Annotated in this window: 50 protein-coding genes, 1 tRNA gene and 1 pseudogene (1 of these 52 only partly in view); 31 read left to right on the forward strand and 21 right to left on the reverse strand. The window is 67.3% G+C overall.

Annotated features, from left to right (window positions below; translation table 11 throughout):
- The 3 genes and pseudogenes from ACK41U_RS08030 to ACK41U_RS08040 form a co-directional block, all read right to left on the reverse strand.
- Window positions 1-743 (reverse strand): annotated as a pseudogene (locus ACK41U_RS08030) (hypothetical protein); the annotation flags it as partial.
- Between the two features lie 95 nt (window positions 744-838).
- Window positions 839-964 (reverse strand): hypothetical protein, encoded by a 126-nt coding sequence (locus ACK41U_RS08035; protein ID WP_409678113.1) that lies wholly within the window; start codon window positions 962-964, stop codon window positions 839-841.
- Window positions 965-1,058: 94 nt separating this feature from the next.
- The gene (locus ACK41U_RS08040; RefSeq protein ID WP_409678115.1) at window positions 1,059-1,979 is read right to left on the reverse strand and encodes a calcium/sodium antiporter; all 921 of its coding nucleotides are present in this window, start codon (window positions 1,977-1,979) and stop codon (window positions 1,059-1,061) included.
- Between the two features lie 226 nt (window positions 1,980-2,205).
- On the opposite strand from ACK41U_RS08040, the gene ACK41U_RS08045 reads away from it, so the two are divergent.
- Window positions 2,206-3,174, forward strand: coding sequence for a DUF6635 family protein (locus tag ACK41U_RS08045; protein WP_409678118.1), 969 nt, complete (start codon window positions 2,206-2,208; stop codon window positions 3,172-3,174).
- 254 nt (window positions 3,175-3,428) lie between these two features.
- Here the strand turns inward: ACK41U_RS08045 and ACK41U_RS08050 are convergent.
- Both ACK41U_RS08050 and ACK41U_RS08055 read right to left on the reverse strand, forming a co-directional pair.
- A tRNA-Leu gene (locus ACK41U_RS08050) sits at window positions 3,429-3,513 on the reverse strand.
- Window positions 3,514-3,560: 47 nt separating this feature from the next.
- Entirely contained in the window at window positions 3,561-5,144 is a 1,584-nt protein-coding gene (locus ACK41U_RS08055; RefSeq protein ID WP_409678121.1) for an NAD(P)H-hydrate dehydratase, read from the reverse strand.
- A 156-nt stretch (window positions 5,145-5,300) separates the two neighbouring features.
- Between ACK41U_RS08055 and ACK41U_RS08060 the strand changes: the two genes are divergently transcribed.
- Together ACK41U_RS08060 and glnA are read left to right on the forward strand one after the other, a co-directional pair.
- On the forward strand, window positions 5,301-5,639 hold the full coding sequence (locus ACK41U_RS08060; protein ID WP_304616150.1) for a P-II family nitrogen regulator: 339 nt from the start codon (window positions 5,301-5,303) through the stop codon (window positions 5,637-5,639).
- Between the two features lie 99 nt (window positions 5,640-5,738).
- Window positions 5,739-7,145: a type I glutamate--ammonia ligase gene (glnA, locus tag ACK41U_RS08065; RefSeq protein WP_409678124.1), complete on the forward strand. Its 1,407-nt coding sequence runs from the start codon at window positions 5,739-5,741 to the stop codon at window positions 7,143-7,145.
- A 92-nt stretch (window positions 7,146-7,237) separates the two neighbouring features.
- On the opposite strand, the gene ACK41U_RS08070 is transcribed toward glnA, so the two are convergent.
- On the reverse strand, window positions 7,238-8,305 hold the full coding sequence (locus ACK41U_RS08070) for an alkene reductase (protein WP_409678127.1): 1,068 nt from the start codon (window positions 8,303-8,305) through the stop codon (window positions 7,238-7,240).
- Between the two features lie 147 nt (window positions 8,306-8,452).
- On the opposite strand from ACK41U_RS08070, the gene ACK41U_RS08075 reads away from it, so the two are divergent.
- The 5 genes from ACK41U_RS08075 (at window position 8,453) to ACK41U_RS08095 (ending at window position 16,881) form a co-directional block, all read left to right on the forward strand.
- Window positions 8,453-11,143 carry a cation:proton antiporter gene (locus ACK41U_RS08075; protein ID WP_409678130.1) on the forward strand — a complete coding sequence of 897 codons (2,691 nt, stop codon included), beginning with the start codon at window positions 8,453-8,455 and terminating at the stop codon, window positions 11,141-11,143.
- Between the two features lie 37 nt (window positions 11,144-11,180).
- Window positions 11,181-13,499 (forward strand): Tex family protein, encoded by a 2,319-nt coding sequence (locus tag ACK41U_RS08080; RefSeq protein WP_409678133.1) that lies wholly within the window; start codon window positions 11,181-11,183, stop codon window positions 13,497-13,499.
- A gap of 11 nt (window positions 13,500-13,510) precedes the next feature.
- Window positions 13,511-14,752, forward strand: coding sequence for an AGE family epimerase/isomerase (locus ACK41U_RS08085; protein ID WP_409678136.1), 1,242 nt, complete (start codon window positions 13,511-13,513; stop codon window positions 14,750-14,752).
- Between the two features lie 136 nt (window positions 14,753-14,888).
- Entirely contained in the window at window positions 14,889-16,019 is a 1,131-nt protein-coding gene (locus ACK41U_RS08090) for a sensor histidine kinase (RefSeq protein ID WP_409678138.1), read from the forward strand.
- Window positions 16,020-16,101: 82 nt separating this feature from the next.
- Window positions 16,102-16,881: a transglutaminase-like domain-containing protein gene (locus ACK41U_RS08095; protein WP_409678141.1), complete on the forward strand. Its 780-nt coding sequence runs from the start codon at window positions 16,102-16,104 to the stop codon at window positions 16,879-16,881.
- On the opposite strand, the gene cbiB is transcribed toward ACK41U_RS08095, so the two are convergent.
- A complete protein-coding gene (cbiB, locus tag ACK41U_RS08100) occupies window positions 16,882-17,793 on the reverse strand; it encodes an adenosylcobinamide-phosphate synthase CbiB (protein WP_409678144.1) in 912 nt (303 codons plus the stop codon).
- A complete protein-coding gene (locus ACK41U_RS08105) occupies window positions 17,793-18,377 on the reverse strand; it encodes a histidine phosphatase family protein (protein WP_409678147.1) in 585 nt (194 codons plus the stop codon). Before ACK41U_RS08105 ends, cbiB begins: the two co-directional genes overlap by 1 nt.
- Window positions 18,378-18,563: 186 nt before the next feature.
- On the opposite strand from ACK41U_RS08105, the gene ACK41U_RS08110 reads away from it, so the two are divergent.
- The 8 genes from ACK41U_RS08110 (at window position 18,564) to ACK41U_RS08145 (ending at window position 27,736) form a co-directional block, all read left to right on the forward strand.
- Window positions 18,564-19,724 (forward strand): isovaleryl-CoA dehydrogenase, encoded by a 1,161-nt coding sequence (locus ACK41U_RS08110; RefSeq protein WP_409678271.1) that lies wholly within the window; start codon window positions 18,564-18,566, stop codon window positions 19,722-19,724.
- Window positions 19,725-19,729: 5 nt separating this feature from the next.
- Complete coding sequence (locus tag ACK41U_RS08115; RefSeq protein ID WP_409678150.1) at window positions 19,730-20,230, forward strand: lysozyme inhibitor LprI family protein; 501 nt, start codon at window positions 19,730-19,732, stop codon at window positions 20,228-20,230.
- Window positions 20,231-20,263: 33 nt separating this feature from the next.
- A complete protein-coding gene (locus tag ACK41U_RS08120; protein WP_409678153.1) occupies window positions 20,264-21,790 on the forward strand; it encodes an AMP-binding protein in 1,527 nt (508 codons plus the stop codon).
- Window positions 21,791-21,863: 73 nt separating this feature from the next.
- Window positions 21,864-23,468, forward strand: coding sequence for a carboxyl transferase domain-containing protein (locus tag ACK41U_RS08125; RefSeq protein WP_409678155.1), 1,605 nt, complete (start codon window positions 21,864-21,866; stop codon window positions 23,466-23,468).
- A gap of 64 nt (window positions 23,469-23,532) precedes the next feature.
- The gene (locus tag ACK41U_RS08130; protein WP_409678158.1) at window positions 23,533-25,461 is read left to right on the forward strand and encodes a biotin carboxylase N-terminal domain-containing protein; all 1,929 of its coding nucleotides are present in this window, start codon (window positions 23,533-23,535) and stop codon (window positions 25,459-25,461) included.
- Window positions 25,458-26,105 (forward strand): glutathione S-transferase family protein, encoded by a 648-nt coding sequence (locus tag ACK41U_RS08135; RefSeq protein ID WP_409678161.1) that lies wholly within the window; start codon window positions 25,458-25,460, stop codon window positions 26,103-26,105. Before ACK41U_RS08130 ends, ACK41U_RS08135 begins: the two co-directional genes overlap by 4 nt.
- Window positions 26,098-26,961 carry a hydroxymethylglutaryl-CoA lyase gene (locus ACK41U_RS08140; RefSeq protein WP_409678163.1) on the forward strand — a complete coding sequence of 288 codons (864 nt, stop codon included), beginning with the start codon at window positions 26,098-26,100 and terminating at the stop codon, window positions 26,959-26,961. The genes ACK41U_RS08135 and ACK41U_RS08140 overlap by 8 nt, the downstream gene beginning before the upstream one ends.
- The gene (locus tag ACK41U_RS08145; protein WP_409678166.1) at window positions 26,954-27,736 is read left to right on the forward strand and encodes a crotonase/enoyl-CoA hydratase family protein; all 783 of its coding nucleotides are present in this window, start codon (window positions 26,954-26,956) and stop codon (window positions 27,734-27,736) included. Before ACK41U_RS08140 ends, ACK41U_RS08145 begins: the two co-directional genes overlap by 8 nt.
- A 254-nt stretch (window positions 27,737-27,990) precedes the next feature.
- Here ACK41U_RS08145 and glyA read toward each other — a convergent pair whose 3' ends face one another.
- On the reverse strand, window positions 27,991-29,286 hold the full coding sequence (glyA, locus tag ACK41U_RS08150) for a serine hydroxymethyltransferase (RefSeq protein WP_409678169.1): 1,296 nt from the start codon (window positions 29,284-29,286) through the stop codon (window positions 27,991-27,993).
- 196 nt (window positions 29,287-29,482) lie between these two features.
- On the opposite strand from glyA, the gene ACK41U_RS08155 reads away from it, so the two are divergent.
- Window positions 29,483-30,244 (forward strand): NAD kinase, encoded by a 762-nt coding sequence (locus ACK41U_RS08155; RefSeq protein WP_409678171.1) that lies wholly within the window; start codon window positions 29,483-29,485, stop codon window positions 30,242-30,244.
- 79 nt (window positions 30,245-30,323) lie between these two features.
- On the opposite strand, the gene ACK41U_RS08160 is transcribed toward ACK41U_RS08155, so the two are convergent.
- Entirely contained in the window at window positions 30,324-31,058 is a 735-nt protein-coding gene (locus tag ACK41U_RS08160; RefSeq protein ID WP_409678174.1) for a Bax inhibitor-1/YccA family protein, read from the reverse strand.
- 413 nt (window positions 31,059-31,471) lie between these two features.
- Between ACK41U_RS08160 and ACK41U_RS08165 the strand changes: the two genes are divergently transcribed.
- From ACK41U_RS08165 to ACK41U_RS08185, 5 genes are all read left to right on the forward strand, one after another.
- Window positions 31,472-31,831 carry a helix-turn-helix domain-containing protein gene (locus ACK41U_RS08165; protein ID WP_409678177.1) on the forward strand — a complete coding sequence of 120 codons (360 nt, stop codon included), beginning with the start codon at window positions 31,472-31,474 and terminating at the stop codon, window positions 31,829-31,831.
- A gap of 153 nt (window positions 31,832-31,984) precedes the next feature.
- Window positions 31,985-32,770 carry a histidinol-phosphatase gene (gene hisN, locus ACK41U_RS08170; RefSeq protein WP_409678180.1) on the forward strand — a complete coding sequence of 262 codons (786 nt, stop codon included), beginning with the start codon at window positions 31,985-31,987 and terminating at the stop codon, window positions 32,768-32,770.
- A gap of 42 nt (window positions 32,771-32,812) precedes the next feature.
- Window positions 32,813-34,225 (forward strand): magnesium transporter, encoded by a 1,413-nt coding sequence (gene mgtE / locus ACK41U_RS08175; RefSeq protein ID WP_409678182.1) that lies wholly within the window; start codon window positions 32,813-32,815, stop codon window positions 34,223-34,225.
- Complete coding sequence (locus tag ACK41U_RS08180; RefSeq protein WP_409678185.1) at window positions 34,222-34,779, forward strand: 5-formyltetrahydrofolate cyclo-ligase; 558 nt, start codon at window positions 34,222-34,224, stop codon at window positions 34,777-34,779. Before mgtE ends, ACK41U_RS08180 begins: the two co-directional genes overlap by 4 nt.
- A 449-nt stretch (window positions 34,780-35,228) precedes the next feature.
- Complete coding sequence (locus ACK41U_RS08185; RefSeq protein WP_409678273.1) at window positions 35,229-38,840, forward strand: vitamin B12-dependent ribonucleotide reductase; 3,612 nt, start codon at window positions 35,229-35,231, stop codon at window positions 38,838-38,840.
- 200 nt (window positions 38,841-39,040) lie between these two features.
- Here ACK41U_RS08185 and ACK41U_RS08190 read toward each other — a convergent pair whose 3' ends face one another.
- The 3 genes from ACK41U_RS08190 to scpA form a co-directional block, all read right to left on the reverse strand.
- Complete coding sequence (locus tag ACK41U_RS08190; protein ID WP_409678187.1) at window positions 39,041-40,330, reverse strand: homoserine dehydrogenase; 1,290 nt, start codon at window positions 40,328-40,330, stop codon at window positions 39,041-39,043.
- A gap of 74 nt (window positions 40,331-40,404) precedes the next feature.
- Window positions 40,405-41,229, reverse strand: coding sequence for a glycosyl transferase (locus tag ACK41U_RS08195; protein ID WP_409678190.1), 825 nt, complete (start codon window positions 41,227-41,229; stop codon window positions 40,405-40,407).
- Window positions 41,230-41,372: 143 nt separating this feature from the next.
- Window positions 41,373-43,505, reverse strand: coding sequence for a methylmalonyl-CoA mutase (scpA, locus tag ACK41U_RS08200; protein ID WP_409678193.1), 2,133 nt, complete (start codon window positions 43,503-43,505; stop codon window positions 41,373-41,375).
- A 57-nt stretch (window positions 43,506-43,562) separates the two neighbouring features.
- On the opposite strand from scpA, the gene ACK41U_RS08205 reads away from it, so the two are divergent.
- Window positions 43,563-44,153: a DUF4174 domain-containing protein gene (locus ACK41U_RS08205; protein ID WP_409678196.1), complete on the forward strand. Its 591-nt coding sequence runs from the start codon at window positions 43,563-43,565 to the stop codon at window positions 44,151-44,153.
- 136 nt (window positions 44,154-44,289) lie between these two features.
- On the opposite strand, the gene ACK41U_RS08210 is transcribed toward ACK41U_RS08205, so the two are convergent.
- The 6 genes from ACK41U_RS08210 to ACK41U_RS08235 form a co-directional block, all read right to left on the reverse strand.
- Entirely contained in the window at window positions 44,290-46,332 is a 2,043-nt protein-coding gene (locus ACK41U_RS08210) for a biotin carboxylase N-terminal domain-containing protein (RefSeq protein WP_409678199.1), read from the reverse strand.
- Window positions 46,333-46,434: 102 nt separating this feature from the next.
- Window positions 46,435-46,647 (reverse strand): hypothetical protein, encoded by a 213-nt coding sequence (locus ACK41U_RS08215; protein WP_409678202.1) that lies wholly within the window; start codon window positions 46,645-46,647, stop codon window positions 46,435-46,437.
- Window positions 46,648-46,710: 63 nt separating this feature from the next.
- Complete coding sequence (locus ACK41U_RS08220; protein WP_409678205.1) at window positions 46,711-46,950, reverse strand: hypothetical protein; 240 nt, start codon at window positions 46,948-46,950, stop codon at window positions 46,711-46,713.
- 127 nt (window positions 46,951-47,077) lie between these two features.
- Window positions 47,078-47,500, reverse strand: coding sequence for a hypothetical protein (locus ACK41U_RS08225; RefSeq protein ID WP_409678208.1), 423 nt, complete (start codon window positions 47,498-47,500; stop codon window positions 47,078-47,080).
- Window positions 47,501-47,587: 87 nt separating this feature from the next.
- Window positions 47,588-47,737 carry a hypothetical protein gene (locus tag ACK41U_RS08230; protein WP_409678211.1) on the reverse strand — a complete coding sequence of 50 codons (150 nt, stop codon included), beginning with the start codon at window positions 47,735-47,737 and terminating at the stop codon, window positions 47,588-47,590.
- Between the two features lie 204 nt (window positions 47,738-47,941).
- Window positions 47,942-49,474: an acyl-CoA carboxylase subunit beta gene (locus tag ACK41U_RS08235; RefSeq protein WP_409678214.1), complete on the reverse strand. Its 1,533-nt coding sequence runs from the start codon at window positions 49,472-49,474 to the stop codon at window positions 47,942-47,944.
- A 267-nt stretch (window positions 49,475-49,741) separates the two neighbouring features.
- Between ACK41U_RS08235 and alr the strand changes: the two genes are divergently transcribed.
- From alr to ACK41U_RS08265, 6 genes are all read left to right on the forward strand, one after another.
- Window positions 49,742-50,761, forward strand: coding sequence for an alanine racemase (alr, locus tag ACK41U_RS08240; protein ID WP_409678217.1), 1,020 nt, complete (start codon window positions 49,742-49,744; stop codon window positions 50,759-50,761).
- Window positions 50,762-50,808: 47 nt separating this feature from the next.
- On the forward strand, window positions 50,809-51,519 hold the full coding sequence (locus ACK41U_RS08245) for an MlaE family ABC transporter permease (RefSeq protein ID WP_409678276.1): 711 nt from the start codon (window positions 50,809-50,811) through the stop codon (window positions 51,517-51,519).
- 23 nt (window positions 51,520-51,542) lie between these two features.
- Window positions 51,543-52,277 (forward strand): ABC transporter ATP-binding protein, encoded by a 735-nt coding sequence (locus ACK41U_RS08250; protein WP_409678279.1) that lies wholly within the window; start codon window positions 51,543-51,545, stop codon window positions 52,275-52,277.
- Between the two features lie 133 nt (window positions 52,278-52,410).
- Window positions 52,411-53,487 carry a PhoH family protein gene (locus ACK41U_RS08255; protein WP_409678220.1) on the forward strand — a complete coding sequence of 359 codons (1,077 nt, stop codon included), beginning with the start codon at window positions 52,411-52,413 and terminating at the stop codon, window positions 53,485-53,487.
- Window positions 53,480-53,980, forward strand: coding sequence for an rRNA maturation RNase YbeY (gene ybeY / locus ACK41U_RS08260; RefSeq protein WP_409678223.1), 501 nt, complete (start codon window positions 53,480-53,482; stop codon window positions 53,978-53,980). Before ACK41U_RS08255 ends, ybeY begins: the two co-directional genes overlap by 8 nt.
- The gene (locus ACK41U_RS08265; RefSeq protein WP_409678226.1) at window positions 53,977-54,918 is read left to right on the forward strand and encodes a transporter associated domain-containing protein; all 942 of its coding nucleotides are present in this window, start codon (window positions 53,977-53,979) and stop codon (window positions 54,916-54,918) included. The genes ybeY and ACK41U_RS08265 overlap by 4 nt, the downstream gene beginning before the upstream one ends.
- Before the next feature lies 1 nt (window position 54,919).
- On the opposite strand, the gene ACK41U_RS08270 is transcribed toward ACK41U_RS08265, so the two are convergent.
- Both ACK41U_RS08270 and ACK41U_RS08275 read right to left on the reverse strand, forming a co-directional pair.
- Window positions 54,920-55,864 (reverse strand): alpha/beta fold hydrolase, encoded by a 945-nt coding sequence (locus ACK41U_RS08270; protein ID WP_409678229.1) that lies wholly within the window; start codon window positions 55,862-55,864, stop codon window positions 54,920-54,922.
- Window positions 55,865-55,869: 5 nt separating this feature from the next.
- Window positions 55,870-56,160, reverse strand: a complete 291-nt coding sequence (locus tag ACK41U_RS08275) for an SCP2 sterol-binding domain-containing protein (RefSeq protein WP_409678232.1) — start codon at window positions 56,158-56,160, stop codon at window positions 55,870-55,872.
- Window positions 56,161-56,223: 63 nt separating this feature from the next.
- Between ACK41U_RS08275 and ACK41U_RS08280 the strand changes: the two genes are divergently transcribed.
- The gene (locus ACK41U_RS08280) at window positions 56,224-56,805 is read left to right on the forward strand and encodes a tetratricopeptide repeat protein (protein WP_409678235.1); all 582 of its coding nucleotides are present in this window, start codon (window positions 56,224-56,226) and stop codon (window positions 56,803-56,805) included.
- Between the two features lie 9 nt (window positions 56,806-56,814).
- Window positions 56,815-56,946: the 5' portion of a helicase-related protein gene (locus tag ACK41U_RS08285; protein ID WP_409678282.1), read on the forward strand. It continues 2,877 nt past the right edge of the window; only the first 132 of its 3,009 coding nucleotides appear in the window; it begins with the start codon at window positions 56,815-56,817; its stop codon lies off the right edge, out of view.

The following is a 56,946-nucleotide window of genomic DNA, read 5'->3' on the forward strand; positions in this document are numbered from 1 at the left end:
CGCATCCGCGACAGGATCACATTGCCCTGCGCGAACTGATCCTCGATCGGGGCGGCGATGCCGTCCAGCTGGGTCTCCAGCGCCTGCAGCTCGGTGCCCTTCTGGGTCAGCACGCGAAAGACCGCGCCGCGCCCGGAAAAGCCGGACAGCACGCCGCCCTCTTCCTGTTCGGACAGATCCTGAAAGCTTTGGCGCACGCGCGAGACGTCGCGGGTCAGCGACTGGCCCGCCACGGCATTGGCATGGGCGCGTTCCAGCGCGGTCTGGTATTGCTGAACGGTGGTCGCCATATGCGTTTCCATCGCCGCACTGCCCGCCAGCGCCGCCGCATTCAGCCACGACGACATGGCGATGATGGCCAGCGAGCCAAGTGCCATGGTCAGCATCAGCCCGATGCGCGACGGCGCGCCGCGCACCGCAGGCAGCAGCCGCAGCATATAGGACCAGAAGACAAAGATCCCCACCGACACGGCGATGGAATAGGCCAGCGCCGCGAAGGTGGTCCACAGGCCGGGTTCCTGCAGCAAGGTGCGCACGCCCAGATAGGTATAGATGCCCGACGCCGCCGACAGCACGCCAAGCGCGGTCGAGGTAAAGCTGTCCAGCCAGTCCAGATGCCGCTCCAGCTCGCGCGCATAGCGGTTGCCGGGATCGTCGGGGCCCGAGCGGTGGGGGCCTGAGCGGTGGGGGCCTGAGCGGTGGGGGCCTGAGCGGTGGGGGGCAGGGTGGTCGGGCTGGTCCATGGGGCCTCGCGCTACGGGGATCACGCCGCAGGCGATACGCCAGATCAGCGGAAAACTCATCCCCGCAGCGGCGCGCGGGCATCACGCGTGCGGCATCAGCCGCACCTGGCGGCAGGCGCCCCGGACAGGCCGGGGCGACTGTCGCCAAGGGGCTCGGCCTGCGCAACAGAGGTCAGGGCGGCAAGGCAGGCGGCGCCGGGGATCAGCAGAGTCTTTTGCATCGTCATTCTCCTCGGACTGCATCCGGGGCGGCCTGGCAGGAAAACATGACAGCCCGGACACAGAACCGGAACGAACCGCCCGACGGGTCGGGCGTCAGCCCTGAGCGGCCCAGATATAGGCCATATAGCCCGCCAGCATGACCACACCGACCCCGCGCCCGATCACCGGCCGGGTCAGTAGCAATGCGGTCAGCACGATCGACACGGCGATCATCACCGGCAGATCGAAGGTCAGGAACCGCGACGCCACCGGGATCGGGGCGACCAGCGCCGTGACCCCCAGAATGCCCAGCACGTTGAAGATGTTCGAGCCGACAATATTGCCGATCGCGATCTCGGACTGGCGGCGCAGCGCGGCGATCAGCGAGGTTGCCAGCTCGGGCAGCGATGTGCCCACGGCCACGATGGTCAGGCCGATGAAGGCCTCGGATATGCCATAGCCGCGCGCGATCGAGACGGCCCCGTCGACCAGAAACCGCGCGCCGGTCATCAGGGCGACCAGCCCCGCCAGCACCCACAGGACCGACACCCGCATCGGGGCGGGGGGCGAGGCATCCCCGGACCCGGTCACAGCCTCGCCCGGCTGGCGATAGGCCCAGACCAGATAGGCCACCAGCCCGGCAACCAGTGCCATGCCAGCGACCCGGCCCATCTGTCCCGTGGCGAAGACCGGCACCAGCACCAGGGCCGCGGCCATCATCACGCCCGTATCGCGGCGCAGCGTCGATCCCATGACCCTGATCGGCCAGACCAGCGCCGACAGGCCGATGATCAGCAGAATATTGGCGATGTTCGAGCCGACGATGTTGCCAAGCGCAATATCGGGGACACCCCGCAACGCCGCATCGACCGAGACCAGAAGCTCTGGCGTCGAGGTGCCGAACCCGACCACGGTCAGGCCGATCAGCAGCGGAGGGATCGCCATGCGCCGGGCAATGCCGACGCTGCCGCGCACCAGCGCCTCGCCACCGAAGAACAGTCCGATCAGCCCCGCAAAAAGATAGAAATAGTCCACGCCGATTGCCCCCGCCGGACAAGTGGTCCGCCCCATGCACGGATCTGTGTGTCCGGCGATCGCGCCGCAAGGCGCACCGCAAATTAAACCTGCGGGATGTGTCGCCGAAAAGAATCCTCGTCAACGCCCTTGTGGCCGGGCCGATCCGGCCCAAGATCACCGGGACAGAACAGCGCAGCCCCGTCGGTTGCGGCTGCTTGCGGAAAGGAGTTGGTGGGTCACCATCATGGTCTCGACATCACCTCTCGCGGCGGCAGCTGATGACGCGGCCCGATCCGCAAGCGCCGCATATTTCGCAGGCCGCCGCGCCAGCGCAGACGATTTCGTGGCCCGGCATTTCACCTGGCCCGGAACGCTGCGCCTGCACGGCGCGGCACTTGGCTGGGATATTCTGCGGGCGCCGGTCAACGTGGTCCTGTCGCCGGTTCTGGTACTGACCCGTCTGGCCGCGCATCTGTGCCGCCGCGTGGGATGGCGGCGACCGGGTGACTGGCTGGCCCGGCGGCGGATCCTGCTGCGCACCTCGGTCGCGGCGCGGGTCGAGGCGCTGATCGTGACCGACCTGCTGGATCTGCCGCTGCACGAGGGTGCTGCCGCCCGCGACGCTGCGGCTCTGGCCCGCGCCGTTCTGGCGGCGCCGCAGTTCCGCGAGATGATCCGCACGCGTCAGGACGCCGCCGACGCCCAGGCGCCTGGCCGACGCATCGCCGCCGCGCTTGGCGAATATGCGGGCACACGCTCGGCCGTGGCCGAGATGACGACGGCCCTTTTCACGCTTCTGGTCGGGGCGCTGGTCTTTCACGCGTTGACGCCGGGGATGATCTCGATGGCACCGGGCATCGCCGAGGCCATGGCCCGCACCAGTGCGATCGAGGGCTTTCCGTTGGGTCAGACCCTGGGCGGGCTGTGGTACGGCGTGTTTTCGACGCAGGCATCGCCCTGGCTGGTGGGGGTCACGGTGGCGGGGCTTGTCATGATCAGCTCGGTCGTCGCGGCCTTTGCGGGCGTCTTTGCCGATCCGGTCCAGAGCCGTCTTGGCATCCATCGCCGGCGCCTGAACCGCCTGCTCGACACGCTGGAGACAGAGTTCGGCGGGCGCGGCCAGAAACCCTTTGTCGCGCGCGAGCATCTTTATGCGCGGGTCCTGGACCTGTGGGACGCCGCCGCCAGCGCGGTTCGTCTTTTCCGGAACTGACGGGCTGCGACTGCGCGCCCGGACACGGGGGCACGGCAGGGCACAGCAAGAAAGCGGCCCTTTTGCAGGGCCGCTTTCGGTCCCGGATCGCAGGTTTCATGCGTTGACTGCCCGCGGGCGATAGTCCCGCCAAGGCCGGCGCAAGGCCCGATCTGCAGGGCGAAAACGGCGTTTTGCGTCACGCGACGGGCCGGGCGGTTGTCCGGGACGGATGGTGCAATCTCAGCACGCTATAGCAATTGCTGGGAATTCGGTGGTGCGGGTGGAGGGACTTGAACCCCCACGCCTTGCGGCGCCAGAACCTAAATCTGGTGCGTCTGCCAATTTCGCCACACCCGCATCGGCGGCTTCCTAGCAAACCCCGGCGGCGCGCGCGAGGGGGAAATTCACAGCGCGGGAGGGCGCAGCATCTGTACCACAAGCTCGGGCAGATCGTCGGCGATCAGGCCCGGACCGTGCAGCGCCGCCGCTCCGGCATGCAGCAGGACGCCCAGCCGGGGCGCGCGATCGGGCGGGGCGCCGCGTGCCAGAAGCCCGGTGACAATTCCCGCCAGCACGTCACCGGACCCGGCCGTCGCCAGCGCCCCCAGATCCTGCCGTGAATGGATATGCGCGGTCGCGGCGGTGGCGATGACGCTGTCGGGGCCCTTCAGCAGGATTGTGGCGCCGCTGGCCTCTTGTGCGGCCCGCGCGGCGTCGAGACGCGAGAACGCGGGGCCGCGGTCCGGTGCGGCTGCCAGACGGGCGGCGATGTCGGGAAACAACCGCGCGAACTCGCCATCATGCGGGGTCAGGACGCAGCCTTCATGCAGCCGGGCAACCAGATCGGGGCGCCCCGCCAGCGCGGTCAGCGCGTCGGCGTCCAGCAGGCAGGGCCCGCCCCGCTCCAGCACGGCAGGCAGCAGCGACGCGGCCCGTGCAACCCCGCAGCCCGGTCCCAGACAGACCGCCGTGACACGGGCATCCGCCAGGGCCGCCGCCAGATCCCGAGCATCCTCGATCGGGCGCCGCATCAGCGCGTCAGGTGGGCCCGCATGTTCGGCCATCCCGCCCGCGGGCGGGCAGATCGTCACCAGCCCCGCACCGATGCGCAGCGCCGCCCGCGCCGCCAGCCGCGCGGCGCCGCCATGCCCCGGTCCGCCCGCGATGATCAGCGCATGGCCATGGCTGAATTTGTGGCCGCCCGATTTGCGCAGAAAGGGTGCCGCAACAGCCAGATCCTGCGCGGTCAGACGGTGCAGATCCGTGCGCAACATCCCCAGTTCGCGGGCCAGCCCGATCGTGGGGCAGACCACCTCGCCGCACAGATCCGGTCCCCGTGCCAGCAGATGTCCGGGCTTCAGCGCCTCGAACGTCACGGTCAGGTCGGCGGCGAGAACCAGATCGGGCCGGCCCAGAACCCGGCCGCTGTCAGCGCAGAGCCCGCTTGGCACGTCCACCGCCACGACATGATCTGCACCGGGCGCGTGGCGCGCCCCTCTGCCGGTGCTTGCAAGCGCGTCCCCGGCATAGCTCAGAAATTCTTCGAACGGGTCGAGGGGCCGGGTCAGGCCGGTGCCGAAAAGCGCATCGACCAGCAGATCGGACATGATCACCGGATCGCAGGTCAGGGGCAGGGGCTCGACCGGCCCCATCGACTGCCACTGGTCATGGGCCAGCGCGGCCTCGGGCGACAGGCGGGCGCGGTCGCCGCGAAACAGCACCCGCACCCGCCAGCCCCGCCCGGCCAGCAGCCGCGCGATCACGAACCCGTCGCCGCCATTGTTGCCCGGCCCACACAGAACCGTGGCCGCATGGGGGTCATGCGGGCGGTGATCGCGCAGCTTTGGCCAGCGCGCCAGAATCGCCGCGACGACCGCCTCGCCCGCCCGGCACATCAGATCAAAGGCCGTGATGCGGCCTGATGCCATCGCCTCGGATTCGATGGCGCGCATTTGGGCGGCAGTTATCACTTTCGAGCAGTCTGGCATTGTGTTTGCCTAATCGTTCATCTGTATGCTTAATTGATATGCAGTCAGGGCCGCGAAACGGTTTCCGCGGTCACCAGAGGATGCTGCCGCATTTACCCCGGGCTGGAAACCCGCCAAGCAAACGTCAAGGCAAGCCGCGAGGAAGGATCAATTGCGATGAAGAAGATCGAGGCGATCATCAAGCCGTTCAAGCTGGACGATGTGAAAGAGGCGCTGCAGGAGGTCGGAGTGCAGGGCCTTTCGGTCACCGAGGTCAAGGGCTTCGGTCGGCAGAAGGGACATACCGAACTTTATCGCGGCGCGGAATATGTGGTCGATTTCCTGCCCAAGGTGAAGATCGAGATGGTGCTGCCCGACGATCAGGTCGACGCCGCCATCGACGCGATCGTCAGCGCGGCGCGCACGGAAAAGATCGGCGACGGCAAGATTTTCGTTCTGCCTGTAGAGCAGGCGATCCGCATCCGCACGGGCGAGACCGGCGACGACGCCGTCTGAACGGCGCATACCGACATATAACAAGAAACGGACTCCAACAGGACTTCTGCGCCCGGCAGGCCATGGCCGCCGGGCCGCTACCACGAAGAAAGGGAAGAGATGAACGTCAAGGAACTTCTGCAACTGATCGAGGATGAGGACGTCGCCTATCTGGACGTGCGCTTCACCGATCCCAAGGGCAAGCTGCAGCACGTCACGCTGGACCGCGACCTGATCGACGAGGATTTCTTCGAGGAAGGCTTCATGTTTGACGGCAGCTCGATCGCGGGCTGGAAGTCGATCGACCAGTCGGACATGAAACTGATGCTCGACCCGTCCTCCGCCTATATTGATCCGTTCTATGCCGAAAAGACGATCTGCGTGCATTGCAACGTGGCCGAGCCTGACACGGGCGAGCCCTATTCGCGCGACCCGCGCGGCACCGCCGCCAAGGCCGAGGCCTATCTGAAATCCACCGGCATCGGCGACACCGCCTATTTCGGCCCCGAGGCCGAGTTCTTCATCTTTGACGACGTGCGCTATTCGGTCACGCCGCAGAAAGTGTCCTATCAGATCGACGCGGCGGATGCGGCGTGGAACACGGACACCGAATACGAGATGGGCAATACCGGTCACCGCGCAGCCCACAAGGGCGGCTATTTCCCGGTGAACCCGGTCGATGCGTCGCAGGACATCCGCGGCGAGATGCTTTCGACCATGAAGCGCATGGGCATGAAGGTCGACAAGCACCACCACGAGGTCGCCTCCGCGCAGCACGAGCTGGGGCTGATCTTTGGCGGACTGGTCGAGCAGGCCGACAATATCCAGAAATACAAATACGTCATCCACAACGTCGCCCATGCCTATGGCAAGTCGGTGACCTTCATGCCCAAGCCCATGAAGGGCGACAACGGGTCCGGGATGCACGTCAACATGTCGATCTGGAAGGACGGCAAGCCGCTGTTTGCAGGCGACAAATACGCCGACCTGTCGCAGGAGGCGCTGTATTTCATCGGCGGCATCCTGAAACATGCCAAGGCGCTGAATGCGCTGACCAACCCCTCGACCAACAGCTACAAGCGTCTGATCCCCGGCTTCGAGGCCCCGGTTCTGCGCGCCTATTCGGCCCGCAACCGCAGTGGCTGCGTTCGCATTCCGTGGACGGAAAGCCCCAAAGCCAAGCGCGTCGAAGCCCGCTTCCCCGATCCCTCGGCCAACCCCTATCTGTGCTTTGCGGCGCTGCTGATGGCGGGTCTGGACGGGATCAAGAACAAGATCGATCCCGGTGCGGCTTCGGACAAGGATCTGTACGATCTGCCGCCCGAGGAACTGGCCGAAATCCCGACCGTTTGCGGCTCGTTGCGCGAAGCGCTGGAAGAGCTGGAAAAGGACATGGACTTCCTGCTGGCGGGCGACGTGTTCACCCGTGATCAGCTGGAAGGCTACATGGCGCTGAAATGGGAAGAGGTCTATGCCTACGAGCATACCCCCCATCCGGTTGAATACGCGATGTATTACAGCTGCTGAGCCGGTAACATCCGGTCAACGATGTCCGAGGGACAGACAGGAAAGGGCGCCGCAAGGGCGCCCTTTTCACGTTCATGGCCGACAGTGGCGGATCACTCGGCCGCGATGCCGGTCAGGGCCGGGTAGTCGGTATAACCTTCGGCTCCGCCCGCGTAGAAGGTCGCGGGATTGTGGTCGTTCAGCGGCAGGCCCCGGCGAAACCGCTCGGGCAGGTCGGGCGTCGCGATGAAGTCGCGGCCAAAACCCACGGCATCGGCGCGGCCCTCGGCCAGCAGCGTTTCGGCGATTTCACGGGTCAGCCCCTCATTGGCAATGACCGGACCACCAAAGGTGTCGCGGATCACCGGCAGCAGGCTGTCATCGCCGGGATGTTCGCGCAGGAACAGGAACGCCACGCCGCGGTCGCGCATCTGGCGGGCGACATGGGTGAACAGGGCCACCGGATCGCTGTCCCCGACATCATGCGCATCGCCGCGCGGGGACAGGTGCACGCCCACGCGGTCGGGTGACCACGCAGCCGAGACCGCATCGGTGATCTCGCACAGCAGGCGGGCGCGGTTCTCGACCGGGCCGCCATAGTGATCGTCGCGCTGATTGCTGCGATCCTGCAGGAACTGGTCGATCAGATAGCCGTTGGCGGCGTGGATCTCGACCCCGTCAAAGCCCGCATGCCGGGCCCGGCGGGTGGCGTCGGCATAGGCCGCGACAATGGCGGGGATCTCGTCCGTCTCCAGCGCGCGGGGCGTCACGTAAGGGCGCATCGGGCGCAGCAGGCTGACATGGCCGCCGGGCTGGATCGCACTGGGCGCCACGGGCGTCTCGCCGTCCAGCAGCTGCGGGTCCGAGATGCGGCCCACATGCCACAGTTGCAGAAAGATCAGCCCGCCCCGCGCATGCACGGCCTCGGTCACGCGCGCCCAGCCAAGGGCCTGCGCATCCGACCAGATGCCCGGCGTCGCCTCATAGCCCACGCCCATGGGCATGACGCTGGTGGCCTCGGACACGATCAGCCCGGCGCCCGCGCGTTGGGCGTAATATTCGGCCATCAATTCATTGGGGATACGCGCCTCGCCCGCACGCGAGCGGGTCAGCGGCGCCATGACGATGCGGTTGCGCATGGTGACGGCGCCAAGCGTCAGGGGGTCAAATAGCGAAGTCATGAAAGTCCTTTCGGATGTGGGCCGGTTCTTATCCTCCCGCATCCCAGTTGTGCAGCCGACCGCCCGGTTTCAAGATGGCGCATCGCCCCGCAAGATTGTGACGGAGTGCTTGTTCCCTTCGCAAAACTCTGTCGTTATCTGAACATCATGGATCTTGTTCTTCTCACCAGTTTCACCGCACTGCTGTTTTTGCTGATCGCCGCTGCCGAGCCTCTCGCCGACCGACTTTCACTGCCCTACAGCGTGATTCTTGCCACGATCGGGATGCTGATCGGGGGCGGTGCCGTCTTTTTGCTGCGCAGCAATCTGACCGATGCGCTGAACCCGGTGGCCGAGACGATTCTGGCGCTGCCGATCCGGTCGAACGTCTTCATGTATGTCTTTCTGCCGACGCTGATCTTTCAGGCGACGCTGGAGATGAACGTGCGCCGGATGCTGGATGACTGGGTGCCGATCCTGACGCTGGCGGTGGTGGCGGTCGTGGTGGCAACGCTGACCATCGGCTATACGCTGGCATGGATCAGCGGGCTGCCGCTGATGGTCTGCCTGCTGGTGGGCTCGATCGTGTCCACCACCGATCCCTCGGCGGTGGTCAGCATCTTCCGGTCGATCTCGGCGCCGCGCCGTCTGGCGCGGATCATCGAGGGCGAAAGCCTGCTGAACGACGCGGCGGCGATTGCGCTGTTCGGGCTGTTCATGGGCTTTGTCATGCTGGGTGTGCCCAATCCCAGCCTGGCCGAGGCGCTTGGCCATTTCCCCGGTCTGATCTTTGGTGGCGTGCTGGCGGGTTGGGTGGTGGCGCGGCTGGCGCTGGCGCTGATGTCGATGTTTCACCGGTTCGAGATGGCGCAGATCTCGGTCTCGGTCGCGGTGCCCTATCTGGCCTATATCGGGGCCGAGCGGCTGCTGGGCGCCTCGGGCGTGATCGCGGTGGTGGCGGCGGCGCTGACGCTGAACCTGATGGGGCCGGGGCGGCTGGCGCCCGCCTTCTGGGTGAACCTGCGCGAGGTCTGGCGGCTGCTGGCGCATTGGGCCGGGGCGCTGATCTTCATTCTGGCGGCGCTGCTGATCCCGCGCCTGCTGGGCGAGGTGCGGGCGGGCGATCTGGCGCTGGTGGGCGTGGTGGTGCTGGCGGCCTTTGCCGCCCGCGCGGTGATCCTGTTTCTGCTGCTGCCGCTGCTGACCGGGCTGCGCCTGTCGCCCCGGATCGAGGGGCGCTACCGGGTCGCAATCATGTGGGGGGGCCTGCGCGGCGCCGTCACGCTGGCGCTGGCGCTGGCGGTGACCGAAAGCCTGCGCGTGCCGGTGGAAACCAAGCGCATCGTCGGCATTCTGGCCACCGGCTTCACGCTGTTTACGCTGCTGGTGCAGGGGACGACGCTGCGCTGGGTGATCAGCCTTCTGGGCCTTGACCGGCTGTCGCCGCTGGACCGGGCGCTGTCGAATCAGGTCGTGGCCGTCGCGTTGCAGACCGTGCGCGAGGCGGTGGCCAGCACCACCGAGAAATACGACCTGACGCGTGAGACGGTCCGCTCCGAGGCCAAGCGTTTCGCCGCCCGGCTGGACAAGGCGGTCGAACGTGCCGAGGCCGAGGACAATGCCGAGATCCTCGACCGCGACCGCATCACGCTTGGCCTGATCGCGCTGGCGGGCCATGAGCGCGATGTGATCCTGCAACGGGTGCGCGAACGCGCGATTTCCGCGCGGCTGTCGGAACGGGCGCTGTTTGACGCCGACCGGCTGATCGAGGGGGCGCGGCAGGGTGGCCGGACCGGCTATCAGCGGGCCGCGCGGGGCAGTCTCAGCTATGGCAGCGCCTTCCGGCTGGCGGCCTTTCTGCGCAACCGGCTGGGAATTTCGGCGCCGCTGGCCCGCATGACCGCTGACCGGTTCGAGACGCTGCTGGCCAAGCGGCTGATCCTGCGCGACCTGCACGCCTTCATCGACCGCCGCATCCGCCGCATTCACGGGCGGCGCGTGGCCGAACTGCTGCACGAATTGCTCAACCGCCGGATCGAGGCGGTGGAGACCGCGCTGGATGGTCTGCGCCTGCAATATCCCGGCTATGCCGAGGAACTGGAACGCCGCTTCATCCGCCGCACCGCGCTGCGGCTGGAGGAACGCGAATACAACGCCATGCGCGAAGACGGGCTGATCGGCACCGAGGTCCATACCGAGCTGATGGCCGACATCACCGACCGCCGCGCCCGGACCGAGCTGCGCCCGCGTCTGGATCTGGCGATGCGCCGCAACGAGCTGGCGCGCGTCTTTCCGCTGTTCGCCGATCTGGACGAGGCCGAGTTGCGCCGCCTCAGCCGCCAGCTGCGCACGCGCTATTTCAACGCGGGGCAAGTGATTACCCGCAAGGACACACCCGCCCGCAGCGTGTTCTTCGTGGCCTCGGGCGCCGTTGAACAAGAGGTCGCGGGCCAGACCACGCGGCTGGGCCGGGGCGAGATGTTCGGCCAGATGGGCGTGCTGACCGGGCGCATCCGCCGGGCCGAGGTGCGCGCCATCACCCCCAGCAGCCTGCTGATGCTGGACGAGACCGGATTCCGGCGGCTGCTGAAACGCTCGCCCAAGCTGCGCCGCGCGGTGCGCGACAGCGTGATGGGCAAGGCTTCGGCGGGCGAGGTGCTGCGGCTGCCCGAATTCCGGCTGGATGAGCGCGCGGAAGCGAAGGCAGAAGCGAAGGCCGGGGCGAAGGCAGAGGCAAAAGCGGCTGCATCCAGACCCGCCACGCCGCCGACCGATCCGCCCGCGCCGCCACCTCCACCAGCTTCGCCGCCACCTCCGCCGCCGTCCGAGCCGCTTGGCGACAGCCCGGCAAATCGTTAGACAGGCGCTTCACGACCACGACGACAAGGGGTCCGCCATGGATACCGCCACCCAGACCGCTGCCCAGACCGCAACCCGCATCGCCCGCCAGATCGCGGCCGAGATTGCCGCGACCCCCGCGCAGGTGACCGCCGCCGCCGATCTGCTGGACGGGGGCGCCACGGTCCCCTTCGTCGCGCGCTATCGCAAAGAGGTGACCGGCGGACTGGATGACACGCAGCTGCGCACCCTGTCGGAACGCCTGTCCTATCTGCGCGAGATGGAGGCGCGGCGGGCCGCGATCCTTGGCTCGATCCGCGATCAGGACAAGCTGACCGACGATCTGGCCCGCAAGATCGCCGCTGCCGGGACGAAGGCCGCGCTGGAGGACATCTATCTGCCCTTCAAGCCCAAGCGCCGCACCAAGGCGATGATTGCCCGCGAAAACGGGCTGGAGCCGCTGCTGCGTGCCGTTCAGGCCGACCCCGCCGCCGATCCCGCCGCGCTGGCCCCCGGATACCTCTCCGGGACGGTCGAGACGCCGAAAGCCGCGCTGGAGGGCGCGCGCGATATTCTGGTCGAGGAACTGTCGGAAAACGCCGATCTGCTGGGGTCGTTGCGCGATTTCATGCGGCGCGACGCCTTCATTTCGGCCCGTGTCGTGGCGGGCAAGGAAGAGGCCGGCGCCAAGTTCAGCGACTATTTCGACCACCGCGAAAAATGGTCTGACATCGCGGGCCACCGGGCGCTGGCGATCCTGCGCGCGGCCAAGGAAGAGGTCGTGACCATCGACATCTCGCCCGATCCCGACACCGGCGCGGCACGGGCCGAGGGGATCGTGGCGCAGGCGCTTGGGCCGGTCGGGCAGGGCGCAGGGGCCGACTGGCTGCGCGGCGTTGCGGGCTGGTGCTGGCGCGTGCGGCTGTCCAATACGATGTATATCGACCTGCTGACGGAACTTCGCACCCGCGCCCATGCCGAGGCGATCAACGTCTTTGCCCGCAATCTGCGCGACCTTTTGCTGGCCGCCCCCGCAGGCCCGCGCGCCACGCTGGGGCTGGACCCCGGCATCCGCACCGGCTGCAAGATCGCGGTGGTCGATCAGACCGGCAAGCTGCTGGACACCGCCACGATCTATCCGTTCCAGCCGAAAAACGACCTGCGCGGGGCCGAGGCGACGCTGCTGGCGCTGATCGCGAAGCATGGCGTCGATCTGATCGCCATCGGCAATGGCACCGCCAGCCGCGAAAGCGAACGGCTGGTCGCGGATGTGCTGAAACGCCTGCCCAAAGGTGTGAAGGCGCCGACCAAGGTGATCGTCTCCGAGGCGGGCGCTTCGGTCTATTCGGCATCCGAACTGGCGGCGAAAGAGTTTCCGGATCTGGACGTCAGCTTGCGCGGCGCGGTCTCGATTGCGCGGCGGTTGCAGGACCCGCTGGCCGAACTGGTCAAGGTGCCGCCGCAATCCATCGGCGTGGGGCAATATCAGCATGACGTCGATCAGCGCCAGCTGGCCCGCTCGCTGGAGGCCGTGGTCGAGGATGCCGTGAACGCGGTCGGCGTCGATCTGAACACCGCCTCGGCGCCGCTGCTGGCGCATGTCGCGGGGCTAGGGCCGTCGTTGGCGCAGGCCATCGTGGCGCATCGCGACGCAACCGGCGCCTTCCCCTCGCGCGCTGCGTTGAAAAAGGTGGCCGGTCTCGGGCCGAAGGCGTTCCAGCAATGCGCGGGCTTTTTGCGGGTTCAGGGGGGCCGCGAACCGCTGGACGCCTCGGCGGTGCACCCCGAGGCTTATGGTGTCGCGCGCCAGATCGTGGCCGCCTGCGGGCGCGATCTGCGGGCGGTGATGGGCGATGCCGAGACGCTCAAGCGCCTGAACGCGGCGGATTTTGTGACCGAAGATTTCGGCCTGCCGACCGTGCGCGACATTCTTTCGGAACTGGAAAAGCCCGGACGTGACCCGCGCCCCGGCTTTGTCACCGCCAGCTTTGCCGACGGGATCGAGGACATCAGGGATCTGCGCCCCGGCATGTCGCTGGAAGGCACGGTCACCAATGTCGCAGCCTTTGGCGCCTTCGTCGATATCGGCGTGCATCAGGACGGGCTGGTCCATGTCAGCCAGCTGGCCGACCGTTTCGTGCGTGACCCGCATGAGGTGGTGAAGGCGGGCGATGTCGTCCGCGTCCGCGTGACCGAGGTGGACGTGCCCCGCAAGCGCATCGGGTTGACCATGCGCAAGGACAACGCGCCCACCGACCGCCCCGCGCGCGATGCGGCACCCAAGGGCAAGCCCCGTGCCGGACAGGCCGCCCCCAAAGACGCCTCGCCGCAGGGCGCCTTTGGCTCGGCCCTGGCCGATGCGTTGCGCAAACGGTGAGGGAGGCCACCATGCAACCGGGACCGGAAGACCATCAGGGGCACTGGCTGGACGACGCGACCCATCGCGATTTTCTGATCGCGGATGCCCATCGCGCGCTGGATTTCTTCGATGCCAGCCCGCGTTCAGGTGTCGGCTTTCACACGCTGGACGGCGCGGGCCAACCCCTGCCGGACACCGTGCAGGAGCTGCACAGCACCACGCGGCTGGTCCATTCCTATGCGCTGGCGCATCTGGCCGGGCGGCGGGACCGGGCGGGCATCATCGACCGGGGCATGGCCTATCTGTGGTCGCATCACCGCGATCCGCTGCATGGCGGTTATCTGTGGTCGCTGGACGGTGACGCGGTGGGCGACGGCACCAAGCTGGCTTACGGGCATGTGTTCGTGCTGCTGGCGGCCTCCAGCGCGAAACTGGCCGGGCACCCGGATGCCGACCGCCTGCTGGCCGACATCTGCGAGGTGCTGGACCGGCAGTATTGGGACGAAGACGCGGGCCTGTTCCGTGACGAATTCACCCGCGACTGGCAGGCATTCTCGACCTATCGCGGCATGAACGCGAACATGCACGGGGTCGAGGCGCTGCTGGCCGCGCATGAGGCGACGGGCGAGGCGCAGTTTCTGACCCGCGCGGGTCGCATTCTGGATTTCTTCGTGGCGGGGCAGGCGGCGGCGCAGGGCTGGCGCATCCCGGAACATTACCATGCGGACTGGCGCGTCGATCCCGCCTATGCGGGCAATCCGGTCTTTCGCCCCGCGGGCACCACGCCCGGTCACAGTCTGGAAATGGCGCGTCTGGCGCTGCAATGGTGGGATCTGGCGGGCCGTCCGGGCCACGAGATGCCGCAGATGGCGCGTTCGCTGATCCGGACGGCGCTGGACGGGGGCTGGGACGCAGGCCGGGGCGGTCTGGTCTATACGCTGGATCTGGCCACCGGCGCTGTGGACAATCCCGCCCGCTATTGGTGGCCCGTGACCGAGGCGATCGGCGCGCTGGCCGTGCTGATCAAGCACGATCCCCAGCCGGGGGACGAGGACTGGTATCGCCGCCTCTGGACCTTTGCCGCCCGCCATCTGATCGACGCCCGGCAGGGCGGCTGGTGGCACGAGCTGGGCCCGGACAACAGGCCGTCCGACCGCCAGTTCAGGGGCAAGCCCGACCTCTATCACGCATTGCAGGCCGATCTGTTGCCGCTGGCGCCCGGCCTGTCGCATGCGGCACGCGGGCTGGCGCAGGATCCTACGCTGGCGTGAGGGCTGACGCGGCGTCACAGGCCTTGACATATGGGGCATGCGGCTGTCATCCGTCGCCCCGGACCTGCGAGATCAGAGTGCCTCTTTACATCGCGGTTGTTGCAGCCGCCGCAGGGACCGATTGAGGGTGAAAGCCGTGAAACCTCCGCTGTCGAACGCCGCGCTGGTGGACTACGACCCCAATGACCGCGCCGCCAATCTGCTGGCGGGCGTCGAATTCGGCTTTGCGCTGACCGTTCTGGACAGCTCGCCCGACTGCATCAAGCTGGTCGAGCTGGACGGCAGGCTCAGCTACATGAACCGCAACGGGTTGTGTGCGATGGAAATCGACGACTTCAGCAGCGTCGATCAGCAGCCCTGGCCCTCGCTCTGGCCGCAGGACACCGAGGCGCGGCTGGCCGAGGCGCTGCAACGCGCGGGCGCGGGGGAAACGACCCAGTTCGAGGCCTTCTGTCCGACCGCCAAGGGGCGTCCGCGCTGGTGGCATGTGACCGTCGCGCCGGTCCGCAACCGTCAGGGCGGGATCGAGCGGGTGCTGGTGGTGTCGCGCGACGTCTCGGCCATGGTCGAGAACCGCAAGGCGCTGGAGGATCAGGCCGGACGTCTGGCCTGCGAGGTGGCGAAAAAGGATGCCGCGCTGGAGCGCCAGAAGGTGCTGCTGGGCGAGATCGACCACCGGGTCAAGAACAGCTTTGCCTCGGTCATCGGGCTGCTGCGCATTCAGGCCCGCAGCCACAGGGGCGAGCCCGCCGAGACCGCGCTGTCGGACGCGGCCAACCGCATCTCGACGCTGGCGCGGGTGCATGAACAGCTGCATCTGGACCCCGGCTCGGGGCTGATTCCGTTGCAGGACTATCTGTCCGGGCTGGCCACCGACATCTGCGGCGCGCTTGGCGCCGAGGTCACGCTGACCAGAATGCCCGCCGATGCGATCCGCGTCCATCCCGGCGACGCTGCGGCCATCGGTCAGATTCTGGCCGAATTTCTGGGCAATGCGGTCAAGCACGCCCGGCGCGACGGGACGGGCCCGAAGATCGACATGTCGCTGGTGGCGGAAGACGCGACCGAGGCCGGCCAGCGCCTGCGCCTGCGGGTCGAGGATGACGGGCCGGGCCTGCCCGAAAGATTTGATCCCGAGGCTGGAACCGGGCTTGGCATGCAGATTTGCACGATCTATTCGTCGCAGTTCGGCGGCAGGCTGAATTTCGGCAGCTCGGCGCGGGGTGGCGCCATGTTCGAGGTCGAACTGGTGCTGACCGGCGCCTGAGATTGCGGAACCGGCCTGCTGCGACCCGCATTGACACCGGGGGCTGCCCCCGATTCCCCATTTTTTGCCCGAAAGCTCCGCCATGCACATGACCATCGACGTCAATCTGGACTATCGCCTTGCTGCCCCCGGCGCCGCGATCCTGACGCTGGAGGTCGCCGATACCGAAGGCCAGACAATCCGCAGTTCTGACATGCGGTTCAGTCCGCCGCTGGACCATCGCCGCGTCCCCGCCGAAGAGGGGATCGGCCAGCGCATCCTGGCCCATGTCGAGGACCGGCTGTCGCTGCGCTATCAGGCCAGGGTCGAGATCACGCGCCCCCGCCCCGATCTGGCCCGGATGCAGGCGGTGCCGGTGCAGGATCTGCCCGGCGAGGCGCTGCGCCATACGCTGCCCTCGCGCTATTGCGAGGCGCATCGGTTCATGAACTTTACCGCCTCGCGGTTCCGGGGACTGACCGGCGGGCCGCTGGTCGCCTCGCTGCGCGACTGGGTCGAGGATGAGCTGGCCTATGTCGCGGGCGTCAGCACCGGCGACACCTCGGCGGTGGACACGTTTCTGGACCGGCGCGGGGTCTGCCGCGACTATGCGCACCTGCTGATCGCGCTGTGCCGGGCGGGGCAGGTGCCCGCGCGCATCGCCAGCGTTTACGCGCCCCCGGTCCAGCCGCAGGATTTTCACGCCGTCGTGCAGGTGTTTCTGGACGGCGCCTGGCATCTGGTCGATCCGACCGGCATGGCCGAGGCCGATAGCATGGCGCTGGTTGCCGTGGGCCGCGATGCGACGGATGTGGCCTTTCTGACCACGATCTCGGATGCGCAGATGGACGGCCAGCAGGTCGCGGTGCGGCAGGTTCTGTAGTCACACCGCCCAGAACGCCAGCAGCGCCACGCCCATCAGCACCACCGCGCGGCGATAGATCCGCAAGGCCCGGCCCAGATCGGCGGCGCCGGGATCGCGGGCGCCCTCGTTCAGCCATGGCTCGGGCGCGATGCGGTCGCCATATTGGCGCGGCCCCGACAGGCGGACGCCAAGCGCGCCCGCCATCGCCGCCTCGGGCCAGCCCGCATTGGGCGAGCGGTGGCGGGCCGCGTCGGACAGCGCACAACCCGCCGCCCGGCGCGCTCCGCGCCCGGCGACCAGCACCAGCAGCGCCGCCGTCAGCCGCGCGGGGATCAGGTTGGCCACATCGTCCAGCCGCGCGGCAAAGGTGCCGAATGCCTCGTGTCGCGGCGTGCGGTGGCCGATCATGCTGTCCAGCGTGTTGATCGCCTTGTAGGCGGCAATCCCCGGCAGCCCCCCGATCGCGGCCCAGAACAGCGGCGCGATCACCCCGTCGCTGGCATTCTCGGCCAGGCTCTCGATGCTGGCGCGGGCCAGCGCGGCTTCATCGGCGCGGGTCACGTCGCGGCCCACGATCATCGCGGTGGCCGCCCGCGCGCCCGCCAGATCGCCCGCCGCCAGAGGCCGCGCCACCGCCCTGACGTGATCGTCCAGCGAGCGTGCCGCGACCAGTGGCCAGGCCAGCACCGCCGCCACCCAAGGCCCCATCCAGATCTGCGCGAAGGCCGCAGGGATCACCGCCGCCGCCACGACCAGCACTGCCGCCAGCGCGCCCCGCAGCCGCCGCGCGCCGCCCCGGTTCAGCGCCCGGTCCAGCGCCGAAATCAGCCGCCCCATCCAAGTCACCGGATGCCCGATCCGCGCGTAAAGCCATGCGGGCCAGCCGATCAGCACATCCAGCAGCAGCGCAATCGCCGCAATCATCGCCATCAGAGGGGGCCGGTCACGGCGGGCGCGGTGATGTTGACCGCCTCGACCGCCCAGTCTGCGCCCGCCCCGTCCGAACCCACCCGGCGCAGCACCGTCAGCGACAAGGGCGCCACCGAAAAGGACAGCGCCTGCGCGCCCACCACCAGCGCCAGCCCCGCCCGGACCGTGCCCGCATGGCCCACGATCAGCGTGTCCTCACGCAGCCCGGCCAGCACCGGCTGCACCCGTGCGGCCATGTCCAGAAAGCTCTCGCCGCCCTTTGGCCGGTGGCGGGCCAGCGCCTCGGGCGGCAGCGGCCCCAGATCGGGCAGATCGGCATAGGCCAGCCCCTCCCACGCGCCGTAATCCTGTTCCCACAGCGCCGGCTCGACCCGCGCGGGGGTCAGCGACAGCGCCGCCGCCGTCTGCTGGCAGCGGCGCGCCGCACTGCACCAGACCTGCGGCGTCATCCCGGTCACCGAGGCGATCTGCGCCGCCATCCAGCCCATCGCCGCATCGTCGCTGCAATCGGCGGCCACATCCAGCCGCCCCGCCAGCGTGCCGCCCGTCAGGGGCGGCGCATGGCGCAGGATCATCACGCGCATCACGCACCTCACTCAATCGCCGCGCAACCTGCCCTGCGTCGCCGCCAAGGGCAAGCCACAGCGCCCCGATACGATCATTGACGCAGACCGGCCCCCGCGTGCAGGCTGCTCTTGACGGGGCTGTGGCGGCTGCGCTATCAGATTAAATGAACAACTGTTCAATAATCTTCTGGGGAGGGGATGGCGATGTTCACGCAGGGCATGGAATTCGATCTGGGCGAGGATGTGAACGCGCTGCGCGAGATGGTCCACCGTTGGGCGCAGGACCGCGTCAAGCCGCTGGCCGCTGCCACCGACCGCGACAACGCCTTTCCCAATCAGCTGTGGCGCGAGATGGGTGAGCTGGGCCTGCTGGGCATCACCGTGTCCGAGGACTGGGGCGGCGCCGGGATGGGCTATCTGGCCCATGTCGTCGCGACCGAGGAAATCGCGCGCGCCAGTGCCAGCATCAGCCTGTCCTATGGCGCGCATTCCAACCTCTGCGTCAACCAGATCAAGCTGAACGGCAGCGACGCGCAGCGGGCGAAATACCTGCCGGGCCTGTGCAGCGGCGCGCTGGTGGGCGCGCTGGCCATGTCCGAAGAGGGCGCGGGCAGCGATGTCGTCGGCATGAAGCTGCGGGCCGAAAAGCGCGGCGAGGCCTATGTGCTGAACGGCAACAAATACTGGATCACCAACGCCCCCGATGCCGATGTGCTGGTCGTCTATGCCAAGACTGACCCCGAGGCAGGCAGCCGTGGCATCACCGCCTTTATCGTCGAACGTGGCATGGCGGGTTTCTCGACCGGGCCGCATTTCGACAAGCTGGGGATGCGCGGCTCGAACACGGGCGAGCTGATCTTTGAGAATTGCACCATCCCGGCCGAGAACGTGCTGGGCGAGGAAGGTCGCGGCGTGCGCGTCCTGATGTCGGGGCTGGATTATGAACGGCTGGTCCTGTCGGGCATCGGCACCGGCATCATGGCCGCCTGTCTGGACGAGGTGATGCCCTATATCCGCGACCGCAAGCAGTTCGGCCAGCCGATCGGCTCGTTCCAGCTGATGCAGGCCAAGATCGCCGACATGTATGTCGCCCTGAACACCGCACGCGCCTATGTCTACGAGGTCGCGCGCGCCTGCGACAGCGGCAAGGTGACCCGGCAGGATGCGGCGGGCGCGGTGCTGTATGCCAGCGAACAGGCGATGGTGCAGGCGCATCAGGCGGTGCAGGCCCTTGGCGGCGCGGGATTCCTGAACGACAGTGTCGTCAGTCGCCTGTTCCGCGACGCCAAACTGATGGAAATCGGCGCCGGCACCAGCGAGATCCGCCGGATGCTGATCGGGCGCGAACTGATGGGGCTGACATGATGCGGATGACGGTATTGATCCTTGGTCTGGCGCTGATCCCGGCGCCGGTGCTGGCGCAGGATGAGGTGCAGTTCGACGCCGATCTGACCCGGACCTGCCTTGCGGCGCAGGCGGGCGAGGGTGGCAAGCCGGACAGCTGCATCGGCGTGGCGGCGGCACAGTGCATGGATCTGCCGGGCGGCTTCACGACCTATGGCATGTCCGCCTGTCTGGGGCTGGAACATGACCTGTGGGACGGGCTGCTGAACGACAGCTATCGCCGGGTCATGGCGGGCGCTGAGGCGGCGGATGCCGGGATGGCCGACATGGGCTCGGCGGCGCCCAAGCAGGTGCCTGCTTTGCGCGAGATGCAGCGCAACTGGATTGATTTCCGCAATGCCGCCTGCGCCTTCGAGAACAGCCGTTGGGGCGGCGGCACGGGCGGCGGCCCGGCCTCGGTGCAATGCGCGCTGACGCTGACGGCGCGACAGACGCTGTGGCTGGACCAATACGACGAACAGAACTGACGCCGGACCGGCGAGGGGGCACAGGTGGCACGGATGCTGGAGGGGACCGACTATGCCGCGCTGCACCGCGATTTCCGGTGGGCGTTTCCGGCGCGGCTGAACATGGCCGATCAATGTCTGGCCCATGATCCCGGCCGGGTGGCGATCATCGACTATGACGGCGCGCCGCATCCGGTCAGTTTCGCGGCGCTGGCCGACATGACCGACCGGCTGGCCCATGCGCTGACTGCCGCGCGGGGCGAGCGGATCGGCATCCTGCGCACGCAATCGGCCTGGACGGCGGCGGCGCATCTGGCGGTCTGGAAATCGGCGGCCATCTCGATCCCGCTGTTCAAGCTGTTCGGTCCCGAGGCGCTGTCCCTGCGGCTGCGCGATGCGGGCGTCACGACCGTCATCACCGATCCCGAGGGCCGCGCGATGCTGGCCCCGTTCCCCGACCTGCGCGTGATCGTGCCCGAGGATGGCCTGCCCGAGGCGGGCGCCTTTGCCACCCGCCCGACCGGCCCCGACGACCCGGCGGTGATCATCTACACCTCGGGCACGACCGGCGCGCCCAAAGGGGCGCTGCACGGCCACCGGATGCTGACCGGCCATCTGCCCGGCGTCGAGATGAGCCATGATCTGCTGGGCCAGCCCGGCGATGTGATCTGGACGCCCGCCGACTGGGCCTGGATCGGCGGGCTGTTCGACGTGGCCATGCCGGGGCTGGCGCTTGGCGTGCCGGTGGTGGCCGCGCGGATGGCCAAGTTCGATCCCGACACGGTCGCCGCGCTGATTGCCGGTTGCGCCGTGCGCAACGTGTTCTTTCCGCCCACCGCCCTGCGGATGCTGAAGGCCGCCGATGTCACCCTGTCGGGGCTGCGCAGCGTGGGGTCGGGCGGAGAGCCTCTGGGCGCGCAGATGCTGGACTGGGGGCGCCGCGCCTTTGGCCTGACGATCAACGAGTTCTACGGCCAGACCGAATGCAATCTGGTCGCCTCGTCCAGCGGGGCCATGTTCCCGGTGCGCCCCGGTGCCATCGGGCGGGCGGTGCCCGGCTTCGATGTGCAGGTGATCGACGCCGCGGGGCAGGTCACGGAGGGTGAGGGCGAGATCGCGATCCGGCGCGGGGCGGGCAGCATGATGCTGGGCTACTGGCAGAACCCCGAGGCGACGCGGGCCAAGTTCCGGGGCGACTGGATGCTGACCGGCGATCGCGGCGTGATCGAGGACGGCTATATCCGCTTTGTCGGGCGCGACGATGATGTCATCACCTCATCGGGCTATCGCATCGGACCCTCGGAAATCGAGGATTGCCTGCTGAAACATCCCGCCGTGGCGCAGGTCGGCGTGATCGGCAAACCCGATCCGGTGCGGACAGAAATCGTCAAGGCTTACATTGTCTTGCGCGACGGGTTTCAACCATCTCCTGAACTGTCTTCCGAGCTGCAGGCCCATGCCCGCAGCCTGTCCGCCGCCCATTCCTATCCGCGCGAGATTGCGTTTCTGGACGCCTTGCCGATGACGGTCACGGGCAAGGTCATGCGCCGCGAATTGCGCAAACGGGCCGAGACGGAATGACCCCGCGCCGCGTCACCCTTGCGGCAGGCACTGCCATTGCGCGCCTTGGGCGCATGACAAGAAAGAGCCTCTCATGAAACTGAACAGCCAGGCCCTGCCGACATCCGATGCCTTCGCCCGCAACCGCCGCGCGCATCTGGCCCTGCTGGTGGGCGTGCGCGAGGTGGCGCTGGCGGCGGCCTCGGGCGGTGGACCCCGCGCGATGGAGCGTCATGTCAGCCGCGGCAAGATGCCCCCGCGCGAGCGGGTGGCGAACCTGCTGGACCCCGGCAGCCCGTTTCTGGAGATCGGGGCGGTGGCGGCGCATGGCATGTATGACGGCGCCGCACCGGGGGCGGGGGTGATCGCGGGCGTGGGGCGCGTGCACGGTCAGGACGTGATGGTCGTGGCCAATGACGCGACGGTCAAGGGTGGCACCTATTACCCGATGACGGTCAAAAAGCACCTGCGGGCGCAGGAAATCGCCGAGGAATGCCATCTGCCCTGCGTCTATCTGGTCGATAGCGGCGGCGCCAATCTGCCCAATCAGGACGAGGTTTTCCCCGACCGCGACCATTTCGGCCGCATCTTCTTCAATCAGGCGCGGATGAGCGCCAGGGGCATCCCCCAGATCGCGGTGGTGATGGGGTCCTGTACGGCGGGTGGTGCCTATGTGCCTGCCATGTCGGATGTGACGATCATTGTCCGCGATCAGGGCACGATCTTTCTGGCCGGGCCGCCGCTGGTCAAGGCCGCGACCGGCGAGGTGGTGACATCCGAGGATCTGGGCGGCGGCGATGTGCATACGCGCCTGTCGGGTGTGGCCGATTATCTGGCCGAGGATGATGCCCATGCGCTGGCCATGGCGCGCCGCGCGGTGATGAACCTCAACCGGCGGCGGCCCGAGACGGTCCTGTGGCAGTCGCCCGAGCCGCCCGCCTATGACCCCGATGAGATCCTGGGCGTCGTGCCTGCCGATCTGCGCACCCCCTATGACATCCGCGAGGTGATCGCCCGGATCGTCGACGGCTCGCGCTTTGACGAGTTCAAGGCGCGGTTCGGCGAGACGCTGGTGACCGGGTTCGCCCATGTCGAGGGCTGCCCGGTTGGGATCGTCGCCAATAATGGCGTGCTGTTTTCCGAGGCCGCGCAGAAGGGCGCGCATTTCATCGAGCTGTGTTCGCAGCGCGGCATTCCGCTGGTGTTTCTGCAGAACATCACCGGCTTCATGGTGGGCCGCAAATACGAGAATGAGGGCATTGCGCGGCACGGCGCCAAGATGGTGACGGCAGTGGCCACGACCAATGTGCCCAAGATCACCATGCTGGTCGGCGGCAGTTTCGGGGCGGGCAATTACGGCATGGCGGGGCGGGCCTACAGCCCGCGCTTTCTGTGGACATGGCCGAACAGCCGCATCGGCGTCATGGGCGGCGAGCAGGCGGCGGGCGTGCTGGCCACCGTGCGCCGCGACGGGATCGAACGGGCGGGCGGCGCATGGTCGCCCGAGGAGGAAGAGGCGTTCAAGCGCCCCACCATCGAGATGTTCGAGCGGCAGAGCCATCCGCTCTATGCATCCGCGCGGCTGTGGGATGACGGGATCATTGATCCGCGCACATCGCGTGATGTGCTGGCGCTGTCGCTGCGGGCGTCGCTGAATGCGCCGGTCGAGCCGACGCGCTTTGGTCTGTTCCGGATGTGATTGGGGCAGGGGCGGATGCCTCCGGCGGGGATATTTGGATGAAGAAGAAGGGGAGGGCGCGGGCATGTTCGACAAGATCCTGATTGCGAACCGGGGCGAGATTGCCTGCCGGGTGATTGATACCTGCCGCCGTCTGGGCGTGGCGACGGTCGCGGTCTATTCCGATGCCGACCGGGGCGCGCGCCATGTTGCGATGGCCGATCAGGCCGTGCATCTGGGCGGGCCCGCGCCCGCCGACAGCTATCTGCGCGGCGATGCGATCATTGCGGCGGCGCAGGCCACGGGCGCGCAGGCGATCCATCCGGGCTATGGGTTTCTGAGCGAGAACCCCGATTTTGTGGATGCGGTGGCGGCCGCCGGGCTGGTCTTTATCGGCCCCTCGGGCCGTGCGATCCGGGCGATGGGGCTGAAGGACGCGGCCAAGGCGCTGATGGTCGAAGCGGGGGTGCCGGTCGTGCCCGGCTATCACGGCGCCGGGCAGGCGCCCGACCATCTGGCGGCTGAGGCCGCGCAGATCGGCTATCCGGTGCTGATCAAGGCCGTGGCGGGCGGCGGCGGCAAGGGGATGCGGCGTGTCGATGATCCGGCGCGCTTTGCCGAGGCGCTGGAGAGTGCGCGGTCCGAGGCGCAGACGGCCTTTGGCAACCCTGCCGTGCTGATCGAGAAATACGTGCTGAGGCCCCGCCATATCGAGGTGCAGGTCTTTGGCGACGGCAGCCGCGCGGTGCATCTGTTCGAACGGGACTGTTCCCTGCAGCGCCGCCATCAGAAGGTGATCGAGGAGGCCCCGGCCCCCGGCATGACGCCCGAGATGCGCGCCGCAATGGGGGCGGCCGCCGTGACCGCCGCCGAGGCGATCGGCTATTCCGGCGCGGGCACGGTCGAGTTCATTGTCGATGGCAGCCGGGGACTGCGCCCTGACGGGTTCTGGTTCATGGAGATGAACACCCGGTTGCAGGTCGAGCATCCGGTCACCGAGGCCATCACCGGCATTGATCTGGTCGAATGGCAGCTGCGCGTGGCCAGCGGCGAGGCGCTGCCTGCACGGCAGCAGGATCTGTCGATCCGGGGTCATTCCTTCGAGGCGCGGCTTTATGCCGAGGATGTGCCTGCGGGTTTCCTGCCCGCGACCGGCACGCTGGCGCATCTGGCCTTTCCGCAAGGCGCCCGGATCGAGACCGGGGTGCGGCCCGGCGACCGGATCAGCCCCTGGTATGACCCGATGATCGCCAAGGTGGTGACCCATGGCGCCACGCGGGCCGTGGCGCTGCGGGCGCTGGAACGCGCGCTGGTCGATACCGAGGTGGCGGGCTCGGTCACCAATCTGGATTTCCTCATCGCCCTGACACGCCATCAGGGGTTCCGCACGGGCGAGGTCGATACCGGCCTGATCGAGCGTGATCTGCCCGCGCTGATCGCAGACAGTGCGCCGGATGCAGGCGCGATGGCGCTGGCCGTGATCGCGCTGGCGGGGCTGGCCGATGCCGATGTCCGGGGCGGCGCGACGCTGTGGCAGCCCTTGCGCCGCACCATCGCCTGGCAGGGTGGCTGCGCCGTGCTGGAGGTTCTGGGCCCCGGCGCCGCGCGCGTGACGCTGGACGGCACCCCGCATGAGGTGTGCTGGCAGGGCGGGCGCTGGTGGGTCGATGACGCGCTGCGGCGCGAGCGGATGGTCAGCCATGCGGCGGGCATCAGCGTCTTTGGCGACAGCCATCTGCATCTGGTGCCGGTCGATCCGCTGGACCGGGCCGGGGCCGAAGGGGCGGGCGACGGGCTGACCCGCTCGCCCATGCCGGGGCTGGTGCGGTCCGTCCATGTCGTTGCGGGTCAGGCGGTGGCAACCGGCGACCGGCTGGCCGTGCTGGAGGCGATGAAGATGGAGCACAGCCTGACCGCCACGCGCGATGGCATCGTGGCCGAGGTTCTGGCCCATGCCGGGCAGCAGGTCGAGGCCGGCGCCCCCCTGATCCGGCTGGAGGAGGAACCCGCATGATCCGTCTGCATCACGTTCCCGGCGCGCGCTCGATGCGGGTGCTGTGGCTGCTGGAGGAACTGGGGCTGGGCTATGAGCTGCGGCTGTGGTCGCTGACCGATGGCAGCATGCGCAGCCCCGAATTTCTGGCGATGTCGCCTCTGGGCCGGGTGCCCGCGCTTGAGGTTGACGGGCGGGTGATCCGGGAATCCGGCGCCATCGTCGAATATCTGACCGAACGCGAGGGGCGGCTGGCGCCGCGCCCCGGCGATCCCGACCGGGCCGGGTTTCTGGAATGGGTCCATTTTGCCGAGACGCAGGCCAATATCGTGCAGGCGCTGAACATCCAGCACGTCTTTCTGCGCCCGGCATCGGCGCGATCCATCCCGCTGATGAAGCTGGACACGCGCAGGCTGGCCCTGACCGCGCGGGCGCTGGAGGCGCATCTGGCGGGGCGCGACACGCTGCTGGACGCGTTTTCGGCGGCGGATTGCATGCTGGGCTTCAATATCGACGCGCTGTTTCACTTCCTGCCCGCCGCCGATTATCCGGCCCTGATCGCCTATCGCGACCGGATGCAGGCGCGCCCGGCCTGGCAGCGCGCTGATGCGGCAGGCGGCGGCAGCCTGTTTGCGCGCGATTTCTACGAGATCCCCGATGCATGATCCGGTCGAGATCTTCGAGATGGGCCCACGCGACGGGCTGCAGAACGAGGCGCGGCTGATCCCCACGGCCGATAAGATCGCGCTGGTCGATCTGCTGTCGCGGGCGGGGTTCCGGCGCATCGAGGTGACCAGCTTCGTGCCGCCGAAATGGGTGCCGCAGATGGCCGATGCCGCGCAGGTTCTGGCGGGCATCACCCGCCGCCCCGGTCTCCGCTATGCCGCGCTGACCCCGAACCTGCGCGGCTATCAGGCGGCGCGCGCGGCGGGCGCGGATGAGGTGGCGATCTTTGCCAGCGCCTCGGAAGGCTTCAGCCGGGCGAACCTGAACGCCTCGATCGCCGACAGCCTTGCGCGCTTTGCGCCGGTGGCCGAGGCTGCGCGCGCCGATGGCATGCCCCTGCGCGGCTATGTCAGCGTGGTGACGGATTGCCCCTTTGACGGGCCGACCGCGCCCGGCGATGTGGCGCGCGTGGCCGCCGCCCTGCGCGACCTGGGCTGCTACGAGATCAGCCTGGGCGACACGATCGGGCAGGGCCGCCCCGAGACCATCGACGCCATGCTGTCGGCGGTGCTGGACGAGTTGCCGCCCGAACGGCTGGCAGGCCATTACCACGACACGGCAGGCCGGGCGCTGGCCAATATCGACGCCAGCCTCGCGCGCGGGCTGCGGGTGTTCGACGCCGCCGTGGGCGGGCTGGGCGGCTGCCCCTATGCACCCGGCGCCGCAGGCAATGTCGCGACCGAAGCCGTGGCCGCGCATCTGGCCGCCACGGGCCATGCCACGGGTCTGGACATGGGCGTGCTGCAACGGGCCGCCACAATGGCGCGCGCAATGAGGGGACAAGCCGATGGCTGAAACGATCCGGATTGACCGCGACGGGCGCGGCGTGGCCACCCTGTGGCTGGCGCGGGGCGACAAGCACAACGCCCTGTCGCGCCAGATGATGGACGAGGTGACAGCCGCCGCCGCTGATCTGGCCGCCGATCCGGGCGTGCGGGTGGTGGTGCTGGCGGCCGAGGGCGCCAGTTTCTGCGCCGGGGGCGATCTGGGCTGGATGCGCCAGCAGATGGAGGCCGATGAGGCAACCCGGCGCGACGGTGCGCGCGCGCTGGCGGGGATGCTGTCGGCGCTGAACCTGTTGCCCAAACCGCTGATCGCGCGGGTCCATGGCAACGCTTTCGGCGGTGGCATCGGCATGATGTCGGTCTGCGACATCGCGATTGCCGCCGACACCGCCCGCTTCGGGCTGACCGAGGTGAGGCTGGGCCTGATCCCCGCCACCATCGGCCCCTATGTGCTGGCCCGGATGGGCGAGGACCGCGCGCGCCGCGTGTTCTTCTCGGCCCGCCTGTTCGACGCCGCCGAGGCGGTCACGCTGAACCTTGCCGCCCGCGCCGTTGCCCCCGAGGGTCTGGACGCGGCCATCGAGGCCGAAATCGCGCCCTTCCTGCAGGCCGCCCCCGGCGCGGTCGCCGCCGCCAAGGCGCATTGCCGTGCCCTCGGCCCCCGCATCGACGCGGCGGTCATCGAGGACAGCATCGACCGCCTCGTCGCCGTCTGGCAAGGGGATGAGGCCCCCGAAGGCATCAACGCCTTCTTCGACAAACGCAAACCCCGCTGGCAGAGCTGAGAGAATCGCGCCGCCCCGCCCCCTCTTCTTCACAAAAATATCCCGGGGGGAATCGCCGCGAGGCGATGGGGGGCTGGCCCCCCTCCTGACACCCTCACGGCAACACCCTCACGGCAACACCCTCACGGCAACACCCTCACGGCAACACCCTCACGGCGACACCCTCATGGCGCAGGCGCCCCACCCGACCGGACCGCGCATGAAAAAGCCCGCCGCGCAATGACGCGGCGGGCGTGAAACCAATCAGATGCCGATCACATCCCCTGATACAGCGGGAAGCGGGCGCACAGCTCGGCCACCTCGGCGCGGACCTTGGCCTCGACCTCGGCGTTGTCCGCTTCGCCATGGGCGGCCAGACCGTCCACGACCTCGACGATCCAGCGGGCGATCAGGCGGAACTCGGCCTCGGCAAAGCCGCGCGTGGTGCCTGCGGGTGCGCCCAGACGGATGCCCGAGGTGACAAAGGGCTTCTCGGGGTCAAACGGCACGCCGTTCTTGTTGCAGGTGATATGGGCGCGGCCAAGGGCGGCCTCGGTCGCCTTGCCGGTCACGCCCTTGGGGCGCAGGTCGGCCAGACACAGGTGGTTGTCGGTGCCGCCCGACACGATGTCGATGCCGCCCTTCATCAGCTCATCCGCCATGGCCTGCGCGTTCTTGACGACCTGTGCGGCATAGGTCCTGAACTCGGGGCGCAGCGCCTCGCCAAAGGCCACGGCCTTGGCTGCGATGACGTGCATCAGCGGGCCGCCCTGCAGGCCGGGGAAGACGGCGCTGTTCACCTTCTTGGCGATATCCGCATCATTGGTCAGGATCATCCCGCCGCGCGGCCCGCGCAGCGATTTATGCGTCGTGGTGGTCACCACATGCGCATGCGGGAGGGGCGAGGCATGGGCGCCGCCCGCGACCAGACCGGCGATATGGGCCATGTCGACCATCAGGTACGCGCCGACCTCATCCGCGATGGCGCGGAAGGCGGCCCAGTCCCAGCTGCGGCTATAGGCGGTGCCGCCGGCGATGATCAGCTTGGGCTTGTTGGCGCGTGCGCTTTCGGCAATCGCCTCCATGTCCAGCATCTGATCCTGCTGGCGCACGCCATAGCTGACCACGTTGAACCATTTGCCCGACATGTTGACCGGCGACCCATGGGTCAGGTGGCCGCCCGAATTCAGGTCCAGCCCCATGAACGTGTCGCCCGGCTGCAGCAGCGCCAGGAACACGGCCTGGTTCATCTGGCTGCCGCTGTTGGGCTGGACGTTGGCATAGGCACAGCCGAACAGCTCTTTCGCACGCTCGATCGCGAGGGTCTCGGCGATGTCGACATACTGGCAGCCGCCGTAATAGCGCTTGCCCGGATAGCCTTCGGCATATTTGTTGGTCAGGACCGAGCCCTGCGCCTCCATCACCGCCCGGCTGACGATGTTTTCCGAGGCGATCAGCTCGATCTCGTCGCGCTGGCGACCCAGTTCCTGGGTGACGGCGCGGGCGATCTCTGGATCGCGGCTGGCCAGCGTCTCGGTGAAGAAACCATTGTCGCGGGTGGGGGCGTTCATCTCTCGCATCCTTTATGACTGGCTTAGGATTTGGCGCGGTTGCGGTGGCGCTCTCATACCGCATGGGCAATGCTGCGGAAAGTGACAAAACGACCCGCCAGGGCGCCGGGACGACCACCGCCTTGCGGCCGGGCCCGCGGGTCTTGCCTTCCGCGCCGCGCCAACCGATGTTGCCTGCATTTGAGGGGGGACGGGCATGACGCCGAGGATTCATTTCACCGCCAGCCATGCAGGCCCCGCGCAGGCGGCGCTGACCCATTTCAGCGGGCGTCACGGGCAGGCGGCGCTGGAGGCGGCCGAGGTGGTCGTGGCGCTTGGTGGCGACGGGTTCATGCTCCAGACCCTGCACGCGACCGAGGGGCTGGGCGTGCCGGTCTATGGCATGAACCGGGGCACGGTGGGGTTCCTGATGAACGCCTATCACGGCAACGACCTGCCCGCCCGTCTGGCCGCTGCCGAAGAAACCGTCATCAATCCGCTGCGCATGCGCGCGACCTGTACCGATGGCAGCACCCACGAGGCGCTGGCCATCAATGAGGTCAGCCTGCTGCGTCAGGGCCCGCAGGCCGCCCGGCTGCGCATCCATGTCGACGGGCGGCTGCGGATGGAGGAACTGGTCTGCGACGGTGTGCTGGTGGCGACGCCTGCGGGATCGACGGCCTATAACTATTCGGCCCATGGCCCGATCCTGCCGATTGCCTCCGGGGTGCTGGCGCTGACCGCGATCGCGCCCTTCCGCCCACGGCGCTGGCGCGGCGCGCTGCTGCCGAAATCGGCACAGGTCGAGGTCGAGGTGATCCAGCCCGACCGCCGTCCCGTGATGGCGGATGCCGACAGCCGCTCGGTCCGGGATGTGGTGCGGGTGCTGATCGACTCGGCCTCGGATGTGCGGCACCGGCTGCTGTTCGATCCCGGTCACGGGCTGGATGAACGGCTGCTGCGCGAACAGTTCGTCTGAACAGGCGCAACGGAAAACCCCCGCCGGGCGGACCGGCGGGGGCGATAATCTTGTTCGTCTTCCGGCTGTTGCCGTCAGATCAGTTGCGGTTGCCCATGAACTGCAGCAGGAACATGAACAGGTTCAGGAAGTCCAGATACAGGCGCAGCGCGCCCATGATCGCCGACTTGCCGATGAAGTCTGCATCCGACCCCTGCATCTGCAGATAGGTGTTCTTGATGTTCTGCGTGTCATAGGCGGTCAGGCCCGCAAAGATCAGCACACCCAGCACCGAGATGGCGAATTGCATCCCCGAGCTTTGCAGGAAGATGTTCACGATCGAGGCGACGATCAGGCCGATCACGCCCATGATCAGGAAGCTGCCCCAGCCCGAGATGTCTTTCTTCGTGGTATATCCCCAAAGCGACAGGCCCGCGAAGGCGATCGCCGTCACAAGGAAGGTCTGCACAATCGAAATTCCTGTGAATATCAGGAAGATCGAGCTGATCGACAGGCCCATCAGCGCGGCAAAGGCGTAGAACATGCCGGTCGCGGCGCCCACCGACAGCCGGTTGATCGCGGCGCCGAAGGCAAAGACCATCAGCAGCGGCGCGAACATGACCACATATTTCAACGGGGTGTTATAGAGCAAATTGGCAAAGGCCGGATTGCTCATGGCGGCGGTTGCCGTGCCATATGCGGTAACGGCAGTCACACCCATGCCGACCGACATCAGCCCATAAACCTTGTTCATGTAAGCGCGCAGACCCTCGTGGATCGCGGCCTGACGCTGGCCTACGCCCTGCGCGGTTCGGTAAGTGTTGTAGTCTGCCATCGAATGCTCCCTTGAACTGCTATGCGGACCATCTCCGCGTCAGGTGACAATATCGGCGGAAACCGCGCGTTTTTCAATGCCGTCAGGACGTCGCAGCGCAGCTTGTGGACAATTTTACACGAGAATTTTATAGAACAGTCAAAAGCCTCGTCCGGAGGCTCCAAACGGGTCTGCCGGCCCCTTCCGGCAGGATGCCGGCCGCGCGCGGGGCAGGGCCTGAAAGGGTAATTTCCCTATTGATTCCATCATATTATGCTATAATATCAGGACTTTCCGTAAAAATGCCTGCTCATTACGCACAGCATGCACGGACCTGTCTTTTTAGTCAGAATGAGTGTTGTTAACCAATTTGACACTCGAAAATTGCGAAAAGCTGCGATACTGCCGCCGGAGATTGAGTGGAGTTGTTAAAAATGAAACATGGTGTTGATGTACACGTTGGCAAGCGGATTCGCCATCGTCGCTGGATGATCGGGATGACCCAGCAGCAGCTGGCAGACCGCGTCGGGATCAAATTTCAGCAGATCCAGAAATACGAGACCGGGATGAACCGGGTCTCGGCCTCGCGGCTGTGGGATATTGCCCGCGCCGTCAACGTGCCGGTCAGCTTTTTCTTCGACGGGCTTCAGGAAGGCACCGGTCAGGAGATCGTCGAAGGCGATATCTTTGCCGACAAAGAGGCGCTGCAGCTGGTGCGCGCCTATTACGCGATGCCCGAAGCACAGCGCCGTCAGATCTTTGAACTGGCGCGTGTTCTGTCGGACGCGGCCTGAAGCGACGTCCTGTCATTGCCTCCGGGGCCTGCGCATCAGCGCGGACCCTGTAAAGGCGTGATGACGTCTGACGAACGAGGCTGGCCTCTGACCCGGTGAGACGCTACATCCTCTCGCAGAGGACTGCATCGGGTCCGGCAGAAGGGGCATGCCATGCAGAACGCCGACATGATGATGGCGACGGCTCATGAGATGGCGGATGCCGCAGGCGCGGCCATCCTGCCGCTGTTCCGTCAGTCCGGCATCGCCACCGACAACAAGCGTCCCGGCGATTATGACCCTGTGACCGAGGCTGATCGTGCCGCCGAACGCGCCATGCGCGAGGTTCTGGCGCGCCGCCGCCCGCAGGACGGCATTCTGGGCGAGGAATACGGCAGCCAAAGTGGCGACAGCGGCCTGACCTGGGTGCTGGACCCGATCGACGGCACCCGCGCCTTTCTGTGCGGCGCGCCCAGCTGGGGCGTGCTGATCGGGCTGCGCGATGCCGATGGCGTCCGCTATGGCCTGATCGACCAGCCCTATACCCGCGAACGGTTCGAGGGCGGCTTTGGCACCGCCCGGATGCGCGGCCCGCATGGCGGGCGCGATCTGCGCGTCCGGGGCGGCGTTGCGCTGTCAGAGGCGCGGCTGATGACGACCTTTCCGGAACTGGGCACGCCCGCCGAGGCTGCGGCCTTTGCGCGGGTGGCGGCGCAGGTGCAGCTGACCCGCTACGGGCTGGACTGCTATGCCTATGCGCTGCTGGCCATGGGCCAGATCGACCTCGTGATCGAGGCGGGCCTGCAGGCCTATGACATCGCAGGCCCCATGGCGGTGGTGCAGGCGGCGGGCGGGATCGTCACCGACTGGCAGGGGGGTGATGCCTCGCAGGGCGGGCAGGTGATCGCCGCCGCCAGTGCGGAACTGCACCGCGCCGCGCTGGTTTTGCTGAACACCTGACCGCCGCCGACCCGACCACCCCACCCACAGGAGAGCAGCATCATGGCCGACGACCACCGCCCCCCCTCCCGGACGCCGGGCCCTGTCTCTGAGAGCGGGCGCGACGATGAGGATTTCGGCCCGACCCGCGTGTTGCTGGCCCAGATCGACGAGGCGATAGAGACCGGCGATTCAACCCTGCTGAACCGGCTGCTGGAACCGATGCACGGCGCCGATATCGCCGATATCATCGAGCGGCTGACCACCGCCCGGCGCCGCGCCTTTCTGCAGCTGTATTCGGGCGAGATTGACGGCGAGATCCTGTCCGAGATCGACGAATCGATCCGCGACGAGGTGATCGAGCTTCTGCCCCGCGACGTTCTGGCCGAGGCCGTGCGCGAGATGGACAGCGACGATGTCGTCGACCTGATCGAGGATATGGACGAGCCTGAACGGGCCGAGATTCTGGCGGCGCTGGACGAAAGCGACCGGGCGGCGGTTCAGCAATCGCTGACCTACCCCGAATATTCGGCCGGGCGCCTGATGCAGTCCGAGGTGGTGACCGCGCCCGAACACTGGACCGTGGGCGAGACCATCGACTTTCTGCGCGCCGAGGAATGGCTGCCCGAGCAGTTCTATCACATCATTCTGGTCGATCCGCGCCGCCACCCCACCGGCTATGTCACGCTTGGCCGCCTGCTGGCCGCACGGCGCGACGTGGCCTTGCGCGACATTATCGAAGACAGCTTCCGCACCGTCAGCGTCCTGTCCGAGGAATCCGACGTCGCCTATATGTTCAACCAGTATCACCTCATCTCGGCCCCGGTGGTGGACGAGCATGACCGGCTGGTCGGCGTCATCACCATCGACGACGCCATGGCCGTGCTGGACGAAGAGCACGAAGAGGACATCCTGCGCCTTGCCGGGGTGAATGACGAAAGCCACGTCTCGGACGGGCCGGTCACGACGGCACGCCAGCGCCTGCCCTGGCTGGTGATCAACCTGTTCACTGCCTCGCTGTCGGCGGTGGTGATCAGCCAGTTCGAGGATACGATCACCGCGCTGGTGGCGTTGGCGGCGCTGATGCCGATTGTCGCTTCGACCGGCGGCATTGCGGGCACGCAGTCGCTGGCCGTCGCGGTGCGGGCGCTGGCGACGCGCGATCTGAACCGCTCGAACGCGCGGCGGGTGGTCCGGCGCGAGCTGTATGCCGGAATGCTGAACGGGCTGGCGCTGGCGCTGATCCTGGGACTGGCGGGGACGCTGATCTTTGGCGATGTCAAGTTGGGTCTGGTGCTGGGCATGGCGATGATCGTCAACCAGATCGTGGCTGCCCTTGGCGGGGTGCTGGTGCCGCTGACGCTGGACAAGATGGGGCTGGACCCGGCGCTGGCCTCGGGGACGTTCGTGACGACCATGACCGACGTGATGGGCTTTTTCGCATTTCTGGGGATGGCGACGCTGATCCTGATATGAGCAGCCCTGAGTTGAGCGGCGGCAAGGCAGCCCTGCGCGCGCAAGCCCTTGCCGCGCGTGCGGCGGGCGGCGATCAGGCCGCGCTGGACCGCCATCTGACCGCCGCTCTGGCGCCCTTCGCGGCGGCGGTGCTGGCAGGTTACTGGCCCATGCGCGGCGAGGCTGATCCGCGCGCGGCCATGTACGCGCATCGCGGCCCGCTCTGCCTGCCGGTCGTGACGGGCAAGGCGCAGCCACTGGTCTTTCGCCGCTGGCAGGGAGAGCCCCTGGAGCCGGGACAATGGGGCACCAGCCATCCCCCCGATTCGGCAGCCAAGCTGACGCCTTCGGTTCTGATCGTACCGCTGGCAGGGTTCGATCCGCGCGGCAACCGGCTGGGCTATGGCGGCGGATTTTACGACAGAACCCTGCAAATGCTGCGTCTTGCGCGCGGGGTGCGGGCCATCGGCCTGGCCTTTGCCTGTCAGGAACTGCCCATGATCCCGGCAGAGCCCCATGACCAGCCTCTGGACATGATCGTCACCGATCGCGGCATTCTGGCGGATTTCCGCTGAAACCTTGTGACTGTGGCAAGACAGCATCAGATGTGCACAACCTGAGGATGAATCAGGGATAACCCTGTGGAAAACTTTGGAATACTCGGGTGCAACATCCTGAAAAAATGGCCGGTTTTTCGTATTTGTCGCTGCGGATGAAGCTTCGGCCCCCGGCGCTGTGTGCGAATCCCGCAGCGCTGCAGGTGGCTCTCTGTCAACGGTGAAACCGCGCGATCACGGCGAAAAAATCAGTTGAATTGACGCTATTCACCCGGCAGTTTGTGGGGATAAGCCAAGGCGGCACAAGATGTAGTGGTATCAGATCAACGCCACACAACTTTCACGGAGATGACATGCTAGGCCCGGACCTCTTGATCCCGGTCCCGTCGCCTGACCGGCGCGCGGGGGCTGTCAGCGCCGGTGCCCGCATGCGGCGCATTGAGGCTGAGCAGGCGGATGAGGCAGGCATGAAGATCGAACGGCGCTTTACCACGGCAGAGGGCGGGGCCTATGGCGACGTTCCCTTTGCGACCACGACCAGCGAAATCCGCAATCCCGACGGCTCGGTCGTGTTTCACAACGCCGATGTCGAGGTGCCGCAGGGCTGGAGCCAGGTCGCCGGCGACGTGATCGCGCAGAAGTATTTCCGCCGCGCCGGTGTGCCCGCCGCGCTGAAACCCGTGCGAGAAAAGGGCGTGCCCGCGTTTCTGTGGCGCCATGTCGCCGACGAGGCGGCGCTGGCGGCGCTGCCCGAGGAGGCGCGCTTTGTGGGTGAGACCAGCGCCCGGCAGGTCTTTGACCGTCTGGCCGGGGCCTGGGCCTATTGGGGCTGGAAAGGCGGGTATTTTTCCAACGAAGACGACGCCCGCGCCTATTATGACGAGATGCGCCATATGCTGGCCCGCCAGATGGCGGCGCCGAATTCCCCGCAATGGTTCAACACCGGGCTGCACTGGGCCTATGGCATTGACGGGCCGGGGCAGGGGCATTTCTATGTCGATCACAAGACCGGCAAGCTGACGGCATCCTCCAGCGCCTATGAGCATCCGCAGCCGCATGCCTGTTTCATCCAGTCGGTCAGCGACGATCTGGTGAACGAGGGCGGCATCATGGACCTGTGGGTCCGTGAGGCGCGGCTGTTCAAATATGGCAGCGGCACCGGCACCAACTTTTCGTCGCTGCGCGGCGAGGGTGAGCGGCTGTCGGGCGGCGGCAGGTCCAGCGGTCTGATGGGCTTTCTGAAGATCGGCGACCGGGCGGCGGGCGCGATCAAGTCGGGCGGCACCACGCGGCGGGCGGCCAAGATGGTGATCTGCGACATGGATCACCCCGACATCGAGGCCTTCATCAACTGGAAGGTCATCGAGGAGCAGAAGGTCGCCAGCCTCGTCGCCGGCTCGAAGATGCACGAGGAAAAGCTGAACGGTCTGTTCGCCGCGATCCGGGGCTGGGACGGCAACATGGCGGACGCGACCGACCCGGCGGTGAACGCCGCGCTGAAGGCCGCGATCCGGGCGGCCAAGCGGGTGATGATCCCCGAGACCTATATCAACCGGGTGCTGCAATATGCGCGCCAGGGCTTCGACAGCATCGAATTCCCGACCTATGACACGGATTGGGACTCGGAGGCCTATGTCAGCGTCTCGGGCCAGAACTCGAACAATTCGGTGCGGGTGACGGATGCGTTCCTGCGTGCGGTGCGCGAGGACCAGCCGTGGGAGCTGATCCGCCGCACCGATGGCGGGGTGGCCAAAACCGTCAGCGCGCGCGCGCTGTGGGACCAGATCGGGCATGCGGCATGGGCCTGCGCCGATCCCGGCATCCAGTTTCACGACACGGTCAATGCCTGGCACACCTGTCCCGAAGACGGCGCGATCCGGGGCAGCAACCCGTGCAGCGAATACATGTTTCTGGATGACACGGCCTGCAACCTCGCCTCGCTGAACCTGCTGCGCTTCTGGGCGGACGGGCAGTTCGATGCCGAGGCCTATGCCTATGCCAGCCGCCTGTGGACCGTGACGCTGGAGATCAGCGTGCTGATGGCGCAGTTCCCGTCAAAGGAAATCGCGCAGCGCAGCTATGACTTCCGCACGCTGGGGCTGGGCTATGCCAATATCGGCGGCCTGCTGATGAATATGGGGCTGGGCTATGACAGCGACCGGGGCCGGGCGCTGTGCGGCGCGCTGACCGCGATCATGACCGGCGTGGCCTATGCCACCAGCGCCGAGATGGCGGCCGAACTGGGCGCTTTCCCCGGCTATGCCAGAAACCGCGACCACATGCTGCGGGTGATCCGCAACCACCGCGCCGCCGCCTATGGTCAGCCCTGCGAGGGGGTGAATGTGGCGCCGGTGGCGCTGGATGCGCCGAACTGCCCCGACAAGCGGCTGGTCGCCATGGCGCGCGGCGCCTGGGACGAGGCGCTGACCCTGGGCGAGGCGCATGGCTATCGCAACGCGCAGGCCACCGTCATCGCGCCCACCGGCACGATCGGGCTGGTGATGGATTGCGACACGACCGGGATCGAACCCGATTTCGCGCTGGTCAAGTTCAAGAAGCTGGCGGGCGGCGGCTATTTCAAGATCATCAACCAGTCGGTGCCCGCCGCGCTTGAGGCGCTTGGCTATGCCAGCGCGCAGATCGAAGAGATCATCGGCCATGCGGTCGGTCACGCCACGCTTGGCAATGCGCCCGGCATCAACCACACCGCGCTGGCGGGCCACGGGTTCGGCGCGCGCGAGATCGAAAAGATCGAGGCCGCGCTGCCAGGCGCCTTCGACATCCGCTTTGTGTTCAACCAGTGGACGCTTGGTGCCGGGTTCTGCCGTGGCACGCTTGGCATCCCGGCCGACCGGCTGGCTGATCCGGGCTTTGATCTGCTGCGCCATCTGGGCTTTACCCGTGCCCAGATCGACGCTGCCAACGACCATGTCTGCGGCACCATGACGCTGGAGGGCGCGCCGCATCTGGACCCCGCGCATCTGCCCGTCTTCGACTGCGCCAATGCCTGCGGCAAGACCGGCACCCGCTATCTGTCGGTGGACAGCCATATCCGCATGATGGCGGCCGCGCAAAGTTTCATCTCGGGCGCGATCAGCAAGACGATCAACATGCCCAACGGTGCCACCATCGCCGATGCGCAGGCCGCCTACGCGCTGTCCCACAGTCTGGGGATCAAGGCCAATGCGCTCTATCGCGACGGATCAAAACTGTCGCAGCCGCTGGCCTCGGCGCTGATCGGGGATGACGATGAGGCGGAAGAGATCATGGCCAGCGGCACACCCCATGCCAAGGCCACCGTCATGGCCGAAAAGATCATCGAGAAGGTGATCGTACAGCAGGTCGTGCGCAGCCACCGCGAAAAGCTGCCGCAGCGGCGCAAGGGCTATACGCAAAAGGCGATGGTTGGCGGGCACAAGGTCTATCTGCGCACCGGCGAATATGACGATGGCGGTCTGGGCGAGATCTTTATCGACATGCACAAGGAAGGCGCGGGCTTTCGCGCGATGATGAACAATTTCGCCATCGCCGTGTCGGTGGGCCTGCAATACGGCGTGCCGCTGGAGGAGTTCGTCGATGCCTTCACCTTCACCCGCTTTGAACCGGCGGGGATGGTGCAGGGCAATGACAGCATCAAGAACGCGACCTCGATCCTTGATTATGTGTTCCGCGAACTGGCGGTCAGCTATCTGGACCGCACCGATCTGGCGCATGTCAAACCCGAAGGCGCGCGGTTCGACGACATCGGCGGCGGCGAGGCCGAGGGCGCGAACATCACCCCGGTCAGCGACCAGTCCGAGCTGAAATCGCTGACCATGCTCAAGCAGATCAGCAGCGCGGGCTATCTGCGCAAGCGGCTGCCGCAGGATCTGATGGTGCTGCAGGGCGGCGTGTCGGTGGCGGCAGTGGCGAGCGGCATGTCCGGGGCGGCGGCGCTGCATCCCGCCACGGCCCGCGACCGCGCCCGGATGCAGGGCTACGAGGGCGATCCCTGCGGCGAATGCGGCAATTACACGCTGGTGCGCAATGGCACCTGCATGAAGTGCAACACCTGCGGCGGCACCAGCGGATGCAGCTGAGGGGGCGGGGCACCGGCGGCCCCATCCCCTGACGACAGGGGCGCAGGGCCCCTGAGGGTTCCTCCGCCCCGGCCAGTCCCCCGCCCGATCAACGGGCGGCGGAAACCTGTCCGAGCAGAGCGTGCGAAAGACACGGAGCCTGGGCCCGTCTGCCAACCGGCGACGGGCCCTTTTTTTTTTGGTGGCGCCCGGCGCCTGTCTCAGACCTCTTCGATGCGCAGTTCGACCGGATCGCTGACCAGAACCCCGGTCCGGGGCAGGGCCTCGATGGCAAAGTCGATGGCGTCGGGCGTGGTCTTGTGGGTCACGACTAGAACCGGGACGCTGGCGGGGCTGTGCTGGCCGTATTGGCGCATCCGGTCGATGGAAATCCCCGCATCCCCCAGAACCGAGGCAACCTTGGCCAGCGCACCGGGTTTGTCCTGCAATTCCAGACGGATATAATAGGCGGCGGGGACGGCGGTGCGGGCCGGTTGCGCGCTGATCAGGCTGGCCGAGGGCTGGCCGAAAACCGGCAGGCGCACGCCGCGCGCGATCTCGACCAGATCCGACATGACGGCGCTGGCGGTGGGGCCTTCGCCCGCTCCGGCGCCGCGCAGCACGATCTGGCCGACGCTGTCGCCCTCGATCACGACCATATTGGTGCCGCCGACCAGCTGCCCCAGCGGGCTGTCGGCGGGCACGAGGCAGGGCGACATGCGCTGTTCCAGCCCGCGCGGGGTCATCTGCGCGACACCCAGCAGCTTGATGCGATAGCCCAGATCGGCGGCGCGGCGGATGTCGTCGATGCTGACCCGCTCGATTCCCTCGATCTCGACGGCGTCGAAATTGACCTGCGTGCCGAACGCGATCGAGGACAGGATGGCCAGCTTGTGGCTGGCGTCGATGCCGCCCACATCCAGCGTCGGATCGGCCTCCAGATAGCCCAGTTGCCGGGCCTCTTCGAACACCGCCTCATAGGGCAGGCCCGCGCTTTCCATGCGGGTCAGGATATAGTTGCAGGTGCCGTTCATCACCCCCATGACGCGGGTGATGGCATTGCCCGCCATCGATTCGGTCATCGCCTTGATCACCGGGATTCCGCCCGCCACGGCCGCCTCGAAGCGGATCACGCGGCCAAGGCTTTCGGCCAGTGCGGCCAGTTCGCCGCCATGGACCGCCAGCAGCGCCTTGTTGGCGGTGACGACATCCTTGCCCGCGCGCAAGGCGGCCTCGATGCTGTCGCGCGCCACGCCGGTCTCGCCGCCGATCAGTTCGACATAGACATCGACATCATCGGCGGTGGCCACCGCCATCGCGTCGCTTTCAAAGCGATAGCCCGACAGATCCGCGCTGCGGTTCTTCATCCGGTCGCGCGCCGAGACGGCGGTAATCACGATGGGCCGCCCCGCCCGCAATGCCAGCAGGTCGGCGTGTTTCTGCACGATCTTGACGACACCGATACCCACGGTGCCAAGCCCGGCAATGCCGAGACGGAGGGGGGACGACATGGCAGCCTCTCATCCTTGATTTTGCGGGTGTTAGCCTGCCTGAGCGCGTGTTGCAACGCGCGAAACGGGGCGGGCTAGTCCTTCCACAGCCGCGCGACCCATGAGGTCGGGCGCAGGTAGTGGCGCAGATGCCTGATGACCCCCTCGCGCCGCTCGCCGTTCACCGCCGCGCGCAGATGGGCCAGAGGCGTGCGGACGGGATCGGATTCGTGCCAGCGGCCAAGGATCGCGTCGGGCGGGTTCAGGCTGCCCGGAAACATGACAATACGGGCGCGGCGCGGGATACGCGGCTCGATCAGATAGTTCAGCGGGAACACCGGCACGCAATGCAGCCGGAAATGCGCCAGCCAGCCGCGCGGCCAGAACAGCACGCCGCCGGGCGCATTGCGTGTCACAAACCGCTGCTCGAAGCGATAGGTATCGGCGATGCCCTGCGGATCGGCGGCAAAGATCTGCTGCAACGGCGCCAGCTTGCCCACCCGCATCCGATAGACCGAGGTCTGGCCCATCTTCTCGAACGGCGTCGTGGGGTTGCGCCCCAGAACCGTGTCATCGGGATCGCCATAGGTGAAGAACGGGTCCAGATCACCGGTCACGATCACGTCCAGGTCCAGAAACAGCACGACCCCGGTGACATCGCCCAGATCCCCCCACAGCCGCGATTTGGGCCATTTGCCAAGGGTGCCGACCGGCGCCTGATAGTCGAAATCGGGCAGAGGCCTGATGGCAATATCGGGGTGCAGACCCGTGCTGTCATCGGTAAAGCAGAACAGCCGGAACGGCGGCGTGATATTGCGCGCCACCATCGCATGCAGGCGGTTTACATATTCAGGCCCGAATGCCGTGCCCCATTTGATGCAGATCACCTGCTTGACCGATCCGCGGCGTCCGTCGCTCATGTTCCGTCCACTCCTGCTGTGCCAGACCTGTCATGGCTGGCGCGCGGCGGCAACATCCCCTTTGCCCTGGGACAAATATCCTCGGGGGGTCAAGGGGGGCAGACAGCCCCCCTTGCGGCCGCGGGACGCAAACAAGGCTGCGCTCAGCGTCCCGCCTCGCGGATCAGTTTCAGGATCTCGGCTGCGGCCAGCGGGATATTGGTGCCGGGGCCAAAGATTGCCCTGACGCCCGCGCGGCGCAGAAACTCGTAATCCTGCTGCGGGATCACGCCGCCGCAGATGACCAGAATGTCGCCCGCGCCCGCCGCCTTCAGCGCCTCGATCAGCTTGGGCGCCAGCGTCTTGTGCCCCGCCGCCTGCGAGCTGATCCCGACGACATGCACATCGTTGTCGATCGCGTCCTGCGCCGCCTCTTCCGGGGTCTGGAACAGCGGGCCGACATCCACGTCAAAGCCTATATCCGCAAAAGCGGTGGCGATCACCTTGGCGCCCCGGTCGTGCCCGTCCTGCCCCATCTTCACGACCAGCATGCGCGGGCGGCGGCCTTCCTCTTCGGCGAATGCCTCGACATCGCGCTGGATCTGCGCAAACCCCTCATCGCCCTCATAGGCGGCGCCATAGACCCCCGCCAGCGTGCGTACCTCGGCCCGGTGGCGCCCGAACTCGTCCTCCATCGCCATGCTGATTTCCCCGACCGAGGCGCGGGCGCGGGCAGCCTCGACGGCGGCCTCCAGCAGGTTGCCGCCCTCGCGCGTGCGGCGCGTGATCTCGGCCAGGGTGGCGCGCACGGCGGCCTCGTCGCGGAGGCTGCGGATGCGTTTCAGCCGCGCGATCTGGCTGTCGCGCACGGCGACATTGTCGATGTCGAGAATGTCGATCGGGTCTTCGGACTCCTTGCGGTATTTGTTCACGCCGACGATCACATCCTCGCCCCGGTCGATCAGCGCCTGCCTGCGCGCCGCCGTCTCCTCGATCCGCAGCTTGGGCATGCCAGAGGCCACGGCCTTGGTCATGCCGCCCATCTCTTCAACCTCGGTGATCAGCGCCCAGGCCTTTTCAGCCAGTTCGGCTGTCAGCGCCTCAATGTAATACGAACCCGCCAGCGGATCGACGACATTGGTGATGCCGGTTTCCTCTTGCAGGATCAGCTGGGTATTGCGCGCGATCCGGGCGCTGAATTCGGTGGGCAGGGCAATCGCCTCGTCCAGCGCGTTGGTGTGCAGCGACTGCGTGCCGCCAAGCGCCGCCGACATCGCCTCGTAGGCCGTGCGGATGACGTTGTTATAGGGATCTTGTTCCTGCAACGACACGCCCGAGGTCTGGCAATGCGTGCGCAGCATCAGGCTGCCCGGTTTCTGCGGATTGAATTCGGACATGATCCGGTGCCACAGCAGGCGCGCGGCGCGCAGTTTCGCGATCTCCATGAAGAAATTCATGCCGATGGCAAAGAAGAACGACAGCCGCCCGGCAAAGGCATCCACATCCATCCCCGCCGCAATCGCCGCGCGCACATATTCGCGCCCGTCGGCCAGCGTATAGGCCAGCTCCTGCACGAGGTTCGCGCCCGCCTCCTGCATGTGATAGCCCGAGATCGAGATGCTGTTGAATTTGGGCATTTCATCCGAGGTATATTGGATGATGTCGGCAATGATCCGCATGCTGGGTTCGGGCGGATAGATATAGGTGTTCCGCACCATGAATTCCTTGAGGATGTCGTTCTGGATCGTGCCCGACAGCACCGCGCGCGAATGGCCCTGTTCCTCGCCCGTCACGATGAAATTCGCCAGAATCGGGATCACGGCGCCATTCATCGTCATCGACACCGACACGCGGTCCAGTGGGATACCGTCGAACAGGATCTTCATATCCTCGACGCTGTCGATGGCCACGCCCGCCTTGCCGACATCGCCCTCGACACGCGGATGATCGCTGTCATAGCCCCGATGCGTCGCCAGATCGAAGGCCACCGACACGCCCTGTTGCCCCGCCGCCAGCGCGCGGCGGTAAAATGCGTTCGAGGCTTCGGCGGTGGAGAAACCCGCATATTGGCGGATCGTCCATGGCCTCCCGGCATACATGGTGGCGCGCGGGCCGCGGGTATAGGGCGCAAGGCCAGGCAACCCGCCCAGATGGTCCAGCCCGTCCAGATCGGCCTCGGTATACAGCGGTTTGACGGCGATCCCTTCCAGCGTGTTCCAGGTCAGACTGTCGGGGTCGCGGCCCTTCAGTTCGGTCCCGGCCAGCCTGCGCCACTCGTCCAGCGTGGGTTTTGTCATGATCCGTCCTTTCCCGCAGCGCGTCCTGCCCTATATTCAGTACAGGATGAGGTGCCGATGAAGTTGAAATTCCTGATATTCGCCATGGCTCTGGCCGCAATGGGGCCGGGCCGGAATGCGCCGCCGCCCGATCCGCAGGCGCCACCCGGGGCCACAACGGCCACCGATCGCACCACGCCACAGCGCAATCCGGCGCGATTGCCGCCGGTTTCCAGCCAGACCGCCCCGGAAACGGCGGCGCCGGGCAGCGGCATGACGTCGCAGGGCGCGGTTGGGCCTGACGGTCTGCAGATCGTCGGTTCGACCGAGGTGGAACCCGCACAGTTCCTGTGGACCCAGCGCCCGATCGTGGTCTTTGCCGACACGCCCGACGACCCGGCCTTTGCCGAGCAGATGCGGATGCTGACGCAGGGCGCGTCGATGCTGGTGCCGCGCGATGTGGTGGTGATCACCGACACCGACCCGCAGGCGGGGGGCGTCTGGCGCCGGCAGTTGCGGCCCGCCGGGTTCTCGCTGGTGATCATCGACAAGGACGGGCAGGTCAAGCAGCGCAAACCCTTCCCATGGAGCGTGCGCGAGATCGGCCGCGCCATCGACCGCTTTCCCCTGCGCAGGCAGGAAACGGGCCGCGCCAGCCCGGCCCGCTGAGCCGTCATGCGGGCCTCTGACATGGCGGTGTCGGGCCGGACTGCCCGTCCCGGACGGCCCGTCATGGCGCAGGCCGCGCCCTGATTTCGGGCACGCCGCGCCGCAACGCGGCCCGCGCGGGCAGGGGGCGCCCCGGTCATTCGAACTCCATGATGATGTCGTCGACGCGCAGGCTTTGGCCCGCTTCGGCAGTGACCGATTTCACCATGCCCTTGCGCTCGGCGCGCAGGATGTTCTCCATCTTCATCGCCTCGACGGTGGCCAGCGGCTGGCCGTCCTGCACCTCGTCGCCGGGGGCCACATTGATCTTCACCACCAGCCCCGGCATCGGGCAGAGCAGGAATTTCGACGTGTCGGGCGCCGCCTTGACCGGCATCAGCCGGGCCAGTTCGGCGGCGCGGGGGCGGCGGACATGCACGCGCAGATCGGCGCCGCGCGTGCGCAGCCGGTAGCCCGCCGCGATCCGGTCGACCTTGAGGACCAGCGGGCGGCCATCGACCGTCAGCCGCGCAAGGCTGTCGCCCGGCGTCCAACCGCTTTCCACCCGCAATTCGCGCCCGCCCAGCTCGACCGTCGAGCCGTCGCGGTCGGCCCGGATGCGCACCGGGAATTCCTGCGTGCCGACAAACACCACCCAGTTCTCGCCGACATGGCGTTCGTGATGGTCCAGCCGCCCGCTGATCCGGGCCCGCCGGATCTCGGCCACGCGGTGCATTGCGGCGGCGGCGGCGGCAACCCGTCCGGTCTCATCATCGGGCAGGGCCGCGCCCTGAAACCCGTCGGGATATTCCTCGGCGATAAAGGCCGTGGTGATCTCGCCTGCGACGAATTTCGGGTGATCCATCACCGCCGACAGGAATGGCAGGTTGTGGCCGATCCCCTCGACCTCGAATTCGTCCAGCGCCAGACGCATCGCCTCGATGGCCTCGCCGCGCGAGGGCGCCCATGTGCAGAGTTTCGCAATCATCGGGTCGTAGAACATGCTGATCTCGCCGCCCTCATAGACGCCGGTGTCGTTCCTGACGGCCTGCGCGCCGGGGCGGGCCTGCTCCAGCCATCTGCCATTCTCCAGCATCGGCCCCGCCGCCACCTCGGCGGGCGGGCGATAGCGCGTCAGCCGCCCGATCGAGGGCAGAAAGCCGCGATAGGGGTCTTCGGCGTAGAGGCGGCTTTCCATCGCCCAGCCGGTGATCTTCAGATCGGATTGCGCAAAGGGCAGGGCGTCGCCCGCCGCCACGCGGATCATCTGCTCGACCAGATCGACGCCGGTGATCAGTTCCGTCACCGGGTGTTCGACCTGCAGCCGGGTGTTCATCTCAAGGAAATAGAAATTGCGCGCGCCGTCCACGATGAACTCGACCGTGCCCGCGCTGGTATAGCCCACGGCCTTCGCCAATGCGACCGCCTGCTGCCCCATCGCCGCCCGCGTCGCCTCGTCGAGAAAGGGCGAGGGCGCCTCTTCGATGACCTTCTGGTTGCGGCGCTGGATCGAGCATTCGCGCTCGTGCAGATAGACCGCGTTGCCATGGCTGTCGGCCAGCACCTGAATTTCGATATGGCGCGGCTGCGTCACGAATTTCTCGATGAAGATGCGGTCGTCGCCAAAGCTGCTGGCGGCCTCGTTCTTCGAGGACTGGAACCCCTCGCGCGCCTCATCGTCGTTCCAGGCGATGCGCATGCCCTTGCCGCCGCCGCCCGCGCTGGCCTTGATCATCACCGGATAGCCGATCCGGGCGCTGATGCGCACGGCCTCGTCTGCGTCCGCGATCAGGTCCATATGGCCCGGCACGGTGCTGACGCCCGCCTGAATGGCCAGCTTTTTCGAGGTGATCTTGTCGCCCATCGCCTCGATCGCGCCCGAGGGCGGGCCGATGAAGACGACCCCCTCGGCCTCCAGCGCCAGGGCGAATTTGCGATTCTCCGACAGGAATCCATAGCCGGGATGGACGGCCTCGGCCCCGGTCTGGCGGACGGCCTCCATGATCTGGTCGATCACGATATAGGACTGGTTGGCGGGGGACGGGCCGATATGGACGGCCTCGTCGGCCATCCTGACATGCAGCGCATTGCGGTCGGCGTCGGAATGGACGGCGACGGTGGCAATGCCCATACGGCGCGCGGTCTTGATCACGCGGCAGGCGATCTCGCCCCGGTTGGCAATCAGAATTTTCTTGAACATCGGCTTCCCCCCGAAGCGGAACATGAAAAAGCCGCCCGAAGCGCGGGGCTTCGGGCGGCTTTGCGGTCAGGCTGCGCGCGGGACGCGCCGCCGGTCAGGCGATCACTGGCACAGACGAACGTCGTTGCACAGCGCACCGGCCGCGCCGCCGATGGCCGCGCCCTTGACGACATTGTGGCCGCCGACATGGGCGACGGTCGCACCGACGCCCGCACCGATAAGCGCGCGGTCGGTGTCGGTCGGGTTGATACCCTGAGTACAGCCGGCGATGGCCGTTGCGCCGACGAGGGCGGCAATAGCGAAGAACTTGGACATGATGTTAATCCCGTATGATGATGGGCGGGCGCGCGATGCGCGTCCTGCCCGGTCCTGTCGAAATCAGTAGCGGCGCTGGCAGACGCCGGCGTCGTCGCACAGGGCGCCTGCGGTTGCCCCAAGGGCTGCGCCGGTTGCCAGATCCTCGTCAAGCGCCTTGGCGATGACGGCACCGGCAACTGCACCGCCAGCGGCGCGCTGAACGTCGGGCGACAGGCCGGTCTGCATGTTGGGATCGCAGGCGGCCAGGCCGAGGACCAGAGCCGAGACGCCAGCCACGCGGAACAGAACGGATTTTTGCATGTTTTTAAGCCTGTATAGAGGGTTCGTTGTGGAACCGGTTGTCGATGCCAAAGCGTTATCGCACGGAGGCAGCCCAGGTCAAACTGACATGGCCGTGACGCCGACGCTTTTGGCAGCATGTCGCGCATCAGCCGCGATCTTCGTCGTCGTCGTCATCGCCCCAGTCACCGCCGTCATCGTCCCAGTCGAACTGGTCTGCGGCGTCAGCGGCGAACAGCTCGGGGAAGGACGCCTGTGCGGTGGCCATGTCGATGCGGAACATCTGCTCGTAATCGGCCGGGTCGAACTCGCCCATGGCGATGACCTCGCGCCCGATCAGCCAGCCGAGGCGCCCGGCATCCAGATTGCCGCGCACAAACGGCTCTTCGCCGAAATGGGCGATCAGCGCGGCCAGAAAGCCCGCATCGGCGCGTTTGTCAGGCGGGCGGCGGTCCTTGAAGCGTTCGCGCCGGGTGATGGGCGTGGCGCCCTTCTTGCGGTTCTCGCGCCGGATCACGAACTGAAAGTCGGTTCCGGGAAGGCGGCCGGGAAAGCCGCGATGTTTCAGCATGTTGTGCCCCCAATGTGGTCATGGGCGGGGGCCGGTGCTGCGTGCGGGCAGTCGGACCGCCCGCACGGATAGGTCGGACGTCCGGTCTCAGAACTTGCCGCGATAGACCGGCTCGGTCGTGACCGGGTTGGACATGGCCGGGGCGGTGGGCACGAAGACATCGGCCTGCGGCTGCTGGCGCTGGCATGCGGCAAAGGCAGACACCAGAACCAGACCGAGGATGATCTTTTTCGACATGGGATTTCTCTCCTGTAATGCGGGCGCAACGGCGCCCGGCTGCTCGGGTTGCGGCCGGCATCCTTGGTGGCCGGCCTGCGCGCAATGATAGCCATCCGCGTGCCGCGCAGACAGGCAGAGCCGTGGCGCCGGGTCAAGCAGCCCCGGCCCTGTGGCGCGGCTGCATCATTCACGCTTTTGTGCATGTCGGGACGGTCCTGTCGCTTACAGCGGAATGTTGTCGTGCTTTTTCCACGGGTTTGTCAGCTGCTTGCCGCGCAGGCTGGCGAAGGCCCGCGCCACGCGGCGGCGGGTGGATCGCGGCTGGATCACCTCGTCGATAAAGCCCTTTTCTGCGGCAACGAAGGGATTGGCAAAGCGGTCCTCGTAATCCCTGGTGCGCGCGGCGATCTTTTCGGGCTGGTCCAGCTCGCTGCGATAGAGGATCTCGACCGCGCCGCGCGCGCCCATCACGGCGATTTCGGCGGTGGGCCAGGCATAGTTGAAATCGCCGCGCAGGTGTTTCGAGGCCATCACGTCATAGGCGCCGCCATAGGCCTTGCGGGTGATGACGGTCACCTTGGGCACCGTCGCCTCGCCATAGGCGAACAGCAGTTTCGCACCATGCTTGATGACGCCGCCAAATTCCTGCGAGGTGCCCGGCAGAAAGCCCGGCACATCGACAAAGGTCAGGATCGGGATCTCGAACGCGTCGCAGAACCGCACGAACCGCGCCGCCTTGCGCGAGCTGTCGATGTCCAGACAGCCCGCCAGCACCATCGGCTGATTGGCCACGACGCCCACGGTCTGCCCCTCGATCCGCAGAAAGCCGATGATGATATTGCCCGCGAAATCGCGCTGGATCTCGTAGAAATCGCCTTCATCCGCGACCTTCTGGATCAACTCCTTCATGTCATAGGGCTGGTTCGGGTTGTCAGGGATCAGCGTGTCCAGACTGGGCTCGATCCGCGAGGGATCGTCGAAAAAGGGCCGCACCGGCGCCTTCTGGCGGTTGTTCAGCGGCAGAAAATCGAACAGGCGGCGGATTTCCGACAGCGCCTCGACATCGTTCTCGAACGCCCCGTCCGCGACCGAGGATTTTTTCGTATGGGTCGAGGCGCCACCCAGTTCCTCGGCGGTGACCACCTCATTGGTGACGGTCCTGACCACATCCGGGCCGGTCACGAACATATAGGACGTGTCGCGCACCATGAAGATAAAGTCCGTCATCGCGGGCGAATAGACCGCGCCGCCCGCGCAGGGGCCCATGATGACGCTGATCTGCGGCACCACGCCCGAGGCCATGATATTGCGCTGAAACACCTCGGCATAGCCCGCTAAGCTGGCCACGCCCTCCTGGATCCGCGCGCCGCCCGAATCGTTCAGCCCGATGACCGGGGCGCCGTTCTGCATCGCCATATCCATGATCTTGCAGATCTTCTGGGCATGGGTTTCCGACAGCGAGCCGCCAAAGACGGTGAAATCCTGGCTGAACACATAGACCATGCGGCCATTGATCGTGCCCCAGCCGGTGACGACGCCGTCGCCATAGGGCCGGTCGTCCTCCATCCCGAAATCGGTCGAGCGGTGGGCGACGAACATGTCGAATTCCTCGAAACTGCCCTCATCCAGCAGCAGGTCCAGCCGCTCGCGCGCGGTCAGCTTGCCGCGGCCATGCTGGGCGTCGATACGCCGCTGGCCGCCGCCAAGCCGCGCCCGATCGCGCCGCCGTTCCAGTTCCGCCAGAATATCCGTCATCGCCCAGCCTCCCGATCAGGTTGCGGCAGGATAATCCGGGACCGGGGCCCGAGGAAGACAAATCGGGAAAATTTGCAAACTACATCGCCGGGAGGCGGTGCAAATAGCAAAGCTGCAAAATCATGCGGGACAGCTGCGGGGCGGGCGCGGCTGGCCGCAGGCCGGGCGCCGCCCTGGGACCGGCCTCGATGGCCGGGCACGGGGCGGGCGGTTGCCGATGGTGCGGTTGCTCTTGACGCGGCGCCAAGGCGGGGGCACTCAACCGCTATGGGATTGCAGATCGACATCGCGGCCATCGTGGCCAACTGGAGCGCGCTGGCCGCCAAGGCCCCCGGCGCGCGCACCGCCGCCGTGGTCAAGGCCGACGGCTATGGGCTGGGCGCCGCCCGCGTGGCCCCCGCACTTTACGCGGCGGGGGCGCGTGACTTCTTCGTGGCACTGGCCGCCGAAGGGCGTGCCCTGCGCCCGCACCTGCCCGATGACGCCCGCATCAACATCCTGTCGGGCCATATGCCGGGCGAGGATCTGACCGGGCTGGTGCCGGTGCTGAACAGCCCGGGCCAGTTCTTCCGCGACCGCACCCTGCGCCCCGGCCAGCCCTTTGCCATCCAGCTGGACAGCGGCATGAACCGCCTTGGCATGGAGCCCGCCGAATGGGCCGCCATCAGGGCCGAGGCACTGGCCGCGCGCCCCGGTTTCATCATGTCGCATCTGGCCTGCGCCGATGAGCCCGACCACCCCGCCAACCCGCAGCAACTGGCCTGCTTCCGCCAGATGACGCAGGGCTGCGAGGGCGTGCCCCTGTCGCTGGCCGCCACCGGCGGCATCCTGCTGGGGCCGGACTATCATTTCGACCTCGTGCGCCCCGGCATCGGCCTTTATGGCGGGCTGCCCTTTGCGGACGCGCAGCAGGTCGCGCATCTGTCGCTGCGGGTGATCCAGACCCGCGCGGTCGCGGCGGGCGAGATGGTGGGCTATGGCGCCGCCTTCCGCGCCCCTCGCCCCTGCCGCATCGCCACCGTCGATGCGGGCTATGCCGATGGCATCCTGCGCGCGCTGTCGGGGACCGGCGCGATGCTCTATGCGGGCGGGACCGGCTGCCCGATCGTGGGGCGCGTCTCGATGGACCTGATCACCGCCGATGTCACCGCGCTGCCCGAGGTGCCCGAGGTGCTGGACCTGATCTGCCCGGCCCAGCCCATCGACCGGCTGGCCGATCTGGCGGGCACCATCGGCTATGAAATCCTGACCGCCCTGCGGCAAAGATACCCGCGCTCGTGGCTCTAGGTGCCGTGCGGGCCCTTGGCCGCCCGGCGCTGCAGGCGGTGCGGGGCATGGGCGCGGTGGCGCTGTTCACCGCGCGCGGGCTTGGCGGGCTGCGCCCCTTTCCGGCCCGCGCGATCCTGACGCAGCTGATCCAGATCGGCTGGCTGTCGCTGCCCGTCGTCGGGCTGACGGCGCTGTTCACCGGCGCGGCGCTTGCGCTGCAGATCCATTCCGGCGGCGCCCGCTTTCAGGCCAGCGACGTGGTGCCCGCCATCGTCGCCATCGGCATGGTGCGCGAGCTTGGGCCGGTGCTGGGCGGGCTGATGGTCGCCGCCCGCGTCGCCAGCTCCATCGCCGCCGAGATCGGCACCATGCGCGTCACCGAACAGATCGACGCGCTGGTCACCCTGTCCACCGATCCGATGCGCTGGCTGGTCACGCCGCGTCTGTGGGCGGCGATCCTGTCCATGCCGGTGCTGGTCGCGGTGGGCGACATCATCGGCATCATGGGCGGCTGGCTGGTGGGCACCGGATCGCTGGGGTTCACCTCGGCGCGCTATATCGCCGACAGCTGGAGCTATCTCGAGGCCTGGGATGTGCTGTCCGGCCTGATCAAGGGCGCGGTCTTTGGCCTTGTCGTGGCCGTCAGCGGCTGCTGGTTCGGCATGCGCTGCGCCCGTGGCGCGGCGGGCGTCGGGCGGGCCACGACCTCGGCCGTGGTCGCCGCCGCCGTGGGCATTCTGGCTGCCAATTTCGCGCTGACGGGGCTGTTTTTCTGATGGGCGCGCCCCCCGATACAGCCCTGATCGGGATCCGCAACCTGTCCTGCGGCTTTGGCGCCAGGCGGGTGCTGGACGGGGTCAGCCTGTCGGTCGCGCCGGGCGAAAGCCTCTGTGTGATCGGCCAGTCGGGCAGCGGCAAATCGGTGCTGCTCAAGTGCATTCTGGGGCTGATGCAGCCCGATGCGGGGCAGGTGCTGTGGCAGGGCCGCCCGCTGGACCACCGCACACGACCCGGCTTTCTGGCCGGGTTCGGGATGCTGTTTCAGGGGGCGGCGCTGTTTGACAGCCTGTCGGTCTGGCAGAACGTCGCCTTCCGTCTGCGCCAGCGCATGTCCGACAGCCGCGCCCGCGCCATTGCCATCGACAAGCTGGCCCGCGTGGGTCTGGGGCCCGAGACCGCCGGTCTGATGCCCGCGCAGCTGTCGGGCGGCATGGCCAAGCGCGTGGGTCTGGCCCGCGCGATTGCCGACGACCCGCAGGTAATCTTTTTCGATGAGCCGACCACCGGGCTGGACCCGATCCGTGCCCGCGCCATCGACGCGCTGATCCGCAGCATCGTGACCGAGACCGGCGCCACCGCCATCACCATCACCCATGACATGGGCTCGGTGCAGGCCATCGGCGACCGGGTGGCGCTGTTGCAGGGCGGCACCATCGCCTGGGACGGGCCGGTGGCCGCGATGGACATGGCGCCGGAACTCGCCGCTTTTCTGGGCCATCCGCCGCTGCCCGGCGCCGGGATTGCTGAAAGTTGATGCAACCTTCGCGTGATCTGCGTTGTTTTGCCACGATACCGGGCAGGGTTGCCGCGCAATCGGACAGGTGGTCCTTGTGCGAATCCCGCAGGCTTGCCACCATGAACCACAGACGCCTGAGCAGGAGAATGATTTGGGCCTATCGCCAACGCCCCCCGTCGCCCCCCCTCCGAACGAGACCCTGTTGGAGTTTCCTGACAACCGGCTGCTGATCGACCTCTGCGGTGCCAATGACCGCCATCTGGCCCGCATCGAAGAGGCGCTTGGTGTGCACATCCTGCGGCGCGGCAATCAGCTGGCCGTGGTCGGCGGCCCCGAGGCGCAGGCCGAGGCCAGCCAGCTGTTGCGCGGCCTTTATGACCGGCTGGAGAAAAGCCGCCCCGTCTCGCTGGGGGAAATCGACGCCGCCCTGCGCATGGGGATCGAGCCGGGCCATGACCCGTCGCCGACCGACCAACTGGAGATGTTCGCCAAGGGCCATTACGAGCTGCGCACCCGCAAGAAATCGGTCGAGCCGCGCACGGATGCGCAAAAGGCCTATGTCCGGGCGCTGTTCGAACATGAGCTGGCCTTTGGCATCGGGCCTGCGGGCACCGGCAAGACCTATCTGGCCGTGGCGGTCGGCGTGACCATGCTGATCGGTGGCCATGTCGACAAGATCATCCTGTCGCGCCCCGCCGTCGAGGCGGGCGAGCGTCTGGGCTTTCTGCCCGGCGACATGAAGGAGAAGGTCGACCCCTACATGCAGCCGCTTTACGATGCGCTGAACGATTTCCTGCCCGGCAAGCAGATGCAGAAGCTGGTCGAGGAAAAGCGGATCGAGATCGCGCCGCTGGCCTTCATGCGCGGGCGCACCCTGTCGCGCGCCTTCGTGGTGCTGGACGAGGCGCAGAATGCCAGCTCGATGCAGATGAAGATGTTCCTGACCCGGCTGGGCGAGGGATCGCGCATGGTCATCACCGGCGACCGCACCCAGATCGACCTGCCGCGCGGGATGCCCTCGGGGCTGGTCGATGCCGAAAAGATCCTGGGCGGGGTCAAGGGGATCAGCTTCAGCTACTTCACCGCCGATGATGTGGTGCGCCACCCGCTTGTCGCGCGCATCATCAAGGCGTATGACGCCGAAGAGGTCGCGGCGCTTGGCCGGGGCGAAACGGATGAGAGGCGGGGGCAATATGTGCCCCGCCGGATGATGCGGAACGATGCCTGACGAGATCACCGCCGATTGCGTCATCGAGGATGACCGATGGCAGGCCGCCGGACTTGAGGGTCTGGCGGCCCGTGCCGTCACCGCCGCGCTGGACTGGCACGGGATCGGCGGCGAGGTCGTGGTCATGGGCTGCGACGATGCGCGCATCGCGGATCTGAACGCCGATTTCCGGGGCAAGCCGCGCGCGACCAATGTGCTGTCCTGGCCCTCGGTCGAACACAGCCCCCATGATCCGGGCGCGCGCCCCGGTCTGCCCGACACCGACGAACTGGGCGACATCGCCATCGCCTATGACACCTGCACAGCCGAGGCGCAGGCGCAGGGCAAGCCCTTCGATCACCATGTCCAGCATCTGCTGGTCCACGCCACCCTGCATCTTCTGGGCTATGATCACGAGAATGATCCCGACGCCCTGCTGATGGAGGCGACCGAGCGCGCCATTCTGGCCGCGCTGGATATCCCCGATCCTTATCACGAGACCCAGGGACCATGAACTCCGAGACCCGATTACCCGCCGCGGCCCATGAGGCCGCCCCCTCTGCCGACGAAGAGGGCGAGCAGACCAGCCAGCGCGGCTTTTTCGGGCGTGTGCTGCACGCCCTGACCGGCACCGAGGCCGAGCCGGAACCCGAGGACCAGCACAATCCCCCCGGCACCGATGCCCAGCCCGCGCCGGGCATGGTCAATCTGCGGCGGATGCGCGTCGATGACGTCGCCGTCCCCAAGGCCGAGATCATCGCGGCGCCCCTGAACATCACGCTGGACGATCTGGTGACGATGTTCCGCGAACACGGCTTTACCCGCATCCCGGTCTTTCGCGGCACGCTGGACAGCCCGCTTGGCCTGATCCACCTCAAGGATCTGACGCTCAAGCACGGGTTTGGCGAGGGCGGCAAGTTCACCCTGCGCCCGATGCTGCGGCCGATGCTGTATGTGCCGCCCTCGATGCCGATCGGCGTGCTGCTGCAACAGATGCAGCAAAAGCGGATCCATATGGCGCTGGTGATCGACGAATATGGCGGTGTGGACGGTCTGGTGACGATCGAGGATCTGATCGAACAGGTCATCGGCGAGATCGAGGACGAGCATGACGAGGACGAAAGCGGGCTCTGGGTCAATGAAAAGCCGGGTCAGTGGCTGATCCAGTCCCGCGCGCCGCTGAATGAGGTCGAGGCCGAGACCGGGCTGCGCCTTGCCTCGCAGGACGAAGGCGAAGAGGTCGACACGCTTGGCGGGCTGATCTTCATGCTGACCGGGCGGGTGCCGCTGCGGGGCGAGGTGATCGCCCATCCCTCGGGCGCCGAATTCGAGGTCATCGAGGCCGATCCCCGCCGGATCAAGCGCGTGCGCCTGCGCGTGCCCAGTGTCGGCACGGCATCCGAACCGGCGCGGCCAAAGCCGGATACGACCGACAGCATCGTGGCAGACTAGCCTAGCTGTCGGCGAACCGGGCCAGCGCGGCCTTCAGGAACAGGTCGCGCAGGGGCGGTGTTTCCATCATCGCCTCGTGCCGGGCGCCGGGGATCTCCAGCAATTCGCCCTGCGGCCAGCGCTCGGCACGCTCGCGGATCGCCTGACCCGAGATGATGCGTTCATCGCTGCCAAGCGTCACCAGCATCGGCAGATCGGGCGAGGCGATGCGCGACAGGCGCGTGCATTCGTTCAGCGCCTTTGACACCCAGTCATAGGTGGCCCCGCCGATCGTCAGCTCGGGCCATGTCGCGGCCTCGCGCACAAGGCGGGTCCATTCGTCGACATCATGGGTCAGCAGGTTCGCGGCAAAGGATTCCGCCAGAACATAGGTGCCGCGTGCGCCGCCGCTGCCCGGCGCGGGCAGGCCGCCGCGCCCGACGCGCCCGGCCAGATAGGCAATCCCCAACGCCACGCCATGCTGCAGGCGGCGCAGGTTGATGCCCCACATCGGCGCCGAGAACACGGCGCTTGCGACCGGCAGGTCGGCCTCCAGCGCGGCCAGCCCGATGCAGCCGCCCATCGAATGGGCCAGCAGATGCCAGGGGCGCGGCAGCTCCAGCTCCCCGGCGGCGATGACCATCTCGACCACATCGCGCTGATAATCGGCGAAGGCGCCGACATGGCCGGGGCGGGGATCGTCCTGCAGACGGTCGGACGCGCCCTGACCGCGCCAGTCGATGGCCAGCACGTGATAGCCGGCATCGTTCAGATACCGGGCGACGGGGGCATATTTCTCGACATATTCGGTGCGGCCGGGAAACAGCAGCACGCTGCCCAGGGCGGCGCTGCGGTCGGTTTCCCAGCAGGCGACGCGCAGGCGCACGCCGTCATCGGCGCGCAGCCAGAAGGCGTGCGCGGGGGCAAGCGGGTCACCCGGCAGTTGATGAAAGGGCGCCCGCTCCATCCCGGTCAGGACAGTTTCTGGCCAAGCTGCATGGCGACGCCCATCGAGCCGTCAACCGTCAGCTTGCCCATCATGAAGGCGGTGGTGGGGTTCACATCGCCGTTCAGAATGCCCTCGAAGGTCTCGCGGCTGGCGGTCAGGGTCACCTCGGCCTCATCGGTATCGGTGGCGGCACGCACGCCGGTCTCGTCGATCAGGATCGCGCCTTCGTCCTTGATGACGAATTTCGCGGTCGAATCGAAGCTGTCGATCTTTTCGCTCAGCTTCACGACGGCGGCATTCACGACTTCGCTCATTTCTGGTCCTCTTCTCGCACAGTGGCTGGCGCCCGACAGGCGCGCTGGGTTACATATCGGGATATGAGCGCGGTCCGCACCATTTTCCACAATGCCGTGGCGGCATTTCGCTGCGGAGTAGGGACGATTTTTCTCATCCTCGCAACCGCTTTTGCCGCAGGCGCGCAATCGTCCGACCTTGATGACGCATTCCGACGGCTGGCGGACCCGGCGGGCGAGGGCTGGCGGATCGCCGAATCAGACATACTGCGCGAATGGTCGCGGTCAGGCTCGGCGGCGATGGATCTGCTGTTGCGGCGCGGGGAAGAGGCGCTGGACCGGGGCGATCTGGACGAGGCCATCGGCCATCTGACCGCGCTGACCGACCACGCCCCCGAATTCGCGGCAGGCTTTTACAGCCGCGCCGCCGCCTATGCGATGGCGGGCCAGTTCGGCCCCGCGATCCTTGATCTGGCCCGCACGCTGGCGCTGGAGCCGCGACATTTCGCCGCCCTGACCCAACTGGGCGCGATGCTGGAGGAAACCGGCGATCCCGACCGCGCCCTGGCCGCCTATCGCGCCAGTTTGGCGATCCATCCCCACCAGCAAGAGGCGATTGATGCCGCAGCCCGTCTGGAACGGCAGCGCCGGGGCACCGATATCTAGGGCATGAACATGACAACGCGCGGGCGGATCACCGCCATTCTGGGCCCGACGAACACGGGCAAGACCCATGATGCCATCTCGCGGATGCTGGGGCATCGTACCGGGGTCATCGGCCTGCCGCTGCGGTTGCTGGCGCGCGAG

Source organism: Paracoccus sp. (in: a-proteobacteria) (genome assembly GCF_046289755.1).
Lineage (GTDB): Bacteria > Pseudomonadota > Alphaproteobacteria > Rhodobacterales > Rhodobacteraceae > Paracoccus.

Excerpts from the sequence above, each read along its gene's own strand:
- ACK41U_RS08035 (WP_409678113.1), bottom strand. The coding sequence starts at position 964 with ATGCAAAAGACTCTGCTGATCCCCGGCGCCGCCTGCCTTGCCGCCCTG.
- ACK41U_RS08045 (WP_409678118.1), top strand. The coding sequence starts at position 2,206 with ATGGTCTCGACATCACCTCTCGCGGCGGCAGCTGATGACGCGGCCCGA.
- ACK41U_RS08055 (WP_409678121.1), bottom strand. The coding sequence starts at position 5,144 with ATGCCAGACTGCTCGAAAGTGATAACTGCCGCCCAAATGCGCGCCATC.
- ACK41U_RS08060 (WP_304616150.1), top strand. The coding sequence starts at position 5,301 with ATGAAGAAGATCGAGGCGATCATCAAGCCGTTCAAGCTGGACGATGTG.
- glnA (WP_409678124.1), top strand. The coding sequence starts at position 5,739 with ATGAACGTCAAGGAACTTCTGCAACTGATCGAGGATGAGGACGTCGCC.
- ACK41U_RS08070 (WP_409678127.1), bottom strand. The coding sequence starts at position 8,305 with ATGACTTCGCTATTTGACCCCCTGACGCTTGGCGCCGTCACCATGCGC.
- ACK41U_RS08075 (WP_409678130.1), top strand. The coding sequence starts at position 8,453 with ATGGATCTTGTTCTTCTCACCAGTTTCACCGCACTGCTGTTTTTGCTG.
- ACK41U_RS08080 (WP_409678133.1), top strand. The coding sequence starts at position 11,181 with ATGGATACCGCCACCCAGACCGCTGCCCAGACCGCAACCCGCATCGCC.
- ACK41U_RS08085 (WP_409678136.1), top strand. The coding sequence starts at position 13,511 with ATGCAACCGGGACCGGAAGACCATCAGGGGCACTGGCTGGACGACGCG.
- ACK41U_RS08095 (WP_409678141.1), top strand. The coding sequence starts at position 16,102 with ATGCACATGACCATCGACGTCAATCTGGACTATCGCCTTGCTGCCCCC.
- cbiB (WP_409678144.1), bottom strand. The coding sequence starts at position 17,793 with ATGGCGATGATTGCGGCGATTGCGCTGCTGCTGGATGTGCTGATCGGC.
- ACK41U_RS08105 (WP_409678147.1), bottom strand. The coding sequence starts at position 18,377 with ATGCGCGTGATGATCCTGCGCCATGCGCCGCCCCTGACGGGCGGCACG.
- ACK41U_RS08110 (WP_409678271.1), top strand. The coding sequence starts at position 18,564 with ATGTTCACGCAGGGCATGGAATTCGATCTGGGCGAGGATGTGAACGCG.
- ACK41U_RS08115 (WP_409678150.1), top strand. The coding sequence starts at position 19,730 with ATGACGGTATTGATCCTTGGTCTGGCGCTGATCCCGGCGCCGGTGCTG.
- ACK41U_RS08120 (WP_409678153.1), top strand. The coding sequence starts at position 20,264 with ATGCTGGAGGGGACCGACTATGCCGCGCTGCACCGCGATTTCCGGTGG.
- ACK41U_RS08125 (WP_409678155.1), top strand. The coding sequence starts at position 21,864 with ATGAAACTGAACAGCCAGGCCCTGCCGACATCCGATGCCTTCGCCCGC.
- ACK41U_RS08130 (WP_409678158.1), top strand. The coding sequence starts at position 23,533 with ATGTTCGACAAGATCCTGATTGCGAACCGGGGCGAGATTGCCTGCCGG.
- ACK41U_RS08135 (WP_409678161.1), top strand. The coding sequence starts at position 25,458 with ATGATCCGTCTGCATCACGTTCCCGGCGCGCGCTCGATGCGGGTGCTG.
- ACK41U_RS08140 (WP_409678163.1), top strand. The coding sequence starts at position 26,098 with ATGCATGATCCGGTCGAGATCTTCGAGATGGGCCCACGCGACGGGCTG.
- ACK41U_RS08145 (WP_409678166.1), top strand. The coding sequence starts at position 26,954 with ATGGCTGAAACGATCCGGATTGACCGCGACGGGCGCGGCGTGGCCACC.
- glyA (WP_409678169.1), bottom strand. The coding sequence starts at position 29,286 with ATGAACGCCCCCACCCGCGACAATGGTTTCTTCACCGAGACGCTGGCC.
- ACK41U_RS08155 (WP_409678171.1), top strand. The coding sequence starts at position 29,483 with ATGACGCCGAGGATTCATTTCACCGCCAGCCATGCAGGCCCCGCGCAG.
- ACK41U_RS08160 (WP_409678174.1), bottom strand. The coding sequence starts at position 31,058 with ATGGCAGACTACAACACTTACCGAACCGCGCAGGGCGTAGGCCAGCGT.
- ACK41U_RS08165 (WP_409678177.1), top strand. The coding sequence starts at position 31,472 with ATGAAACATGGTGTTGATGTACACGTTGGCAAGCGGATTCGCCATCGT.
- hisN (WP_409678180.1), top strand. The coding sequence starts at position 31,985 with ATGCAGAACGCCGACATGATGATGGCGACGGCTCATGAGATGGCGGAT.
- mgtE (WP_409678182.1), top strand. The coding sequence starts at position 32,813 with ATGGCCGACGACCACCGCCCCCCCTCCCGGACGCCGGGCCCTGTCTCT.
- ACK41U_RS08180 (WP_409678185.1), top strand. The coding sequence starts at position 34,222 with ATGAGCAGCCCTGAGTTGAGCGGCGGCAAGGCAGCCCTGCGCGCGCAA.
- ACK41U_RS08185 (WP_409678273.1), top strand. The coding sequence starts at position 35,229 with ATGAAGATCGAACGGCGCTTTACCACGGCAGAGGGCGGGGCCTATGGC.
- ACK41U_RS08190 (WP_409678187.1), bottom strand. The coding sequence starts at position 40,330 with ATGTCGTCCCCCCTCCGTCTCGGCATTGCCGGGCTTGGCACCGTGGGT.
- ACK41U_RS08195 (WP_409678190.1), bottom strand. The coding sequence starts at position 41,229 with ATGAGCGACGGACGCCGCGGATCGGTCAAGCAGGTGATCTGCATCAAA.
- scpA (WP_409678193.1), bottom strand. The coding sequence starts at position 43,505 with ATGACAAAACCCACGCTGGACGAGTGGCGCAGGCTGGCCGGGACCGAA.
- ACK41U_RS08205 (WP_409678196.1), top strand. The coding sequence starts at position 43,563 with ATGAAGTTGAAATTCCTGATATTCGCCATGGCTCTGGCCGCAATGGGG.
- ACK41U_RS08210 (WP_409678199.1), bottom strand. The coding sequence starts at position 46,332 with ATGTTCAAGAAAATTCTGATTGCCAACCGGGGCGAGATCGCCTGCCGC.
- ACK41U_RS08215 (WP_409678202.1), bottom strand. The coding sequence starts at position 46,647 with ATGTCCAAGTTCTTCGCTATTGCCGCCCTCGTCGGCGCAACGGCCATC.
- ACK41U_RS08220 (WP_409678205.1), bottom strand. The coding sequence starts at position 46,950 with ATGCAAAAATCCGTTCTGTTCCGCGTGGCTGGCGTCTCGGCTCTGGTC.
- ACK41U_RS08225 (WP_409678208.1), bottom strand. The coding sequence starts at position 47,500 with ATGCTGAAACATCGCGGCTTTCCCGGCCGCCTTCCCGGAACCGACTTT.
- ACK41U_RS08230 (WP_409678211.1), bottom strand. The coding sequence starts at position 47,737 with ATGTCGAAAAAGATCATCCTCGGTCTGGTTCTGGTGTCTGCCTTTGCC.
- ACK41U_RS08235 (WP_409678214.1), bottom strand. The coding sequence starts at position 49,474 with ATGACGGATATTCTGGCGGAACTGGAACGGCGGCGCGATCGGGCGCGG.
- alr (WP_409678217.1), top strand. The coding sequence starts at position 49,742 with ATGGGATTGCAGATCGACATCGCGGCCATCGTGGCCAACTGGAGCGCG.
- ACK41U_RS08245 (WP_409678276.1), top strand. The coding sequence starts at position 50,809 with ATGGGCGCGGTGGCGCTGTTCACCGCGCGCGGGCTTGGCGGGCTGCGC.
- ybeY (WP_409678223.1), top strand. The coding sequence starts at position 53,480 with ATGCCTGACGAGATCACCGCCGATTGCGTCATCGAGGATGACCGATGG.
- ACK41U_RS08265 (WP_409678226.1), top strand. The coding sequence starts at position 53,977 with ATGAACTCCGAGACCCGATTACCCGCCGCGGCCCATGAGGCCGCCCCC.
- ACK41U_RS08270 (WP_409678229.1), bottom strand. The coding sequence starts at position 55,864 with ATGGAGCGGGCGCCCTTTCATCAACTGCCGGGTGACCCGCTTGCCCCC.
- ACK41U_RS08275 (WP_409678232.1), bottom strand. The coding sequence starts at position 56,160 with ATGAGCGAAGTCGTGAATGCCGCCGTCGTGAAGCTGAGCGAAAAGATC.
- ACK41U_RS08280 (WP_409678235.1), top strand. The coding sequence starts at position 56,224 with ATGAGCGCGGTCCGCACCATTTTCCACAATGCCGTGGCGGCATTTCGC.